Source organism: Mesorhizobium waitakense, assembly GCF_056431085.1.
On sequence record NZ_JBWKME010000045.1, the window covers coordinates 1 to 54,244 of the forward strand.

At 63.8% G+C, this 54,244-nt stretch carries 54 protein-coding genes and 2 pseudogenes; 32 read left to right on the top strand and 24 right to left on the bottom strand.

Going from position 1 to position 54,244, the window contains the following annotated elements; all coding sequences use genetic code 11:
* Window positions 1-300 precede the first annotated feature (300 nt).
* The 7 genes and pseudogenes from napE to AC07FD_RS10235 all read left to right on the top strand — a co-directional run bounded on the left by napE (window position 301) and on the right by AC07FD_RS10235 (window position 5,303).
* Window positions 301-498, top strand: coding sequence for a periplasmic nitrate reductase, NapE protein (gene napE / locus AC07FD_RS10205; RefSeq protein ID WP_478349733.1), 198 nt, complete (start codon window positions 301-303; stop codon window positions 496-498).
* 4 nt (window positions 499-502) lie between these two features.
* On the top strand, window positions 503-808 hold the full coding sequence (locus AC07FD_RS10210) for a chaperone NapD (protein ID WP_478349734.1): 306 nt from the start codon (window positions 503-505) through the stop codon (window positions 806-808).
* On the top strand, window positions 805-3,306 hold the full coding sequence (napA, locus tag AC07FD_RS10215) for a periplasmic nitrate reductase subunit alpha (RefSeq protein WP_478349735.1): 2,502 nt from the start codon (window positions 805-807) through the stop codon (window positions 3,304-3,306). The genes AC07FD_RS10210 and napA overlap by 4 nt, the downstream gene beginning before the upstream one ends.
* Complete coding sequence (locus AC07FD_RS10220; RefSeq protein ID WP_478349736.1) at window positions 3,279-3,776, top strand: nitrate reductase cytochrome c-type subunit; 498 nt, start codon at window positions 3,279-3,281, stop codon at window positions 3,774-3,776. The genes napA and AC07FD_RS10220 overlap by 28 nt, the downstream gene beginning before the upstream one ends.
* 1 nt (window position 3,777) lies before the next feature.
* Entirely contained in the window at window positions 3,778-4,503 is a 726-nt protein-coding gene (locus tag AC07FD_RS10225; protein ID WP_478349737.1) for a NapC/NirT family cytochrome c, read from the top strand.
* Between the two features lie 390 nt (window positions 4,504-4,893).
* Window positions 4,894-4,995, top strand: a pseudogene (locus AC07FD_RS10230) (YjiS-like domain-containing protein); the annotation flags it as partial.
* Window positions 4,996-5,039: 44 nt separating this feature from the next.
* Window positions 5,040-5,303, top strand: coding sequence for a hypothetical protein (locus AC07FD_RS10235; RefSeq protein ID WP_478349738.1), 264 nt, complete (start codon window positions 5,040-5,042; stop codon window positions 5,301-5,303).
* Window positions 5,304-5,435: 132 nt separating this feature from the next.
* On the opposite strand, the gene AC07FD_RS10240 is transcribed toward AC07FD_RS10235, so the two are convergent.
* Entirely contained in the window at window positions 5,436-6,938 is a 1,503-nt protein-coding gene (locus tag AC07FD_RS10240; protein ID WP_478349739.1) for a helicase HerA domain-containing protein, read from the bottom strand.
* 419 nt (window positions 6,939-7,357) lie between these two features.
* Between AC07FD_RS10240 and AC07FD_RS10245 the strand changes: the two genes are divergently transcribed.
* Together AC07FD_RS10245 and AC07FD_RS10250 are read left to right on the top strand one after the other, a co-directional pair.
* Entirely contained in the window at window positions 7,358-7,663 is a 306-nt protein-coding gene (locus tag AC07FD_RS10245) for a hypothetical protein (protein WP_095091288.1), read from the top strand.
* A 123-nt stretch (window positions 7,664-7,786) separates the two neighbouring features.
* The gene (locus tag AC07FD_RS10250; RefSeq protein WP_095091772.1) at window positions 7,787-8,158 is read left to right on the top strand and encodes an endonuclease domain-containing protein; all 372 of its coding nucleotides are present in this window, start codon (window positions 7,787-7,789) and stop codon (window positions 8,156-8,158) included.
* A 162-nt stretch (window positions 8,159-8,320) separates the two neighbouring features.
* On the opposite strand, the gene AC07FD_RS10255 is transcribed toward AC07FD_RS10250, so the two are convergent.
* Window positions 8,321-9,073, bottom strand: coding sequence for a GntR family transcriptional regulator (locus AC07FD_RS10255; RefSeq protein ID WP_478349740.1), 753 nt, complete (start codon window positions 9,071-9,073; stop codon window positions 8,321-8,323).
* A 102-nt stretch (window positions 9,074-9,175) separates the two neighbouring features.
* Here AC07FD_RS10255 and AC07FD_RS10260 point away from each other — a divergent pair, with 102 nt between their 5' ends.
* Window positions 9,176-9,721, top strand: coding sequence for an autotransporter (locus AC07FD_RS10260; protein ID WP_478349741.1), 546 nt, complete (start codon window positions 9,176-9,178; stop codon window positions 9,719-9,721).
* Between the two features lie 49 nt (window positions 9,722-9,770).
* Here AC07FD_RS10260 and AC07FD_RS10265 read toward each other — a convergent pair whose 3' ends face one another.
* The 3 genes from AC07FD_RS10265 to AC07FD_RS10275 form a co-directional block, all read right to left on the bottom strand.
* Window positions 9,771-10,601, bottom strand: coding sequence for an aldo/keto reductase (locus AC07FD_RS10265; RefSeq protein WP_478349742.1), 831 nt, complete (start codon window positions 10,599-10,601; stop codon window positions 9,771-9,773).
* A gap of 111 nt (window positions 10,602-10,712) precedes the next feature.
* On the bottom strand, window positions 10,713-11,345 hold the full coding sequence (locus AC07FD_RS10270) for a Vgb family protein (RefSeq protein WP_478349780.1): 633 nt from the start codon (window positions 11,343-11,345) through the stop codon (window positions 10,713-10,715).
* A 46-nt stretch (window positions 11,346-11,391) separates the two neighbouring features.
* Entirely contained in the window at window positions 11,392-12,612 is a 1,221-nt protein-coding gene (locus AC07FD_RS10275) for a helix-turn-helix domain-containing protein (RefSeq protein ID WP_478349743.1), read from the bottom strand.
* A 454-nt stretch (window positions 12,613-13,066) separates the two neighbouring features.
* Here AC07FD_RS10275 and AC07FD_RS10280 point away from each other — a divergent pair, with 454 nt between their 5' ends.
* The 4 genes from AC07FD_RS10280 to AC07FD_RS10295 all read left to right on the top strand — a co-directional run bounded on the left by AC07FD_RS10280 (window position 13,067) and on the right by AC07FD_RS10295 (window position 15,637).
* Entirely contained in the window at window positions 13,067-13,819 is a 753-nt protein-coding gene (locus AC07FD_RS10280) for a DUF899 domain-containing protein (protein WP_478349744.1), read from the top strand.
* 119 nt (window positions 13,820-13,938) lie between these two features.
* A complete protein-coding gene (locus AC07FD_RS10285) occupies window positions 13,939-14,205 on the top strand; it encodes a hypothetical protein (protein ID WP_478349781.1) in 267 nt (88 codons plus the stop codon).
* A complete protein-coding gene (locus AC07FD_RS10290) occupies window positions 14,202-15,206 on the top strand; it encodes a zinc-dependent alcohol dehydrogenase family protein (RefSeq protein ID WP_478349745.1) in 1,005 nt (334 codons plus the stop codon). The genes AC07FD_RS10285 and AC07FD_RS10290 overlap by 4 nt, the downstream gene beginning before the upstream one ends.
* Window positions 15,207-15,364: 158 nt before the next feature.
* Window positions 15,365-15,637, top strand: coding sequence for a hypothetical protein (locus AC07FD_RS10295; protein ID WP_478349746.1), 273 nt, complete (start codon window positions 15,365-15,367; stop codon window positions 15,635-15,637).
* A gap of 36 nt (window positions 15,638-15,673) precedes the next feature.
* On the opposite strand, the gene AC07FD_RS10300 is transcribed toward AC07FD_RS10295, so the two are convergent.
* From AC07FD_RS10300 to AC07FD_RS10335, 8 genes are all read right to left on the bottom strand, one after another.
* The gene (locus tag AC07FD_RS10300; RefSeq protein WP_478349747.1) at window positions 15,674-16,531 is read right to left on the bottom strand and encodes a sigma-70 family RNA polymerase sigma factor; all 858 of its coding nucleotides are present in this window, start codon (window positions 16,529-16,531) and stop codon (window positions 15,674-15,676) included.
* A complete protein-coding gene (locus tag AC07FD_RS10305; RefSeq protein ID WP_478349748.1) occupies window positions 16,531-17,004 on the bottom strand; it encodes a carboxymuconolactone decarboxylase family protein in 474 nt (157 codons plus the stop codon). The genes AC07FD_RS10300 and AC07FD_RS10305 overlap by 1 nt, the downstream gene beginning before the upstream one ends.
* Before the next feature lie 135 nt (window positions 17,005-17,139).
* Window positions 17,140-18,138, bottom strand: coding sequence for a bestrophin family protein (locus AC07FD_RS10310; protein WP_478349749.1), 999 nt, complete (start codon window positions 18,136-18,138; stop codon window positions 17,140-17,142).
* Between the two features lie 191 nt (window positions 18,139-18,329).
* Entirely contained in the window at window positions 18,330-19,487 is a 1,158-nt protein-coding gene (locus AC07FD_RS10315) for a substrate-binding domain-containing protein (protein WP_478349750.1), read from the bottom strand.
* Between the two features lie 80 nt (window positions 19,488-19,567).
* Window positions 19,568-20,572 (bottom strand): ABC transporter permease, encoded by a 1,005-nt coding sequence (locus AC07FD_RS10320; protein ID WP_478349751.1) that lies wholly within the window; start codon window positions 20,570-20,572, stop codon window positions 19,568-19,570.
* Entirely contained in the window at window positions 20,569-22,146 is a 1,578-nt protein-coding gene (locus tag AC07FD_RS10325; RefSeq protein WP_478349752.1) for a sugar ABC transporter ATP-binding protein, read from the bottom strand. Before AC07FD_RS10325 ends, AC07FD_RS10320 begins: the two co-directional genes overlap by 4 nt.
* Window positions 22,147-22,251: 105 nt before the next feature.
* Window positions 22,252-23,004 carry a DeoR family transcriptional regulator gene (locus tag AC07FD_RS10330; RefSeq protein ID WP_478349753.1) on the bottom strand — a complete coding sequence of 251 codons (753 nt, stop codon included), beginning with the start codon at window positions 23,002-23,004 and terminating at the stop codon, window positions 22,252-22,254.
* Between the two features lie 150 nt (window positions 23,005-23,154).
* Entirely contained in the window at window positions 23,155-23,775 is a 621-nt protein-coding gene (locus AC07FD_RS10335) for a TetR/AcrR family transcriptional regulator (RefSeq protein ID WP_478349754.1), read from the bottom strand.
* Between the two features lie 288 nt (window positions 23,776-24,063).
* On the opposite strand from AC07FD_RS10335, the gene AC07FD_RS10340 reads away from it, so the two are divergent.
* The 6 genes from AC07FD_RS10340 (at window position 24,064) to AC07FD_RS10365 (ending at window position 31,789) form a co-directional block, all read left to right on the top strand.
* Entirely contained in the window at window positions 24,064-24,561 is a 498-nt protein-coding gene (locus AC07FD_RS10340) for a (2Fe-2S)-binding protein (RefSeq protein ID WP_478349755.1), read from the top strand.
* Window positions 24,558-25,616 (top strand): FAD binding domain-containing protein, encoded by a 1,059-nt coding sequence (locus AC07FD_RS10345; protein WP_478349756.1) that lies wholly within the window; start codon window positions 24,558-24,560, stop codon window positions 25,614-25,616. The genes AC07FD_RS10340 and AC07FD_RS10345 overlap by 4 nt, the downstream gene beginning before the upstream one ends.
* A complete protein-coding gene (locus AC07FD_RS10350; protein WP_478349757.1) occupies window positions 25,606-27,864 on the top strand; it encodes a xanthine dehydrogenase family protein molybdopterin-binding subunit in 2,259 nt (752 codons plus the stop codon). Before AC07FD_RS10345 ends, AC07FD_RS10350 begins: the two co-directional genes overlap by 11 nt.
* A gap of 174 nt (window positions 27,865-28,038) precedes the next feature.
* The gene (locus AC07FD_RS10355) at window positions 28,039-28,518 is read left to right on the top strand and encodes a (2Fe-2S)-binding protein (RefSeq protein WP_478349758.1); all 480 of its coding nucleotides are present in this window, start codon (window positions 28,039-28,041) and stop codon (window positions 28,516-28,518) included.
* The gene (locus AC07FD_RS10360) at window positions 28,515-29,498 is read left to right on the top strand and encodes an FAD binding domain-containing protein (RefSeq protein WP_478349759.1); all 984 of its coding nucleotides are present in this window, start codon (window positions 28,515-28,517) and stop codon (window positions 29,496-29,498) included. Before AC07FD_RS10355 ends, AC07FD_RS10360 begins: the two co-directional genes overlap by 4 nt.
* On the top strand, window positions 29,495-31,789 hold the full coding sequence (locus AC07FD_RS10365) for a xanthine dehydrogenase family protein molybdopterin-binding subunit (protein ID WP_478349760.1): 2,295 nt from the start codon (window positions 29,495-29,497) through the stop codon (window positions 31,787-31,789). The genes AC07FD_RS10360 and AC07FD_RS10365 overlap by 4 nt, the downstream gene beginning before the upstream one ends.
* 215 nt (window positions 31,790-32,004) lie before the next feature.
* Here AC07FD_RS10365 and AC07FD_RS10370 read toward each other — a convergent pair whose 3' ends face one another.
* A complete protein-coding gene (locus AC07FD_RS10370; protein ID WP_478349761.1) occupies window positions 32,005-33,015 on the bottom strand; it encodes a zinc-dependent alcohol dehydrogenase family protein in 1,011 nt (336 codons plus the stop codon).
* Window positions 33,016-33,112: 97 nt separating this feature from the next.
* On the opposite strand from AC07FD_RS10370, the gene AC07FD_RS10375 reads away from it, so the two are divergent.
* A complete protein-coding gene (locus tag AC07FD_RS10375; protein ID WP_478349762.1) occupies window positions 33,113-34,042 on the top strand; it encodes a LysR family transcriptional regulator in 930 nt (309 codons plus the stop codon).
* Window positions 34,043-34,086: 44 nt separating this feature from the next.
* Here AC07FD_RS10375 and AC07FD_RS10380 read toward each other — a convergent pair whose 3' ends face one another.
* From AC07FD_RS10380 to AC07FD_RS10390, 3 genes are all read right to left on the bottom strand, one after another.
* The gene (locus tag AC07FD_RS10380) at window positions 34,087-34,845 is read right to left on the bottom strand and encodes a slipin family protein (RefSeq protein WP_095091267.1); all 759 of its coding nucleotides are present in this window, start codon (window positions 34,843-34,845) and stop codon (window positions 34,087-34,089) included.
* Window positions 34,842-36,233 (bottom strand): NfeD family protein, encoded by a 1,392-nt coding sequence (locus tag AC07FD_RS10385; protein ID WP_478349763.1) that lies wholly within the window; start codon window positions 36,231-36,233, stop codon window positions 34,842-34,844. Before AC07FD_RS10385 ends, AC07FD_RS10380 begins: the two co-directional genes overlap by 4 nt.
* 109 nt (window positions 36,234-36,342) lie before the next feature.
* Window positions 36,343-37,224, bottom strand: a complete 882-nt coding sequence (locus tag AC07FD_RS10390; RefSeq protein ID WP_478349764.1) for an EamA family transporter — start codon at window positions 37,222-37,224, stop codon at window positions 36,343-36,345.
* A 168-nt stretch (window positions 37,225-37,392) separates the two neighbouring features.
* Between AC07FD_RS10390 and AC07FD_RS10395 the strand changes: the two genes are divergently transcribed.
* The 6 genes from AC07FD_RS10395 to AC07FD_RS10420 all read left to right on the top strand — a co-directional run bounded on the left by AC07FD_RS10395 (window position 37,393) and on the right by AC07FD_RS10420 (window position 43,264).
* Window positions 37,393-37,614 (top strand): hypothetical protein, encoded by a 222-nt coding sequence (locus AC07FD_RS10395; protein ID WP_478349765.1) that lies wholly within the window; start codon window positions 37,393-37,395, stop codon window positions 37,612-37,614.
* A 320-nt stretch (window positions 37,615-37,934) separates the two neighbouring features.
* Window positions 37,935-38,105, top strand: a complete 171-nt coding sequence (locus tag AC07FD_RS10400) for a hypothetical protein (protein WP_478349766.1) — start codon at window positions 37,935-37,937, stop codon at window positions 38,103-38,105.
* A complete protein-coding gene (locus AC07FD_RS10405; protein WP_478349767.1) occupies window positions 38,105-39,280 on the top strand; it encodes an acyltransferase family protein in 1,176 nt (391 codons plus the stop codon). Before AC07FD_RS10400 ends, AC07FD_RS10405 begins: the two co-directional genes overlap by 1 nt.
* Entirely contained in the window at window positions 39,277-40,383 is a 1,107-nt protein-coding gene (locus AC07FD_RS10410) for a glycosyltransferase family 2 protein (protein WP_478349768.1), read from the top strand. Before AC07FD_RS10405 ends, AC07FD_RS10410 begins: the two co-directional genes overlap by 4 nt.
* 4 nt (window positions 40,384-40,387) lie before the next feature.
* Window positions 40,388-41,422 carry a glycosyltransferase family 2 protein gene (locus AC07FD_RS10415; RefSeq protein ID WP_478349769.1) on the top strand — a complete coding sequence of 345 codons (1,035 nt, stop codon included), beginning with the start codon at window positions 40,388-40,390 and terminating at the stop codon, window positions 41,420-41,422.
* A gap of 9 nt (window positions 41,423-41,431) precedes the next feature.
* The gene (locus tag AC07FD_RS10420; protein WP_478349770.1) at window positions 41,432-43,264 is read left to right on the top strand and encodes an ABC transporter ATP-binding protein; all 1,833 of its coding nucleotides are present in this window, start codon (window positions 41,432-41,434) and stop codon (window positions 43,262-43,264) included.
* A gap of 2 nt (window positions 43,265-43,266) precedes the next feature.
* Here AC07FD_RS10420 and AC07FD_RS10425 read toward each other — a convergent pair whose 3' ends face one another.
* The 4 genes from AC07FD_RS10425 to minC all read right to left on the bottom strand — a co-directional run bounded on the left by AC07FD_RS10425 (window position 43,267) and on the right by minC (window position 47,258).
* Complete coding sequence (locus AC07FD_RS10425) at window positions 43,267-44,733, bottom strand: coiled-coil domain-containing protein (protein ID WP_478349771.1); 1,467 nt, start codon at window positions 44,731-44,733, stop codon at window positions 43,267-43,269.
* Between the two features lie 553 nt (window positions 44,734-45,286).
* Complete coding sequence (minE, locus tag AC07FD_RS10430; RefSeq protein WP_024501686.1) at window positions 45,287-45,559, bottom strand: cell division topological specificity factor MinE; 273 nt, start codon at window positions 45,557-45,559, stop codon at window positions 45,287-45,289.
* Window positions 45,556-46,371, bottom strand: coding sequence for a septum site-determining protein MinD (gene minD / locus AC07FD_RS10435; protein ID WP_478349772.1), 816 nt, complete (start codon window positions 46,369-46,371; stop codon window positions 45,556-45,558). Before minD ends, minE begins: the two co-directional genes overlap by 4 nt.
* Before the next feature lie 56 nt (window positions 46,372-46,427).
* A complete protein-coding gene (minC, locus tag AC07FD_RS10440) occupies window positions 46,428-47,258 on the bottom strand; it encodes a septum site-determining protein MinC (RefSeq protein WP_478349773.1) in 831 nt (276 codons plus the stop codon).
* Window positions 47,259-47,433: 175 nt separating this feature from the next.
* Here minC and AC07FD_RS10445 point away from each other — a divergent pair, with 175 nt between their 5' ends.
* From AC07FD_RS10445 to AC07FD_RS10455, 3 genes and pseudogenes are all read left to right on the top strand, one after another.
* On the top strand, window positions 47,434-47,622 hold the full coding sequence (locus tag AC07FD_RS10445) for a hypothetical protein (protein WP_478349774.1): 189 nt from the start codon (window positions 47,434-47,436) through the stop codon (window positions 47,620-47,622).
* A gap of 82 nt (window positions 47,623-47,704) precedes the next feature.
* Window positions 47,705-48,601, top strand: a complete 897-nt coding sequence (locus tag AC07FD_RS10450; protein ID WP_478349775.1) for an RNA-directed DNA polymerase — start codon at window positions 47,705-47,707, stop codon at window positions 48,599-48,601.
* A pseudogene (locus AC07FD_RS10455) lies at window positions 48,565-48,816 on the top strand (bestrophin-like domain); the annotation flags it as partial. The gene AC07FD_RS10450 and the pseudogene AC07FD_RS10455, both read left to right, overlap by 37 nt.
* Before the next feature lie 290 nt (window positions 48,817-49,106).
* Here AC07FD_RS10455 and AC07FD_RS10460 read toward each other — a convergent pair.
* Together AC07FD_RS10460 and AC07FD_RS10465 are read right to left on the bottom strand one after the other, a co-directional pair.
* On the bottom strand, window positions 49,107-49,619 hold the full coding sequence (locus AC07FD_RS10460) for an OmpA family protein (RefSeq protein ID WP_478349776.1): 513 nt from the start codon (window positions 49,617-49,619) through the stop codon (window positions 49,107-49,109).
* Between the two features lie 10 nt (window positions 49,620-49,629).
* Window positions 49,630-50,289 (bottom strand): L,D-transpeptidase, encoded by a 660-nt coding sequence (locus AC07FD_RS10465; RefSeq protein WP_478349777.1) that lies wholly within the window; start codon window positions 50,287-50,289, stop codon window positions 49,630-49,632.
* 558 nt (window positions 50,290-50,847) lie between these two features.
* Here AC07FD_RS10465 and AC07FD_RS10470 point away from each other — a divergent pair.
* On the top strand, window positions 50,848-51,378 hold the full coding sequence (locus tag AC07FD_RS10470) for a FecR domain-containing protein (protein ID WP_478349778.1): 531 nt from the start codon (window positions 50,848-50,850) through the stop codon (window positions 51,376-51,378).
* Between the two features lie 6 nt (window positions 51,379-51,384).
* The gene (locus AC07FD_RS10475; RefSeq protein ID WP_478349779.1) at window positions 51,385-53,253 is read left to right on the top strand and encodes a CHASE2 domain-containing protein; all 1,869 of its coding nucleotides are present in this window, start codon (window positions 51,385-51,387) and stop codon (window positions 53,251-53,253) included.
* Window positions 53,254-53,504: 251 nt separating this feature from the next.
* On the opposite strand, the gene AC07FD_RS10480 is transcribed toward AC07FD_RS10475, so the two are convergent.
* Window positions 53,505-53,930, bottom strand: coding sequence for a globin family protein (locus AC07FD_RS10480; protein WP_477399763.1), 426 nt, complete (start codon window positions 53,928-53,930; stop codon window positions 53,505-53,507).
* Window positions 53,931-54,244 lie beyond the last annotated feature (314 nt).

Below are 54,244 nucleotides of genomic sequence, written 5' to 3' on the forward strand. Positions count from 1 at the left end.
TTGATCTCTACCTCAACCGCAAGCGCCCCTCCCGCGCAGCGGGTTCGTTCTCCGGCCCAAAAGCCGCCCGACAGCTCGCCGCGGCATGTCGGCCAAAGAGGGCGTCTTCGCTACTGCCCAAAAGCGGACATTGCAGACAGCAAAGCTCCAGGTGGAGATACTGCAAGAGCTTGTATTAGCAGTTGCATTTCACAGACGGCGCGGAGAATGGCTATTGTAAATACTGCCTATGGGGTTAGGCTCCCCGTTAAGCTTCTCCTGCTGTGAGATGTGATCTGTCTAAGGCACATGAGGGAGGTCATGACCCAGGACAGCCGAGAGGCAGTCGCACAGATCGGTATACCGCCCGCGAAATCGCGGCGCACGGAACTGCTGACGTTCCTGATTCTAGCATTCGGGATCTGGCCCGTCGTCGCGGTGGGCGTCGTCGGCGGCTACGGTTTTCTCGTGTGGATGTACCAGATAGTCGTTGGTCCACCCGGACCTCCGGGAAGCTGAACGCATGCGGGAGAAATCTACACTCACGCGCAGGGCCCTTTTGGGGGGAAAATCACCGACCCAGCATCACATCTCGAGCGCTGTCGTCATGGCGCTGCCAGCTCGCTGCAATGAGATATCGCGACAGCTGGCGACCATCCCCGGCGTCGAGGTGCATGCCGGCGAAGGCAGCCGGATTGTGATTACGATCGAGGGTCCGACCAGCGGCATACTTGGCGAGACGCTGATTCATATCGCAACTATGGACGGTGTCCTCGCCGCAAACATGGTCTGCGAGCATACCGAGGACTCGGAGGATGGGCGTTCATGACAGCGAGTATTAACCGCCGCGAGCTTCTGAAGGCACATGCAGCGGCGCTGGCTGCGGCCTCAGCCGGGATCACACTTCCTGCTTCAGCCCAGCCCGCGCCAGGCGGCGTCGAGGCATTGGAAATCAAATGGTCGAAGGCCCCGTGCCGCTTCTGTGGAACGGGATGCGGCGTGATGGTCGGCGTCAAGGGTGGCCATGTCGTGGCGACCCACGGCGACACGCAGGCGGAGGTCAATCGCGGCCTCAACTGCGTGAAGGGCTATTTCCTGTCCAAGATCATGTATGGCCAGGATCGGCTGACCACGCCGCTGATGCGCAAGAGCGGTGGAGTCTTCGACAAGGATGGCGAGTTCGAACCGGTCTCATGGGACGAAGCGTTCGACGTGATGGCGACGAAGTGCAAGCAGGTTTTGCGCGAGAAAGGTCCCGAAGCGGTCGGCATGTTCGGATCGGGCCAGTGGACCATCTTCGAGGGCTACGCCGCGACCAAGCTGATGCGGGCGGGCTTCCGTTCCAACAACCTCGACCCCAACGCCCGCCATTGCATGGCGTCGGCCGCAGTCGCTTTCATGCGCACCTTCGGCATGGATGAACCTATGGGATGCTACGACGATTTCGAGCATGCCGACGCGTTCGTGCTGTGGGGCTCCAACATGGCGGAGATGCATCCGGTCCTGTGGACCCGGCTGGCCGATCGGCGTCTCAGCCATCCGCATGTGCGCTGTGCGGTGCTGTCAACCTTCACTCACCGCTCGATGGACTTGGCCGACATCCCTATCATCTTCAACCCTGGCACCGACCTTGCGATCCTCAATTACGTCGCCAACCACATTATCCAGACTGGACGCGTGAACGAGGCGTTCGTGCGGGACCACGCCGTCTTCATGAGTGGCGTGACCGACATCGGCTACGGACTGCGCCCGGACAATCCGTTGGAGTTGGCGGCAAAGGGTGCGGCCGATCCCGGCAAGATGGAATCGATCGACTTCGAGGCGTTTCGCGCCCTGGTGTCGGAATATACGCTCGATAAGGTGTCGGAACTCTCCGGCGTCGAACCCGGCTTTCTCGAGCAGTTGGCCGAGCTCTACGCTAAGCCCGACGTGAAGGTGATGTCGCTCTGGACGATGGGTTTCAACCAGCACGTCCGGGGCGTGTGGGCCAACCATATGGTCTACAACATCCATCTCCTGACCGGAAAAATCTCCGAGCCGGGCAACAGTCCATTCTCACTCACCGGGCAGCCTTCAGCCTGCGGGACCGCGCGCGAGGTCGGAACCTTCGCCCATCGCCTTCCCGCCGACATGGTGGTGACCAATCCCGAGCACCGCAAGCACGCCGAGGAGATCTGGCGGGTGCCGCTCGGTCTTCTACCGGAAAAGCCCGGTTTCCACGCGGTGCAGCAGGACAGGATGCTGAAGGATGGCAAGCTCAATTTCTATTGGGTGCAGGTCAACAACAACGTCCAGGCAGCGCCCAACAACAGCAACGAGACCTATCCCGGCTACCGCAACCCGGACAATTTCATCGTGGTTTCAGACGCCTACCCGACGGTGACAGCGCTGGCTGCCGATTTGATCCTTCCGGCCGCGATGTGGGTAGAGAAGGAGGGCGCCTACGGCAATGCCGAGCGTCGCACGCACGTCTGGCACCAACTCGTCGATGCGCCGGGCGAGGCGCGCTCGGACTTGTGGCAACTCACCGAGTTCGCTAAGCGCTTCAACACCGAAGACGTCTGGCCGGCCGACATGCTGGACGCAAACCCCGAATACAAGGGCAAGACCCTGTTCGAGGTGCTCTTCAAAAACGGCAAGGTCGATCAATTCCCGCTCGCCGAACTTGATGCCGAATACGAGAACCAGGAATCACGGGAGTACGGCTTCTACCTCCAGAAGGGCCTGTTCGAGGAATACGCCGAATTCGGCCGCGGTCACGGCCACGACCTCGCACCTTATGACACCTATCACCAGGTGCGCGGCCTACGCTGGCCGGTCGTCGACGGCAAGGAGACGAAGTGGCGCTACCGCGAGGGGCTCGACCCCTATGTGAAGGCGGGCGAAGGGGTCAGGTTCTATGGTCGGCCGGACGGCAAGGCTGTCATCCTCGCGGTTCCCTACGAGCCGCCGGCTGAATCGCCGGACGACGATTTCGACGTCTGGCTGGTCACCGGTCGCGTGCTCGAACACTGGCACTCGGGCTCGATGACGATGCGGGTGCCTGAACTTTATAAGGCGTTTCCGGGCGCGGTCTGTTTCATGAATGCGGACGACGCCCGACGACGTGGCATCAATCAGGGCGGCGAGGTGCGCGTCGTTTCGCGTCGCGGCGAGATCCGCGTCAGGGTCGAGACGCGTGGCCGCAACCGTATGCCGCGCGGCGTGGTTTTCGTGCCGTGGTTCGATGCAAGTAAGCTCATCAACAAGGTGACGCTCGACGCGACAGATCCAATCTCCAAGCAGACGGATTTCAAGAAATGCGCGGTCAAGGTCATCCCCGTCTAACGCGCCGGATGCGCGTCGCCATCGCCGTGGTCTTGTTGGCGGGCGCCGGAACGGTTGCGTTCGCGCAGATGAGTGCGAAGATCGTGCCGCCGCTGACGGGTGCGCCGAAGCCGATGGACGACCTAGCCGCAGCACCGATTCCGAGATGGATTGTCGACGACATCCGCAAGATGCGCGCCTATCCGGAACAGCCGCCGATCATCCCGCACTCGATCGAGGGCTACCAACTTTCGGTCAACACCAACCGCTGCATGTCCTGCCACAAGCGCGAGTTCACGCAAGGCTCCGGCGCGCCAATGATCAGCGTCACTCACTACATGACCCGCGAGGGCCAAATGCTGGCCGACGTTTCTACGAGGCGCTATTTCTGCACTGCCTGCCACGTCCCCCAGGCGGACACGCCGCCGCTCGTCGGCAACACCTTCGTTGACATGAGCGAGCTTGGCGTTGGCCACTCAGGGGACCAATAGCATGGGGTCGCGCATCAAGGCGGCCGCGCTCTGGGCCTGGGCGATCGTATCGACGCCGGCCGGGACGCTCGGCCTTGGCTTCCTGGCGCTTGGTGGCTTCATGGGGGGTGTGATTTTCTGGGGAGCGTTCAATACGGCACTTGAGGTGACCAACACCGAGCAGTTCTGCATCTCCTGTCACGAGATGGAGTCCAACGTCTACGAGGAACTCACCCGCACGGTGCACTTCTCCAACCGGTCCGGTGTTCGTGCGTCCTGCCCGGATTGCCACGTCCCGCATAATTGGACCGACAAGATCGCCCGCAAGATGCAGGCTTCCAAGGAAGTCTGGGGAAAGATTTTCGGCACGATCAACACTCGCCAGAAATTCCTCGAGCACCGTCTCGAACTCGCCCAGAACGAGTGGGCGCGTCTGAAGGCCAATGACAGCCTCGAGTGCCGCAACTGCCACTCATCGGTCGCGATGGACCTGTCGAAACAGGCTCCTCGCGCGGCCACGATTCACACGCGCTTCCTCCTGTCGGGTGAAGCAACCTGCATTGACTGCCACAAGGGCATCGCACACGACCTACCCAATATGGACGGCGTTGATCCAGGCTGGAAGGTTCCTCCCGAACTCCAGGGGGAGGCACTGCCCGGCGCATCGGTGTTCGAGCGGCTTGAACACCTTGCCCAGTCTCCGCATAGAGTGATGGGGGCCGTTAATGACTTGGCCGCCTTGCAATGATCGTGCAATCGTGGTGCAGCAGAGGACGAGCCGTCCCATTCAGTTTGAGATTATAGCTGACGCCCGTGATAACCTACGAGGCGAAAGACGGCGAGGCCATCCGGGATCACGCCAAGCGAGTCGGCATGCCGGGGGAGGAATTCTACCCGGTGGCCGACACCGTCATCCTTCAAAATGATCCGATTTCAGCAGCGGCCGCCTGACGAGTCCAGTTGCTGCCTCACCTCATCAGCGTGGGGCAGCATCACGCAACCAACAGACAATCAACAGACGGCGCTTGGAGGCGGCCTGCCCGCATACCAGCGCCGCGAATCCTACCGAATGGAGAAAACAATGCTTCACTACCTCAAGCATGTTTCGATTGGGCTGAAGGCTCGCTGAACTGAAAGGGCTTTGCGCGCTCTGCCCGACCATATCCTGAAAGATATAGGCCTTCGACGCGATGCAATCTCTTATGCCGTTCGAGAGAATCTGAAGCACGATCGCATTTGAACGTTCGCAATTGGATGGAATTGGAAAATGGAATTCTTATAAACATGGCGAACATCATGTATGTGGTCGCTTACTTCACGTTGGATATTTTGCGGCTGCGGATACTGACGACTGCAGCAGCAATCTGTCTCGCTGTATATTTCTGCAGCCAGCCGGCGCCGCTCATGAACGTGGTCGGCTGGAATGTCTTCTTTGTGCTTCTGAACCTCATCCAAATCGGCCGCATCTTGACGTCTCGCTACGTTAAGCTGCGGTCATACTCTCGCCAGGAAAATGCCAGCGGGCGTATGCGAAATGGTGGCTTTTGAACGACATTGGCGCTCGAAACCGAGACATCAAGTATGAGGCACATAGTTTCGGACAGGTGTGATCAGCGGCTGCTGGCGACTGTTAGCACTGACGCAAGAATTAGCGACAGGCCGGAAACCTGACGCTGCCCCTCACACTGCCAGGCGTCCCTGCTCCGCCTCCTCGGCATTGGGGTCGCCCGGGGCTGTGGCCCAGGCCAATTCGACCAGCGTCACGGTGCGCCGGCCTACCCCGTCGAGCTGGCAGACGATGAGGCCCTGCTCCTCGATATAGGTGAGGAGACGCCGGGCACGGCGCAGCGAGTGGGAGCCATAGGCGCGGGCGATCGCGGCGTCGCTCGGGCAAGGCCAGCCCTCCTTCGCCGCCCTGGCGATCATCATGAACACGCCCTGCATATCATCGGGCAGCAGCGAGGCGCGTACCGAGACGTCCTGCCACGCGTCATCCCCTGCCGCCATGTCGGAACCGAGCCCAGCGCGTGCGCGCGTCAGCATGCGGCGGAATTCGGCCAAGTCGGGCACGACCGAGGCAAGGCCCTCGATGCGGCAGCGCACCACGAACTCCTGATAGAGCACACCGATGACACGGAAGCCCGCGTCGGGCTGCGCCAGGATAGCGCGCAGCACACGGTCCACACGCTCGCGGCGCTCGGCCAGGTCCTCGGCGCTGATTTGCGGCTCCACCGGCTCGGGGCGGATTTCGAGTGCCGCCGACTTCGCCGCCATCAGTTGATCGAGTAGGTCCGGCGACGACCGGCGCTGCGGCCGCACGGTCTCGGGCGGCGGGGCTGCCAGGATGATGGCGCGTGCGTCTTCGAGGGCTGCTTCCGGCAGCGGCATCAGGCGCGGCGTGCCGTTGCGCGGACTGGTGTCGGTCGGGCCGATGCGCAGGCCGAGCGGCCGGCGTGACAGCGCCGGACCGAGCGCCATGAACTGGCCGCGCTCCAGGTCGCGAAACGCCTCCGCCTGGCGCCGCTCCATGCCCAAAAGGTCGGCGGCGCGCGCCATGTCGATATCGAGGAAGGTGCGGCCCATGAGGAAATTGGACGCCTCGGCGGCGACGTTCTTGGCGAGCTTGGCCAGCCGCTGGGTGGCGATGATGCCGGCAAGCCCGCGTTTGCGGCCACGGCACATCAAATTGGTCATCGCGCCAAGCGAGAGTTTGCGCGCCTCGTCCGAAACCTCGCCGGCCACCGCCGGTGCGAACAGCTGCGCTTCGTCCACCACCACCAGCATCGGATACCAATGGTCGCGGGCGACCTCGAACAGCCCGCCGAGGAAGGCAGCGGCCCGCCGCATCTGATTCTCGGCGTCGAGCCCTTCGAGATTGAGCACGGTGGAGACGCGGTGGATGCGCGCCCGCTCGCCGGCGCTCTGCAGGCCGCGCTCGGTATGCTCCTCAGCATCGATCACCAGATGGCCGAAACGGTCGCCCAGCGACACGAAGTCGCCTTCGGGGTCGATGATGGTCTGCTGCACCCACGGCGCGCTCTGCTCCAGCAGCCGCCGCAAGAGATGCGACTTGCCGGAGCCCGAATTGCCCTGCACCAAAAGGCGCGTCGCCAGCAGCTCCTCGAGATCGAGCGTCGCCGCGGCGCCTGCGGTCGTGTGTCCCATCTCGATCGCAACGGTCATCTCGACTCAGGCGCTCCTTTCGCAGACGGGCTTATCAACCCGATCACAACCCGTCGAGCGCGCATGGCCGCCCGCGCCGTGTTGCGCACAGGCCAAGGACCGTCTCCGGATCATCCACAACAAGGGAACCCTGTGGATAGTAACCACTTGTTCACCATGTGCCGGCGTTCCGATTGAAGACGCGCCGCATCCGCTTAGCCTGACCTTGCATCGCGTCCCCAACGTGGTGCGTCCCAACCGCCCCCTGGCGACCGACGTTTTCAAGTTCCCTCTCGCAGTATATGTCGGTCGCCAACCTCGCCTGATCCCGCCAAGTTCCGACATCGTCGAGACTCGCCCGCTGGCGCAAACTTTGGGTTGACCGCCTCGGAGCGCGAGGCGACACTTCCCCGACGCTGGAAGTGCGAGGAGGAAAAGCGATGGACGAGCCCGAACGGTGGCGCCACATGTCGACGGCGCCGAGGGATGGCAGCCGCATCCTGGTCACGGTTCGCCCGTCCGAACAGGGGCCGGCGGAAGTCGACCTAGCCTATTGGTCGCGCGCCGACCAGTTCGCCAGCGAAGGCTGGCGCGCGTCGGACTCCTCGCCGGGACGCGTCGTCGAATACGCCGAACCGGAACTGAAATGCTGGATGCCGTTGCCGACAGCCAATCTCAGCCGCGCCTCCATGCCGGCCCCCTGGGAAGGTGACGACGCCCAGCAGCTCGACGGCTCGGGGATTTGAGGACGCGGCGGAAGGTTGGCGAAAGCGGCTAAGCTGCCAATCTCCCCCCAAGTGGGGGAGATGTCCGGCAGGACAGAGGGGGGCGCCTTAGATCGCCAGCCTCAATCACAATCGAAAATGGCCATGCCCCACACACCGTTGCCTCCGCAGAACCGCGCAAACGCTCGATCAATGCGCAAGGTCATGACCAACGCCGAGTTGAAGCTCTGGAACGAGCTTCGCGCGCATAGGCTGATGGGCCTAGGCTTTCGCAGGCAATATCCGATCGCTGGCTACATTATCGATTTTGCCTGCCCGGAAAAGAAGCTCGTCGTGGAAGTCGATGGGTCGCAACACGGCCGAGCGGATTCCACCGTGGCCGACTTAGTCAGGACGAAGCGTCTGGAACAGGATGGTTGGGCGGTGCTGCGGTTTTGGAATGATGACGTCGTCCGCGACATCGACAATGTCTGCCAACATATTGTGATCGCTGCAGGTTTGGCCGGAACGCCTTGATATGTCGGCGGGACAGCGCCCCCCTCTGTCCTGCCGGACATCTCCCCCACTTGGGGGGAGATTGACAGCTTCGCCGGTCGACGCCTGTCAATCCCGTGTCCTGTTGTCAAATCGCCCCAGCTTGCGTGCGATGCTGGTGCCGCGCGATCAGACCGGATGCCATCACGCGAAGTCTTGCAGATTGGTTTCCCGGAGCTTGGCGCCTGCCAGCAGGGCTTCGAGCACCTGCTTCTTGAGATTGAGGCACTGCGATCGGGCAAGCTTGACGATGCCGGAAACGTCGCTCACCTCGCAGGCATGAACCAGATCCTTCTGCTGACAGATGATCAGCTGCGTGAAGTCGCGCGACCTGAATCCGAGGTGGAGAGCCCTCTCCGACTGGTCGAGTATCTGGCCCAGCAACTGCGCCAGGCGTGAATTTCCGGACAGCTCCGCCAACGCAAGACGAAAGGCACGATCCGCCGCCAGGAATGCAACGTGGCTGCGCAGCGTCTCCGGCTTCAGCACCTTCCTGGCTGCCTGCCTGATATCTTCGAGCCCGCGCTCGGTGAGGCCCGACGCACCCACCCTGAACACTTCCGGCTCGATCAGACTGCGGACATCGAAGATCTCGGTGACATCGCGCAGCGTCAGCGGCGTGATGACATAGCCACGTCGCGGCTCGCTCCTGACCAGGCCCTCCTGCATCAGCCGGGTCAGCGCCGCGCGGATCGTCGCCTTTCTGATCAGGTATCGATCGCCAATCTGCTTTTCCGTCAGCGTTTCACCGGGGCGAAGCACGCAGGCGACGATGTCGCTCTTCACCTGCTCGTACGCCTGTTCGCTGCGCAGCAGATCGGCTGTCGACGGCACCGCGGCCGTGCCGGCGGACAGTGCCGGTTTCGGCGATGCGGCATTCAAATCGCGAGGAGTCATGCTTGTTCCGTTCTGGCGATCCGGTTGACGCCGCCATCGATTTTGAGTAGGTTTGAGCATCTCAGATATATCATCTGATCATCTCAAAAGGGATAACTGGCAATGGCTATTCCGGTTGGCTCGCCTCTCTACGCCGTCGTCGATGATATCGTCAACGCTGCCGGAAGTCCCGATCCTCTCGCACGAATAAGGGCGGTGTTGGGCGACCATACCAACCGTCTTCACGCATTGGGGGTGCTCGTTCATGAAGAAGAAGACGACGAGGTGCTTCTCCATGCAAGCCGGAATTTGACGATCTATCACATCACGCAGTCGCCCGGTCTGCAGTACCCGCCGCACAACCATTTGATGGACGCGTTGATCGGCATTTACAGGGGTGGCGAGACGAACTTCATCTATCCCGAGGCCGCCAGCAAGCTCGATGCCCCGCGACGGCAGGACTCCACCGCGCCCACCGTGCTGCACCTGCCCCGGCATACCGTGCATTCGGTCGCCAACACCGGCAGCGCACGGTCCGGCGCGCTTCATGTCTATCTGGGCGATCTCCCGGCGACCCACCGACAACTCTGGGATCTGCAAAGCAATCAAGCCGAGCCGTTTGACAACGATCGCTATCTGGCCGGCGCCCAGCCCATCGAGCGATCTTGAGGCAGGCGCCCTTCTCCCACAAACAAGGGGAGAAGGGAGAGCCTTCCCCTCAGAACAGGAACGACGCCGTGGCGGGGTTTGGGCCGGTGCGGGCGTTTGGCGAATCCATGCCCCGGATCGTCTGCAGGTCCGGCGCATCCAGCTCGAAATCGAAGACATCGAAATTGGCCGCGATGCGATCCCTGCGGATCGACTTTGGAATGACGATCAGCCCCTCCTGAAGGTGCCAGCGGATGATCGTCTGCGCCGCGGACTTGCCATGCTTGTCGGCAATGCCCGCAATGGTCGGGTCGTTCAGCAGCCGACCGCTGCCCAGCGGGCTCCAGCTTTCGATGCGGATGTCGTGGCTGGCATGAAAGTCCCTGATGCCGCGCTGCTGGAACTGGGGATGCAGCTCGATCTGGTTGACCACTGGCGTCACGCCGGTCTCGCCGATGATCCGCTCCAGATGGTCCTGGTTGAAATTCGAAACGCCGATCGACTTGATGCGGCCGGCCTGCCTGAGTTCGACCAGCGTCTTCCACGCCTCGACATATTTGTCCTGGCCAGGCACCGGCCAGTGGATCAGGAACAGGTCGAGTTGCTCGATGCCGAGCTTCTCCATCGTCTCGTCGAAGGCGCGCAGCGCCGCATCGCGCTGGTGTGCGCCGTTGCGGAGCTTTGAGGTGATGAACAGCTCGCCTCTCGGCACGCCGGAGCTGCGGATCGCCTCTCCAACCCCATCCTCGTTCCGATAGCCCTCGGCGGTGTCGATCAGACGATAGCCGGCCTCGATCCCCCAACCCACCACCCGGGCGGTGATATCCTGGTCGACTTGCCACACGCCAAGTCCGAGCTGGGGAATGGCGGAGCCGTCGTTCAACGGTATCTGTTCAGGCATGGCAGGTCCTTTGCAAAAGATGATCCGGGCGGTCCGCCCGGCGCATGCCCTATCTAGGTTCGACAGGGAGCAACGACCAGTCGACAGCGGTCAAATTCGCCGGGTGCAAGCTCACCTCGGTCGGCGCACCGCCCTCACCACCCCGGCCGATACGCTGCCGCAGAACAGGCGTTCGCCGCCATCAGATTCCAGCCCCGAGACGCCCATGCCGGCCGGCATGTCGAGCTTCTGCAAAACTTTGCCGGTTTGCGGGTCGACGCGGCGCAGGTCGCCCTGCTCGCCCTCCCAGGTGGCGTGCCATAGCTCGCCGTCAACCCAGGTCACCCCGGTGACGAAGCGGTTGGATTCGATGGTGCGCAGGATTGCCCCGGTCTCGGGGTCGATCTGGTGAATCTTGCGCTCCCGGTATTGGCCCACCCAGAGCGTTCCTTCGGCCCAGGTGAGCCCGGAGTCGCGCCCGCCGCCAGGCGCCGGAATGGATGCTAGCACCTCCCCGGTGTCGGGGTCGATCTTCTGGATGCGATCCCCGGCAAGCTGGAAGAAATGCCGGCCGTCATAGGCGGTGCCAGCGTGCGCGGCGACATCGATCGATCGCAGTGCCTGCCCGCTTTCCGGATCGAAGGCGTTCAGTTTCTCACCGGAGGCAAACCAGACGTTGCGCCCGTCGAAGCTTACCCCGTGCACGGTGTCGACGCCCGGAAAGGGTCCGTATTCGCGCAGGATTTCGGCCGCTGAATGCTTCATGTCGTTATCCTCAGTGAGATGATCGGGCATTTTCGGGGACCATGCTCTAACCGTTTGGCAGCGGTGCCGGGAGTAACAACGTCGTCGTGAATCCGGCCACCGGCGGCGTCATCCAGCGGCGCGCCCGGCCGTGCCCGAACGACTGCACCTTGCCGGCCTCACCAAGTTGCTCCAGCGCCCGCTGCACGCTGCGCTGGCCGGTGCCAAGCGCCAGCGCCAGTGCCGAACTCGCCCAGGATTCACCGTCGGCAAGCAAGGCCAGCACCGCCGCGTGCCGCTCCTCGATCGGCCGTGCCAGCACCACCACCTCGGGCGCCTGGCGCGGCGCCAGCGCAAAGCCTTGGCTGGTGGCATTGATGTCGGCAAGCGTGCGCAGTTCGGCGCGCAGCCGGCCGATCTCGACTCGCAATCGGGCCCGATGCGATTCATCGGCGTGCCTGCCGCCAAAAGCCTGAGCGATGAGCGTCGCCCGCGACACGTCCGCCGGCCATGCTTCGGCCAGCGTGCGCGCCAGTGCAAACAGCACCGGGCGCGTTGCCAGCGAGACCATGGTTTCCTGTTGGCGCACGAGATAGCGCAAGGCATCGACGACCAGCGCCGGCGACGCCTGCAGCGCCTCGACCTCCTCGAGCTGCAAGGGGCGCTGCTGGCCACGCGCGATCAGCCGCGCCGCCGGCGCGTCTAGCGCCAGGAAGGCGTTGTCGACCTCGGCAATCAGCCCTGGGATGCCAGCCCGGCGAGCGGCGTGGCGCGCCCACTCCAACGCGGTGCGCGCAGCCCTTGTCTTGAGGCGCCGCATCGCGACGCCGGCGACGGCCAGTTCGTGCGCGGCTCTCGATGCTGGCGGAAGCGGCGCCGGATCGAGCCCGGCCAGCACGTCTTCAGCCTCATCGAGGCGACCAATCAACAGCAGGCGCCGAACCTTGAGGTGGCCGGCATGCGCGGCGTTAAGCCGGTCGCCATGCTTTTCCAGCGTCGCCCGCGCCGCATCGAGCGCCTTGGCGGGCCAGCCGAGGTCCCGCGAGACCAATGCGATCTCTGCCTCGGCGACGACGCATCTGGCCCGCGCCACCGCCTCTTTCGGACCGAAGGCGGGTGCGGCCCGTCGCAATAGCGCCTTGGCGCGGTCGAGGTCGCCGAGCTGCGCCATCGCGATGCCGCGCAGCGCCAGCGCCGGCGCGTCCTCGCGCAAGGCGACATGGTCCAGCGCGCCGAGCGGATTGCCCGCGGCCAGCGCCAATGCCGCTGCCGTGATCAGCGAGTCCATTCAAATCCCGTCACACTTGTAACTCCCACCCCTGCACTCCACGCCCTAACTTAAGTCATGACCGCCCCCCAGCAAGCCGTATCGGCAACAGGCAGCATACCAGGGAAAACAGCAATGACTTGGATGATGACCTAGCCATCAGGACTGGCTGAAGGCGCCGTGGCCGCCGTTGACGCCAATATCGGCATTGGCTAGCCTGAGCATCTCAGGCAAAGATATTAAGCTTCTCACAAGGGACAAACAGACAATGCCTGACTCCGACGATCTGCCCCTCCACGCGACGAACGACACGGTCGAGCGCGCCGGGCGCCACCCCTGCTGCGGCGGGTCTGCCCATTCAAATCCCGTCACACTTGTAACTCCCACCGCGGCACTTCATCGCCCTACCCTGCCTCACGATCCGCAAGCAACAACACGCCGCCCTGGCGCCACAGACTGACAAAGGAGACGAGCAATGACCAAGCACACCGCAATGAAGACCCCACCAATCGTTTCACAGCAGGCGTGGGAAGCCGCGCGCGAAGAGCTGCTGGTGAAGGAGAAGGCGACGCTACGCGCCAAGGACGCGCTGGCCGCTGAGCGCCGGCGCATGCCGTGGATGGAAGTGGACAAGGCCTATGTGTTCGAGGGACCGAACGGCAAAGCGAGCCTGCTCGATTTGTTCGAAGGCCGCCGCCAGTTGATCGTCTACCGCGCCTTCTTCGAGCCGGGGGTCCATGGCTGGCCCGATCACGCTTGCCGCGGCTGTTCGCTCGGCGCCGACCAGGTCGGCCATCTCGCCCACCTCAACGCCCGCAACACCACGCTTGCCTATACCTCGCGCGCACCGCAGGCCGACATTGCGCGGCTGAAGAAGCGGATGGGCTGGGTGATGCCCTGGTACACCATCACTGATAGCTTCGACAAAGACTTCGGCGTCGACGAATGGCACGGCCACAACGTGTTCATCCATGACGGCGACCGGGTATTCCGCACCTATTTCATCAACAGCCGCGGCGACGAGGCGATGGGCACCGTGTGGAGCTACCTCGACGCAACGCCGCTCGGCCGCCAGGAGATCTGGGAAGACTCGCCCGAAGGCTATCCGCAGACCCCGCTCTACAGCTGGTGGAACTGGCACGACAATTACGACGCCGCACCCGACCAGAAATGGGCCGAAGTGTCGGCTGCCGGCGAAGCGGCATTCCGGGACAAGGACGGCCAGTAAAAACCTGTCGGGAAAGGGTGGCGCACGCTCATCCAGCTTGATTTCCTCTCCCTCACGCGGTGGGGGAGAGGAACCCAAGTCCTGGTCTCGGCACCGCCATGACCATCAAGGAAAAGACCATGAGCAATCCCCATTCTGGTACCAGCAGCGAGACCCCTGAAAACATTGCCTCTCTCGGCATCGCCGACTGGCTGTGCCTCGCCGCGGCACCCACCTTCGCCCTGATGACGCTGTTCACCTGTATCCAAGGTGGCGATGCGGCCATGTTGTGCCTAGGCGCCAATTCCACACCGCTGACCAGCATGCCGGTGATGTATCTCCTGATGAGTGCCTTCCATCTGGCGCCCTGGCTGAGGGTGATGTCCGGCCGGCCGGTCCAGCAATGAAGCTGGCCAGGCTGAGGGCGCCGGGTGGCTTGGTCAACCTCGAACTGGTCGAGGAAGACCGTCCCCAGCCAGGACCGGGTGACGTGCTGGTCAGGATCCGGGCCTGCTCGTTGAACCTGCGTGACGATTTCGTCGTGCAAGGCAAGGTGCCGTTCGCCGACGGCCGCGTTCCGCTATCCGATGGCGCGGGCGAGGTGATCGAAGTTGGCGATGATGTCGATGCATTCAAGGCCGGAGACAGCGTCGTCAGCACCTTCTACCCCTGGTGGCTGGGCGGTGACATGACGCCTGACACCAGGCGCGACATTCCGGGAGATAGTTTTGACGGCTTTGCGAGCGAATATGTGTGCATGCCGGCGCACGCCTTCACCAGGGCACCAGTGGACTACACGCATTTGGAGGCGGCAACGCTCACCTGCACGGGCGTCACCGCCTGGCGCGGCCTGGTTGTGTGCGGCAAGGTGAAACCCGGCGACACGGTGCTGGTCCTCGGCACGGGCAGCGTATCGCTGTTCGCATTGCAATTTGCCAAAGCCGCCGGCGCCCGGGTCATCGCCACGTCTTCCGACGAGCAGAAGCTGGAAAGGCTCAGGCGCCTCGGAGCCGACGCCGTCATCAACTACAAGGCCGTGACGGACTGGGGCCAAAACGCCAGGGATTTGACGGATGGACGCGGCGTCGATCACGTGATCGAGGTCGGCGGCCCCGCAACGCTTACGCAGTCGATAGCCGCATGCCGAACAGGCGGCCACATCGCCCTGATCGGCGTCCTCACCGGCTTTGCGGCGGAAGTGTCGATACCGGCCTTGTTTTCGAACCAGATCCGCATCAGCGGGATTTCGATTGGCAGCAGGGCGGACCAGGAGGACATGATCCGGGCCATGGAGGTCAACCGTCTGAAACCCGTCATCGACCGCAGTTTTGCGCTTGAGGACATCGCCGCAGCCTTCACGCACTACGAATCCCAACGGCATTTCGGCAAGGTCTGCCTCGAACTTTGAGCGCCCCAAAGCGGCAACCCCCGCAACCGAACCGCGCCGCACATCCATCAGCAACGGCTAATTGACAGCCCAGAGGAAACGGCGCCGACTGGCTGAACAGGTGGATCGCACAACAGGCGGGCGATATCGACCGCCGGCGCCGCCTTGGGGAGGATGCCATGCCAACCGTAGTTGGCCATCACAACATCACGAAGGACAGCAAGCACTGGCTCAGTTCACCCAAGCGTAAGGAGCTTTTCGGCGCTCTGGGGATCACCAACATCCGCACGTTTGTCGATCCGCAGAATCCGAAACGAGTGGCCCTGATGATGGACGTCCCGGACATGGATGCCCTTGCGACAATGATGCAGAGCCAGAAGGCCGCTGACGCGATGGTCTACGATGGCGTGGTGCCGGAATCGCTGGTGATCCTGGTCGAAGCCAAGGGTTAATGCGCGTCGCCTGAATCCGTTTCAACGCGACGCGCTTTAATGCAAGTGGCGGAGCTTGTCGGGGTTGCGCACCACATAGATTGCCGCGATCTTTCCGTCTTCGATGTCGAGTGCGGTCGTCTGCAGTTCGCCATCGGCTTCCAGCGTGATGAAGCCGGGCAGTCCATTGACGAAACCGACACGAACAAGCGTCGAGGCGTTCTTCTGCAGCCATTCCGCCACACGCGCGTATTGCTGCATCACGGCATCGAACCCCAGGACCACTTCCGTGGCTGCCGGACGCTTCCCGCCGCCATCGGCATGGGCGCTGACATCGGCCGAAAGCATCGCGCCAAGCGCCTTCATGTCGCCGCTGCGCGAGGCAGCGAAGAAGGCCTCGGCGAGCTCGAGGCCGCGTTGCTTTTCCACCTTGAAACGCGGTCTCGCCTGGCGGACATGGGTGCGTGCGCGGGCAGCAAGCTGGCGGCAGGCAGCGGGTTCGCGCTGGATGGCGGCGGCGACCTCGTCGAATCCCAGCCCGAACACATCGTGCAGCAGAAAGGCCGCCCGCTCGAGCGGCGAAAGACGTTCCAGCACCAGCATCATCGGCAGAGTGACGTCGTCCACTTCGTCCTCTTCCACGACGGGATCGGGAAGCCAGGGGCCGACATAGGTCTCGCGCAGGCGGCGCGCGGATTTGAGCTGGTCCAGGCAAAGCCGCGTGACGGTGCGGCGGAGGAATGCCGCGGGCTCACGCACCTCGCCCCGGTCGGCCCTCATCCAGCGGATGAAGGCCTCCTGCACGACATCCTCGGCATCCGCCACGGAGCCAAGCATGCGGTAGGCGACGCGCATCAGCGTCGGACGCAGCGGGTCGAACGCCGCCGCCGCGTGCTCGGTCGCTGCGCCCGTCATCAGGCGGCCGCCGCCTTGGCCGCGGATCTTATCGCCGCCGGATCGGCCCAGCCACCGAACCCAACCGCAAGGCGGTTGTAGCCGTTGATCACATTGATCATCAAGGTGAGCTTGACCTGCTCTTCCGGCGTGAATTCGGCCTCCAGGGCCTCGTAGGCGCTTTCGTGCGTATGACCCTCGCAAATCCGCGTCAGCGCCTCGGTCCAGCCGAGCGCGGCGCGTTCGCGGTCGGTGTAGCAAGGCGCCTCGCGCCACGCCGACAGCAGGTAGATGCGCTGCTCGGTTTCGCCGTCCTCGCGCGCAAACACCGTGTGCATGTTGAGGCAATTGGCGCAGCCATTGATCTGGGATGCACGGATCTTCACAAGCTCGGCCAGGCTGGGCTCGAGGCTGGAGGAAATGGCGAAGGATGCGCGCTGCCATTCCTTCATCAGCGAGGGGGCAGTGGCGAAGAGATCAAGTTTTGCGGTCATGATTGGCTTCCTTCTGTTGGTGCCGACCTCATGACGAGTCAGGATCCGCCAGTGTGACATTCACGCCAGGTTTTTGTCGCCAGCCAGCGCGAGAGATCGCCCCGGCACCTGGTATCGGCCGTCGGCGACGCTTGCCTAGGTCGCGATATCGTTGACTGGCAGCAATGGCTTGGGGAGGTCAACCTCACCAAGCCCGGTGCGCAGTTCGATCTCGATGTCGCGACAGATTTGCGAGATCGGAACATCGTTGGCGTTGCCCTCGAAAGGGTTGGCACTGCTCTCGCCGACCTGGTCGAGAGACATGTATGCCCACCCCAGGAGTGTGCTGAACGGGATCGTGAGCCAGATCGCGATCGGGCCGAGTGCGCCACCCAATTTGCCCATGTCGGCAAAGACTGGAACGACGCCAAATGGCAGCAAGGTGCAAAAGATCATGACGAACAAGGAACTGACGATGGCGTATTGCCGGGGATATGGATTGTTCTTGATGCGGTCGCAGCGCGCCTGCTGATCATGGAAGTCGCGGATCAGCTTGATGAGTTCGACATAGACCTGCGGAGGGATTTTGGCGTCCTTGAACAACGCATTGACCTGGACCGATTGCATTTCAAGCAGGATTAGCGCTGGACGAGGCGACTTCAGGACGTCGTTGGCTTGTTCGCCCAACAGCGGACGCAGTTCGTCGGCGATCGAGCCCGCATCCTCCTGGATATGGTAACGCCGCCGGAATTCGACATTGGCCGCCCGCCCCATGGATTCCCACGGCATCGGCCGCCGCAGGGCGAACCGCAGGGCCGTCAACCAGGCGAGATGGCGGTAGATAAGTTGCCTGGCTGTCGGCACATCGTTGAAGTCCCTGGAGAAATTGGACCACAACCGGCTGCTGGCTGTAATTTGCGCAAAGGCTTGCAGCGCTTCACTGCTGCGGGTGAATACCTGCGAATTCTTGAACCCGGCAACGAGTGACACGGTGGTGCCGAGCACGAGCACGACCGACCATGGCACCGAAAACCCGGCGATGCCCGGCAGGCGGTAGGCCGCCACGGCCAGTGCGCTCACCACCACCATGTAGATGACACTGCCCCGCGACCAGAGAGCGAAATCTACCACCTTGTAGGAACGGCCTACATACATCGGGTGCCCTCGAAAGCGTGGACGACAAGCGAATCAAGCCATCACGCCTAGCATACCGTTTGCTCACCATGAATGGCCGTCTTGGCATGAAGCCGACTGTTGCGAGGCCGATTTCCCAAAGCGCGTCGCGTCCAATCTTACCAAAAACATGGGCACGGGGTCGCCCCCGTGCCCATGGCTTTTCACCTATCTCAATTGCACTTCGGCTTGGCGCTGTTGCAGGCGTCGACCAGTTCGGCCGGCGGATCCTTGTGGAACACGGTCTTGAAGGACTCCAGCACGTTAGACTGCACCACCGGCAAGGACTGGACGCCGACCCAGGCGGGCGTGGGTTCACCAATCAGCGCCTTCATCATCGCCAGCGCTTCGGCGACGCCCTGGTCATAGGGACGCTGCGAACCGGTTGCCTTCAGCGGCCCACCCTTGGCGATTTCGATCGCCGACTGCAGGCCGAGATCGACAGTGGTGATCGGAATGTCGATGCCTTGCGCGCGCATCGACGACAGCGTGTCGAGCGCCGGCTGATCCCACACCGCAAACAGGCCCTTCACATCGGGATTGCCGGTGAGGAAGTCGCCGGCGATCTGCGACACCTTGGAGGGATCGGTGAAATCGACCTGCTTCATGACGATGTCGGGCCGGTTCTTCTTCATCCACTCGCCAACGCCCTTGGTGCGCTCGTTGGTGCTGAAATAGTCGACGCCGAAATTCACCAGGCCGATCGTGCCGCCCTTCGGCATGCAGGAAGACAGGATCTGCGCCGCGATCTGGCCGTTGCCCTGGCTGTCGGCCGAGATCATCGAGGCAAAATCCTTTGGAGATTCGAGGCCAACCGGGATGCTGTCCATGAACACCAGCTTGATGCCGGCCTCGCCCACCTTCTTGTAGGTCGGCGCGGTCGCAGTGAAGTCGACCGGGATGGAAATGATGCCGTCGGGATGCTGCTGGATGGTGTTCTCGATATCGGCGATCTGCTTGTCGACCTGATATTCGGCGGACGCGACGCCGGTCACGGTCACGCCATACTTGGCCAGCGTTTCGCTGATGCCTTGCACCTGCAGTTGCGACCAGTCGAGGTTCACCGTCTGCATGGAAATGCCGACCTTGAATTTGCCGGCCTTGACCTTGGCGGCCTGGTCGTCGCTCAATTTCAGCTCGTCGGGCGAGGCTGCCTTTTCACCGTGCGGGCCCTGGCCGACAATGCCCTTGGGACCGAGCGTGGCCATGTCGACGCCGGTAACGCAGGTTTCCGGCGTTTGCGCGAGGCTTATGGACGTCGACAGCGCGAACGCGCTGGCGGCGATGCTCAATCCTAGGAAAAGCGAGTGGATTCGTGCCGAGTGCTTCATGACTTTCCTCCGTTGATCGTTGACGTCTCTGGTGCCGTTTGGAGCCGGCAATTTTCTGCTGATATCCGCGGGCGCGCGCCTTACCTCCTCGTGAAGGCGACCGCGGCGACGATGATTGCTCCCTTGATGACGAGTTGCAGCGACGAGCTGACGCCAAGCAGCACCAGCCCATTGTTGAGCGTGCCGATAATCAGGCTGCCGAGCAGCGTGCCCAGCACGAAACCGCGACCGCCGAACAGGCTGCAGCCGCCGAGGATCACCGAGGCGATGACATCGAGCTCCATGCCTTGCACGACATCGGGCCGCGCCGCGTGCGAACGCGCCGACAGGATCAGCGATGCCAGTCCGGCGAGCGTTCCGGTCAACACGAAAGCCAATGTGGTGACCTGCTTGATATGGACGCCGGAATAGAGCGCCGCAGTCGGGTTGCCGCCCGCCGCATAGACGCGCCGCCCATAGACGCTGTAGTGGAGCAGCAGGATGCCGGCGATGGTGACGCCAAGCGTCCACAAGATCGGCGCCGGGATGCCCAGCACCGAGCCTTCGCCGAAGATCGCGAAATAATACTCATTGGTGATGATGACCGGCTTGGTGTTGGTGACCATCAGCGCCAGGCCGCGCGCGCCGCTCAACGTGCCCAGCGTCACCAGGAAGGATGGGATTTCGAGGCGGGTGGTCAAGACGCCGTTGATCAGCCCGATCAGCGCCCCGGTGCCCAATCCCGCCACCGCGCCGACGACCCAGTTGTTGGCGACGAAAGCCATGGCCAGCGACGCGCTCATGCCCGAAAGCGCCAGCGTCGAGGCGACGGACAGGTCGATCTGCCTTGAAATGATGACGAACGTCGTGCCGACGGCAATGATCGAGACCAGCGTCGTCTGGCGGCCGATGTTGAGAAAATTGTCGATCGACAGGAACCAGGGCGACGCCAGGCTGAAAACGATCAGCATGACGGCGAAGGCGACGTAAAGCATATAGGGTCGCTCGCCCTGAAGCAGATGCTGCAGCGCCGAGCGACCTCCTGGCTGCTTGGCGGAAGCTCCCCTTGCCATTGGTGGATTTGCCGGGCTTTGGGTGTCGGTCATGCCGCGTGCTCTTCCGATGGCTGCGAAAGTTGAATGAGGTGATGGAGATCCTCGGCGCTGCCGAATTCCCGTCTCGAAATCGTCTCCTTGATCCGGCCATCGACGACGATCGAGACGCGATCGCAGAGCTGAAGCAGTTCGGAAAGATCCGAAGACACCAGCATCACACCGCTTCCCGCTGCGGCCGCCGCACGAATGACGCCGTAAATCTCCTCCCGCGCACCGACATCGACGCCAACCGTCGGCTCGTCGAGCAAAAGCACGCGCGGCCGTGGCTCGTTCCATTTGCCGAACACGACCTTCTGCTGGTTGCCACCGGACAGGTTCTTCACCGTGGTCGATGCGCCCGGCGCCTTGACGGCCAGCCGGTGCATCGCGGCGTCGGCGTGCTCGCTCGCCGAGCGACGCTGCAACCAGCCCAGGCGCGAGAAATACGGCAGCCGGGGCAGGGTCAGGTTGCGCTCGATCGAATGTTCGAGAACCAGGCCTTGGAGGTGCCGGTCCTCCGGCACCAGCGCGATGCCTCGCCGTATCGCCCCGGCCGGATCGGTTCTGTTCAGCGAAACGCCGTCGAGGCTGGCATCGCCCGACTGGACGGGCCGCAGCCCGAAGATCGTCTGCAGGATTTCGGTGCGTCCGCTGCCGATCAGGCCGGCAAGGCCATGGATCTCACCGCTGCGCAGTTCGAGATTGGCCCGGTCCAGCCTGTCATTGCTGACGCCCCTCAATTCGAGCACGGGCTTTTCAGGTGAACCAGGGCGAGCCGATGACGGCAGGCTTTGCCCGGTTGCCCTGTGGTCCTCCTTCAGGACGGCGTGATCCGGCCCGACGATAGCGCCGACCAATTGCCTCATATTGGTCTGCGACGTGACAAAGGTTCCGGCGTTCTGCCCGTCGCGGAACACGGTCACCCGGTTCGAAATCCGGAAGACCTCATTGAGGCGATGCGTGACGTAGATCACCCCGACGCCCCGCGCGGCAACAGCACGGATCGCCTCGAACAGGATCTTCTCTTCATCGTCGGTCAGCGCCGAGGTCGGCTCGTCGAGGATGAGCAGTCGAACGTCGCCCATCAGCGCCTTGGCGATCTCGGTCATCTGGCGATAGGCAAAGGGCAGCGACCCGACCAGGGCGCGAGCATCGAGCGGGATATTCTGAGACTTGAGGAAGGCTTCGGCCTGCGCCACCAGTTGGCGTTTTTTCAGGAAGCCGAAGCGGGTCTTCGGCTCTCGTCCCAGCATCAGATTGTCGGCAACCGAAAGCGATTCGACCAGGCTCAGATCCTGGTAGACCACCGCCACGCCGGCACTGCGCGACTGGGCGGGCGAAGCGAACGAGACAGGCTCGCCATTGATCGCGATCGAGCCACCATCATGCACGTGGACGCCGCTTAGAATCTTGATCAGCGTCGATTTGCCGGCCCCGTTTTCACCAAGCAGGGCGTGCACTTCACCGGATTTGATTTCGAGACTGACGCCGCGCAGCGCATTGACACCGCCGAACCGCTTGCTGACGCCCTCGACGCGCAGCAAGGGAGTCCCGGACGATGGCGAAATCGAACCCTGTTCGATCATGACGCCTGCATTTCCTTCCGTTGACGCGTCCCCTACCCCGATCGAGATTGTCTTTTGAGACTTCTCTTACTTTTTTTGTGACTTTTCCATCAGGCCGGCGAAATGTCAAACGGAGTCAGGCGGCAGTTGGAATGATTCCGGCCCTACCTCCCCATGTTCGGTGATGACGGCGTCGAAACCGTCCATCGGCGCGAAGAAGGCGCGCTTGAGCTTGCCGATCTTGCTGCTGTCGACGACGAGGTAGTTTTCGCGCGCCAGGCCCATCACCTTCTGCTTCACCACCGCCTCGTGGAAATGCTCGCAGGTGGCGCCGCGTTTGGCATCGACGCCGGCGGCCGACAGGAAAGCTGCATTGATGCCGACGCTCTTCAAAATGTCGAAGTCATGCGTGCCCGAGAAGGACGCCGAGGCGGGATGATAGACGCCCCCCAGCATGATGATCGTCACATTGGCTTTGCGGGTCAGGCGCTCCGCGACATTCATGGCGTAACATATTGCCGTTATTCGATAATCATCTGGAATGAGGTCGATCAGATGGATCAGCGTCGTGCCGCAATCGATGAAGATCGTCTCGTCGGGCCGAATTTTCCGCACCGCGTGCAGGCAGGCTTCGCGCTTTGCCGCCGCATGGCTGTCGGCCGCGGTCGCCAGTTCGTAAGGAGCGTCGGTATCGATCTCCGCCGCCGCCAATATGTGCCCACCGAGAAAGGCGATCTGTCCCTGATTGGTGGCGATATCACGCCGCACCGTCATCTCCGAGACGCCGAGCAGCGTCGCCGCTTCGCTCAGATGGATAACCCGCCGTTCCGATAGCAGATGGATCAGCCGGGCTGTCCTTTGCGCTTTGCGAGCAGTCATGCGTTGGGCCTGTCGGTCACCTGAAATGTGACGAATTTAACAACCGCTGCCATTCAGTTGCAAGCGCGGTGTGTGGATTCGCCCTGCGCTGGCCGACGGACATGCCTGCTTATAAGGCTCTCGCCTGTCTTGGACCGATCGCGCAGACAATCAGGCCTTGGCGGATTTCCCCGCCCCGAACCGCAGACCGTCCATCAGCAGCGACACCAGCCGGCGTGAGCGGTCGCGCCATTGCGGGGTGTCGGGTGCCGAATAGATGCCCGACAGTGCGTGCAGCACGTCGGAAGGGTCGACATCGCCGCGGATCGTGCCCTCGGCCACCGCCGCCTCGACCAGTTGCCGCAAGGCCTGCGAGACGCGGCCTGAGGTATCGGAAAACAGCGTCGAATTGGTGGTGAGCAGAATGCGCAGGCTGGTCGCCAGGCCGCGCTTGGTGGCGACATAGTCGACGAAGCGCTGCATCCACTGCTCCAGCGCGACATCGGACGGGTATTTTCCGGCGAGTTCGCCGGCAGCCGCGCACAGCGCCTCCGCCTCGCGCCGGTAGACCACCTCGACCAGATGCTCGCGCGTCGGGAAATGCCGGTAGAGCGTGCCGATGCCGACGCCGGCACGGCGCGCGATCTCTTCCAGCGAGGCGTCGATGCCACGCTCGGCAAAGACGGCGGCCGCCACCTCGACCAGCCTATCACGGTTGCGCTGCGCGTCGGCGCGCAGCGGCTTGGCCTCTTCGACCTTCTCTTCAGCGATGGCGGACGACTCGGCGGCCAATTTTTTCTCCACGGTGTGGCGGGGGGCTTGAACCCGGCCGGGTCAGCCCCCACGTAATAAACGGAGGCGCCTCCGTTTTAGTGGAGCACCTTTATCATATAATAAGGCGAACCGGTATGTCACGTGCTGAAAGTAGCCTCCCCCGCCCGCTGGAGGTCGGTGAAGACCGATGAGTGCTATCTCCCCATACGAGGAGATTAGCCAACCTGACCGCAAGGTAACCTTGCTCTTCCCCGGCAAGGCACCAGATCATTCCCATTCGCGTCAAGCAATTGGAGCCAGACGCCCATGACCAGCCTTCCCCTCGCTCTCACCATCAACGGACACCGATACGAACTGGAGGTCGATCCACGCGTCACACTGCTTGACCTGCTGCGCGAGCGGCTTGAGCTCACCGGCACCAAGAAAGGCTGCGACCGCGGCCAGTGCGGCGCTTGCACGGTACTGGTCGATGGCAAGCGCATCAACTCCTGCCTGGCGCTGGCTGTCAGCCATGACGGCGCCAAGGTCTTGACCATCGAGGGTGTCTCCCATGGTGAAGACCTGCATCCGGTGCAGGCCGCCTTCATCGCCCATGACGGCTTCCAATGCGGTTTCTGCACACCGGGTCAGATCATGAGCACGCTCGGCCTGATCGCCGAGGCACAGGCCGGCGACGATCCCGAGCGCATCCGAGAGGGCATGAGCGGCAATCTCTGCCGTTGCGCTGCCTATGGCGGCATCGTCGAGGCCGTCCTGGAAGCCCAGGAACAACTGGCCAAATCCGATCGGAGGACCGCAGCGTGAAGAACTTCGATTATGTCAGGCCCACTACCATTCCCGACGCCATTGCGGCGGCGGCCGAGCCGGGTTCGGCCTATCTCGCCGGCGGCACCAACCTGCTCGACCTGATGAAGGGCGGGGTCACCAGCCCCGAGCGTATCGTCGACATCTCGCGCCTGCCGGAACTCAACCGCATTGAGCTGTTGGCCGATGGCGGCCTGCGCATCGGCGCGCTGGTGCGCAATGCTGACCTCGCTCATGATCCAGAGTTCGCCAGATCCTATCCGGCGGTGGCGGAGGCCTTGCTGTCGGGCGCCTCGGCTCAGCTTCGCAACGCCGCCACCGTCGGCGGCAATCTGCTGCAGCGTACGCGCTGCAGCTATTTCTACGACACCGCCAGCGCCTGCAACAAGCGCGAGCCGGGCGCTGGTTGCGACGCGCTGGGTGGCGAGAACCGGCTGCACGCCGTGCTCGGCTGGAGCGACGCCTGCATCGCCACTCATCCGTCGGACTTCTGCGTGCCGCTGGTGGCGCTCGACGCCGTGGTCGAGATCGAGGGCAAAAAGGGCCGGCGTCATGTGACGCTGGAGGAATTCCACCGGCTTCCCGGCGAGGCGCCGCAGCGGGAGAATGGGCTGGAGCCCGGCGACCTGATCGTTGGGGTGCGCCTGCCGGCGGAGGCCGCCTCCTTCTCCGCCAATGCCCGCTATCTCAAGGTACGCGAACGCACCTCCTATGCCTTCGCTGTTGTCTCGGCCGCCGCTGCCCTTGTCGTCGAAGGCGGCAAGATCCGCCAGGCGCGGCTGGCGCTGGGCGGGGTAGCGGCCAAGCCATGGCGGGCGCGTTCGGCGGAAGCGGTCCTGCTTGGCGCCGATGCCGACGAGACGAGCTTCGTCCGTGCGGCGGACGCCGCATTGGCCGATGCCAGTCCCTCCGGCGACAATGCGTTCAAGATCGAACTCGCACGCCGCATCGTAGTCAGGGCGCTGATGTCTGCCCTGGCGGGAACGCCTGGACGGCTGCCAGCCCTTCCTGCCTCCCCATTTTCCTCCATTCCCGGAGTGCGCCATGACGCTTGAACTCGGCCTCAATCAACAACCCGCCCATCTCCGGCAGGGCTCCAGCATCGGCCAACCGCTGACCCGCCGCGATGGTTTTCTTAAGGTCACCGGTGCCGCCCGTTACGCCGCCGACAATCATCCGCCCGGCATGCTCTACGCAGTACTGGCGGTCAGCAGCATCGCGCGCGGCCGCGTTGCTTCACTGGATGTCGAGGCGGCCAAGGCGCACGGGGGCGTGGTCGAGGTGATGACGCCTCAGAACCGGCCGCCGCTCGCCACCGATCCGGATGCCAAGAACAATCCCTTCATGTTCCGGCTCGACTTGTTGCAGAACGACCATATCCGCTACCCGAACCAGACCATCGCCGTGGTGATCGCCGAAACGCTGGAGGCGGCGACCGAGGGGGCGGCACTGCTGTCGCCGCGCTATGAAGTGCAGCCAGCGCGCGTTGGCCTCGACGGCGCCGAAAGCTTTGTGCCGGGCGGTGTCGGCATCGGCAGTCCTGCGGTGCACCACAAAGGCGATGTCGAGGCCGGTCTCAAGTCGGCAGCGACGCGGATCGAGGCGACCTACGAGACGCCGGCCCAATACCACAACGCCATGGAGCCGCATGCGATCGTCGCCGCCTGGGATGGCGACAGCCTGTCGATCGACACGCCGAGCCAGGGCCTTGCCATGGCACAGGGCCGCATCGCTGGCCTGTTCGGCATCGCGCCGCAAAATATCCACATCCGCAGCCCTTTCCTGGGTGGCGGCTTCGGTTCCAAGGGCATGATCTCCGGGCCGCAGGTGCTGGGCATTCTGGCGGCGCGTCTCGTCGGTCGTCCGGTCAAGCTGGTGCTGCGGCGCGAGCAGATGTACGGGCCTGCCGGCCATCGCGCGCCCACGCGCCAGACCTTGCGCATGGGCATGGACAGCGAAGGGCGGCTGACAGCGATCGACCATCACGCCAAGACCGCATCGAGCACGTTCGACGATTTCTTCGAACCGGCCGCCGATGCCTCGCACACGCTCTATGCCAGCCCGGCCATCGCCACTTCGCACGAGGCGGTGCGGCTGGACACGGGCACGCCGCTGTTCATGCGCGCCCCGGGTGAAGCCACCGGCTCGATCGCGCTGGAGAGCGCCATCGATGAGGCGGCCGCGGCCTGCGGCATGGACCCGCTGGAGTTTCGGCTGCGCAATTATGCCGAGGTCGAGCCGATGACTGGCAAGCCGTTTTCGTCCAAGGCGCTGCGCCAGTGCTACACGCAGGCATCAGAACGCTTCGGTTGGCAGCGCCGTCCGCTCCAGCCGCGCCAGATGCCGGACAAGGATGGCTTTCTGACCGGCTGGGGCATGGGCACGGCGACCTTTCCGGCGATCATGTTCCAGGCTGAAGCGCGTGCGGTGCTGAGGGCCGACGGCAGCGGCCTGATGGAGACCGGCGCGCAGGACATGGGGCAAGGCGCCTGGACCGCCTTCGCCCAGATCGCCGCCGACGGGCTGGGGCTCGACATCGACCAGGTCGATTTCAGGGCCGGCAGCTCCGACCTGCCCAACGCAGGCATTGCCGGCGGCTCCGGCCATACGGCGACAGCCGGCATGGCGATCCACAATGCCGGAGCCGCCGTCATCACCAGGCTCGCCGATCTCGCCACCGGCAATGAAGCCTCGCCGCTGTTCGGCGCCGGCAACGAGGGCGTGCTGGCCCGTGGCGGCCGCCTCTACCGGCGCGACGATGAAAATCGCAGTGAAAGCTACGGCGAGATCCTGGCGCGTGCGGGGCTCGCCGAGATCGATGGCCGAGGCGCGGGAACCCCAGACCCGGCCTCGCGGGAGGCCTATGCCATGCACGCGCATGGCGCTGTGTTCGCCGAAGTGAAGGTCGATCCGGATTTCGGCCAGATCCGCGTCACCCGACTGGTCGGTGCCTTTGCCGCCGGGCGGGTCATCAATCCGCGGCTTGTGCGCAGCCAGTATTATGGCGGCATGATCTGGGGCGTCTCCTTCGCGCTGCATGAGGAGGCCGTCACCGACCGGCGCTCGGGCCGTATCCAGAATGCCAACCTCGCCGAATACCATGTCCCGGTGAATGCCGACGTGCCGTCGGTCGAGGCGCTGCTGGTCCACGAGGACGACCCTTACGTCAACGCGCTCGGCATCAAGGGCGTTGGCGAAATCGGCATCACCGGCACAGCTGGCGCCGTCGCCAATGCGGTCTGGCATGCAACTGGCGTGCGCCCCCGGCGCTTTCCAATCCGGATCGAGGAGCTGCTGGGATGACGAGTGATCCGTGTAGCGGACAGAAGACCAGTTGCCTGGCTTTCCAAACGGCGAATGCCCGGAGCGAAAGCGAAGGGACGGACAGCTGGGAGATTCGGTAGGTCTGCCGGCTGTCCTAGCCTGCCCAAAATCAGCTCAATCGACTTCGCGTCAAGCAACTGGAGCCAGACGCCCATGACCAAAACGACAATTCCCGTCCATCTCGACATCAATGGCAATCGCCACACCCTGCAGCTCGAGCCGCGCGTCACGCTGCTCGACGCCTTGCGCGACCGGCTCGGCCTGACCGGCACCAAGAAGGGCTGCGACCACGGCCAGTGCGGCGCCTGCACCGTCCATGTCGACGGCGAGCGCGTGCTGGCCTGCCTGACGCTGGCCGCGCAGGCCGAGGGCCGCACCGTCACCACCATAGAGGGGCTTGCACGGGAGGGCGAACTGCATCCCGTGCAGGCTGCCTTCCTCGAGCAGGATGCCTTCCAGTGCGGTTATTGCACTCCCGGCCAGATCATGTCGGCGGTCGCCTGCATCCGCGAGGGCCATGCCGGCTCGGACGAAGAAATCCGCGAATACATGGCCGGCAATCTCTGCCGCTGCGGCGCCTATCCGCACATCGTCGCCGCTGTCCGCCAGGCCGCCCTGGAGGTCCAGTCATGAGAGATTTTTCCTATCTGCGTGCCGGCTCGGTCGATGCGGCGCGCCAGGCCGCCGCCCTGCCGGGCGCCATGCTGCTCGCCGGCGGCACCACGCTGATCGATCTCGCCAAATGCGGCGTCGCCGAGCCCGACAGCCTCGTCGACATCACCCATCTCAAAGGGCTGGACAAGATCGAAGTGAGCGAGCGTGGCGCCACCATCGGCGCATTGGCAAAAATGGGCCATGTCGCCGACCATGCCGATATCAAGAGCCACTTTCCCGCCGTCTCCGAAGCCCTGTGGCAGGCGGCTTCGGCGCAGATCCGCAACATGGCGACAATCGGCGGCAATCTGATGCAGCGCACGCGCTGCCCCTACTTCCGCGATCCGGCGAATTTCCCAGCCTGCAACAAACGGGAACCCGGCAGCGGCTGTTCGGCTATCGGCGGTGTCACTCGGGGACACGCCGTACTCGGCACCAGCGAAGCCTGCATCGCCATGTATCCAGGTGACCTCGCCACCGCGCTGGTCGCCTTCGACGCGATCGTCCATCTCGGTGAGCGTCGGGTTTCGGTGGACGATTTCTTTCTGTTGCCCGGCGCCACGCCCGACAGGGAACACGCGATCGAACCGGGCGAGATGATCACCGCCATCGAGATCCCCAACTCCGCCGCCGCCCGGCGTTCCACATACCTGAAGATCCGCGACCGCCAATCCTATGAGTTCGCCGCGGCAAGTGCTGCTGTCGGCATCGAGTTCGAGGCTGACGGGCGCACCATCCGGGATTTGCGTGTGGCGCTGGGCGGCGTCGCGACCAAACCGTGGCGGGCACGGGCAGTGGAACAGGCGCTGAAAGGCAAGGTGCTGGAGCCGGACGCCGTCCGAGGCGCCAGCCTGCTCGCCGTCGAAGGCGCCGTCGACAACGGCGCCAACCACTACAAGATCGAACTGGCGCCGCGCGTCGTCGCCCGCGCCATCCTGAAAATGGGAGAAACCGCATGACTGTTCACAACATGAGACATGGTGATGCGTCCGATGGCGGCGCCGACGCCGTTGGCGGCCGGCTGTCGCGCGTCGACGGCCCGGCCAAGATCACCGGCTCCGCGAAATATGCCGTCGAGCAGCAGCTTGAAGGGCTCGCCTACGCCGTGCTGGTCGAAAGCACGGTTGCATCAGGCAAGGTGCGCTCGATCGATACCGCCGAGGCCGAGGCAACGCCCGGCGTGCTCAAGGTATTGACGCCGGACACCATCATTAGCCTCAGGACCGCGGCGGACTGGTTTGGCACGCCGCCGCCGGACAAGCCCTATTGCCCGTTGGCGCGCGACATCACCTTCTCAGGCCAGCATGTCGCCGCGGTAGTAGCGGAAACCTTCGAGCAGGCGGTTGCGGCCGCTGCGCTGGTCAAAGTCAGCTATGACGAGACCCCCTCCATTGTCGACCTCAGCGACGCCAAGGCCGGCGACGGCATTCCGATCGATGCCATGACCAAGGAATGGGGCGACGCCCAGGCAGCCTTCGCCTCGGCTCCGGTCCGGATCTGCGCCGCCTACAACACGCCGCGCGAATACCAGGCGCCCATGGAACCGCATGGCCTGATCGCCCACTGGGAAGGCGACAAGCTCACCGTATGGGAGCCGAGCCAGTGGCTGGACGGCATGGCGCGCACCTATGCCGAATGGTTCGGCGTGCCGTTCGAGAATGTGCGGCTGGTCTCGCCCTATATCGGCGGCGGCTTCGGCTCCAAGGCGCTGGCGCTCAGCCATGGCGCGGTGGCGGCAAGTGCCGCCAAGATGCTCGGCCGGCCGGTGAGGCTGGTGATGACGCGGCCGCAGACCTTCACTGGCTACGGCGGGCGCGCGGCGACACGCCAGACGGTGACGATCGGCGCCGACCGGCAAGGAAAAATCCAGTCGATCGTGCATCGCGGCATCAATGAGACGTCGATGGACGGCATGTGGGTCGAACCGCTCGGATCGGTCACCTCAATCATGTACGCGACGCCGAATTTCTCCTCGAAGCAGAATGTCGTGCGGGTGAATTCGGTGGTGCCGGGCGCCATGCGCGCGCCGGGTGAAAACCCCTCGGCCTTCGGCATCGAGAGCGCCATCGACGAACTCGCTTACGAGGTCGGCATCGATCCGCTGGAGATCCGCCTGAGAAACTATGCCGAGCAGGATCCGCACGCCAAAAAAGCCTGGTCGACCAGGCAGTTGCGCGAGGCCTTTGCCGCAGGTGCAGAACGCTTCGGCTGGGCCAAGCGCACGCCCGAACCGCGCTCGATGCGCGACGGCAACCAGTTGATCGGCTGGGGTGTCGCCGCGGGCACCTATCCGGTGCGGCGCGCCTATGGCGAGGCGATCGTGCGCATCCTCGCCGACGGCTCGGTCGAGGTCGAAAGCTCCTCGATCGACATGGGCCAGGGCACCTACACGATCCTGGCGCAGACCGCCGCCGAGACGGTCGGCGTGCCGGCCGACAATGTCGTGGTGAAGCTCGGCGACTCGCGCTTCCCCCGCGCCGGCGTCGCCGGCGGGTCGCGGCTGGCCGGCGTGATGACCGGCGCCGTCTACAAGGCGGCGACCTCGGCGCTCGATCAGTTCGTCGGGCTGGCGATCAGCGATCCGCGCTCGCCGTTCCACGCGCTGCAGGCCAACACGCTGATGGTCGCCAATGGCCGCATCTCATCGCCGCGCGGTGACGGTCCCGATCTCTCCATAGCCGAACTGCTGACCAGCGTCGGCCGCGACCACATCGAGGCAACCGGCGACACCATGCCGGCCAACTCGACGGCGCAGGATCGCTACAAGAACTACACCACCATCGCCATGGCGCTGCCGCATACGGAGGGCGACTATTCCCGCCACAGCTGGTGCGTGCATTTCATCGAGGTGCGCGTCGACGAGGATTTCGGAACGGTGCGCGTGTCGCGCGTCGTGTCGGCGCTGGATTCGGGCCGGCTCTACAACCCCAAGCTCGCCGAAAGCCAGTGGAAAGGCGGCATCATCATGGGCATCGGCCAGGCGCTGCTCGAGGAAGGCATCGTCGACCGCCGCCATGGCCGCATCGTCAACAACAACCTTGCCGACTATCTGGTGCCGACCAACGCCGACATTCCCGACATCGAGGTGATCTCGGTCGGCATTCCCGACCTGCATTCCTCGGTGCTCGGCGGCAAGGGCGTCGGCGAGCTCGCCATCGTCGGTGTGGCACCCGCAATCGCCAACGCGGTTTTCCACGCCACTGGAAAACGGGTGCGCGACCTGCCGATCACGCTGGAGAAGCTGATCTAGGGGGCGACGATCTCCCCCCTTGCGGGGGAGATGGCCGGCAGGCCAGAGGGGGGTACTGTCCCGCCGGCATCTCAACCCAATCACAATCGCGCCGTCCAGTGATTTCCGGTTGAAGGTGGTAACCGCGAAGTTTGGCGATCCTTCCCACCCCCCTCTGCCCTGCCGGGCATCTCCCCCGCAAGGGGGGAGAGTGGCAGCTCCGCCATCTTCGCCGATCACCACTCCAGCCCGAACACCAGCTTGCCGAAGTGCAGGCCGCCGGCGGCCATGTGGGCGTAGGCTTCGGCCGCGTCGTTCGGCGAAAACACCTTGGCGACGACCGGCTCGATCCCAGCTGCACCGATGGCGCGCGCGGCATCGCGAAGGTCGGACACAGATCCGGTGTTGTTGCCGACCACCCTCAGCGCCTTGATGATGATCGGCAGCAGATTGACCGCGGCCTCGGCGCCGGTGACGAAGCCGATGGTGAACAGCGTGCCGCCGGGCGCGGTGGCGTTGATGGCGCGGGCGAAGGTCGCGGTGCCGCCGGTCTCGACGACGAGGTCGGCACCGAGGCCGCAGGTCAGCTCCAGCACCTTGCCGTCCCAGTCGGGCGTCGCGCGGTAGTTGATGAGATGATCGGCGCCGAGTGCCTTGGCCCGCTCCAGCTTCTCGTCCGATGACGAGGTGATGATGACGGTGGCGCCGGCGGCTTTCGCAAGCTGCAAGGTAAAGATCGAGACGCCGCCGGTGCCGAGCAGCACGACGACCGAGCCCGGCCCGACATCGGCGGCGCGGATGGCGTTCCAGGCAGTGGTGCCGGCGATCGGCAGCGTCGAGGCCGCCTCGAAGGAGAGATGCGCCGGCACCGGCACAACCGAATTGGCCGGCAGCGCGACATATTCGGCCAGCGACCCCTGCAGCGAGATGCCGCGCATCTGCGTCATCTCGTAAGGGCGCGGCCGGCCCCCGATCCAGCGCGGCTTGGCGTGGGCGACGACGCGATCGCCGACGGCCAGTCTCGTAACCCCCTCGCCCAGCGCGACGATCTCGCCGGCGCCGTCGGCGACTGGGATGAGCGGAAAGCTCGGTCCGGGATAATTGCCGCTCGCCACCGCGACATCGACGAAATTGAGGCTCGCCGCACGCTGGCGGATCAGCACCTCGCCGCGCTGCGGTTCGGGGGTGGCAATGGTGGCGGTGCGGAAGGCATCCAGCCTGGGCTGGCTCAGTTCGATGGCTTTCATGGTTTCACTCCGGTGGGAATATTGATGGGTTGAGTGAACCTATCTGCTGCGCTATCTCTGGATAATCCTTGCCTTTTGCATTTGAGTACTGTGAATCATGCAGCAATCGCACGAACCCTTGGCCCTTGCCGAAATGGCGGCCTTCGCGGCGATCGCCGAGGCGCGCTCCTTCACCAGGGCGGCGGCGCGTGTCGGGCGCGACGCGACCATCCTGTCGCGGCGCCTGCAATCGCTGGAGGAGCGGCTGGGTGTCAGGCTGCTCCATCGGACGACGCGCAGCGTGTCGCTGACCGAAGCGGGTGCCGAATTCCTGGTGCGCGTGCGCGCCATCCTCGCCGCCGTCGACGAGGCCGAGGCCGCCGCGTCGGCACATGCCGGCCGCCGCCCGCGCGGCCTGCTCAGGCTGGCGTTGCCCGGCACGTTCGGGCGCATGTGGATCGGGCCGCTGCTGCCTCAATTCCTTGCCGAATTTCCCGATGTCCGCATCGAGGCAGAATTCTCCAACCGCTTCGTCGATCTGGTCGCCGAGAGTTTCGACGTCGCCGTGCGGCTCGGCGCGCTGGAGGATTCGCGCCTGGTGGCGCGCAAGGTGGCGACGCGACGCCGGCTGCTCTGCGCCGCCCCCTCGTATCTCGCCCGAAGCGGCAGCCCGGAGACACCGCACGCGCTGCTCGAACATTCCTGCCTCGGCTTCAGCGGCTTCCAGACCTTTCCGGCCTGGGAGATGACCGACCGCGAGGGCCGGCACGTGCGCGTCGAGGTTTCCGGGCCGTTGGTCTCCGACGATGCCGAAGTGCTGGTCGAGGCTGCCGTGCAAGGCGTCGGCCTGATGATGAGCACCGACTGGCTGGTCGGCCGCGAGCTCGCCGACGGCCGGCTGGTGCCGATCCTGGAGGACTGGACGCTGGCCGACGAAGGCGCGGTCTATGTCGTCACGCCCTCAGCCAAGGGACAAGCCGCCAAGACCCGCGCCTTCGCGGACTGGATCGGCCAGCGCTTCGCGCCGGAGCCGCCCTGGCTGCGGTGAGGCCGCCGGTCTCCCACAAAAGGGGGAAGATTACACGGTCCTCCCTACTTCCCCTGCTGCTTCATGAACTGGCTGAGCAGATCGACCGGCAGCGGGAACACAACCGTGGACGAGCGCTCGCCGGCGATGTCGTGCAGGGCCTCGAAATAGCGCAGCTGCATGGCTTGCGGCTCGGCGGCCAGCATCTTGCCCGCCTCGACCAGCTTGGCCGCCGCCTGCTGCTCGCCATCGGCGTTGATCACCTTGGCGCGCCGCAGCCGCTCGGCCTCGGCCTGCTTGGCGATGGCGCGGATCATGCTCTCGTTCAGGTCGACATGCTTGATCTCGACATTGGAGACCTTGATGCCCCAGGCATCGGTGCGCTGGTCGAGGATCTCCTGGATATCGCTGTTGAGCTTGTCGCGCTCGGCCAGCATTTCGTCGAGCTCGTGCTTGCCGAGCACCGAGCGCAGCGTGGTCTGCGCCAGTTGGTTGGTGGCGGCCATGAAGTCCTCGACCTGGATGATCGCCCGTTCGGCGTCAACGATGCGGAAATAGAGCACCGCGTTGACCTTCACCGAGACGTTGTCGCGCGAAATCACGTCCTGCGGCGGCACATCCTGCACCACCACCCGCAGATCGACCTTGACCATCTGCTGGATGAAGGGGACGAGGATGATGAGACCGGGACCCTTGACCCCGGTGAAGCGGCCGAGCGTGAAGACCACACCGCGCTGATATTCCCTGAGGATGCGAATGGCCGCGGACAGGAACATGACGACGACCAGCGCCAGCAATAGATAGGCCACGTAACCGATGCTCATTTCTTTGCTCCATTCCTTCCGGCGTCGCGCCGCCGCACGGTCAATACGAGGTCGCTGATGTCGGTGACCTCGACGCTGTCGCCGGGTGCGATGGGTTCGTTGGCCTTCGCCCGCCAGCGCTCGCCCTGGGCCAGTACATGGCCCTCGCCGCCCTGCCAGTCGAGAATCTGGGCCGACAGTCCGCGCATCGCCTCGCCGCCGACACGCGGCAGGCTCTTGCGCGCCGCCCAGACATAGGTGCCCGTCAGCAGCGCCAGCCCAAGCGTCAGCGCGGCGGCGGGACCGATGACGGCCCATGACACGGCGAAGCCCGGACCTTGGGTCTTGAGCAGCACGGTGGCGCCAAGCAGAAAGGCGGCCAACCCGCCGAGTCCAAGCACCACGGTGGGGTTGAAGGCCTCGACGACGAGGAAGGCGACGCCGAGCAGCATCAGGGCAAGGCCGGCATAGTTGATCGGCAGGAGATTGAGTGCATAGAGCCCAAGCACGAGGCAGATGGTCCCGATGACGCCGGGAGCCACCGCGCCGGGGCTGGTGAACTCGAAGATGATGGCGTAGACGCCGACCAGCATCAGGATGATGGCGACGTTCGGATCGGTGATGACGGAGAGAAGCTGGATGAACCAGCCGGGTTCCAGCGTCTCGACCGGCAGCCCTTTGGTCGCCAGAACCACTTTCCTGCCCGCCACATCGACGGTCCGCCCATCGGCCAGTTGCAACAACTCGGTGGTGTCGTGGGCGACGAAGTCGATCACATGTTCCTGCAGCGCCGCGTTGGCCGAAAGGCTCGCCGCTTCGCGCACGGCTTTCTCGCCCCAGTCGCCATTGCGCCCGCGCAGTTCCGCCAGCGAGCGGATCAAGGCAACCGCGTCATTGGTCACCTTGGCCATCATCGCGTCGCCTGCCGGCCGCCCGGTGGCGTCCTTCTCGTCGCCCTTGTCGTTCTGGTCGCTCTTGTCCTTGTCGCCGCCGGGAAGCGACGGCAGCCCGCCCATCTCGACCGGCGTCGCGGCGCCCAGATTGGTGCCGGGCGCCATCGCCGCAACGTGGGTGGCATAGAGGATATAGGTGCCGGCGCTGGCGGCATGGCCACCGGCCGGCGCGACATAGCCGATGACCGGCACCGGTGAAGCGAGGATATCGGCGATCATCTCGCGCATCGAGGTGACCAGCCCGCCGGGCGTATCGAGTTGAAGGATGAGTACTTCGGCGCCCCGCTTGGCGGCTACATCAAGCGCTTCCTCGAGTTGCCTGGTGCTTGCCGGCCCGATGGCGCCGTCGATCGCGACGCTCAGCGCAACCTTCTCGCTCCCGGCCGAAGAGAAGGGAGAAAAGACAGCTGCGGCGACGAAGGCCGCGGCAAGAAGGGCCACCCGCGCGAAGGTCACGCTCAAAGCTCCGTGGATTCAATATGGGTTGTATTTTGGCGAAGTCCAAGAGGAGAGCGACGTCGGCGATTGCGAACGCGGCTGAGCGCACAATCCCCGTTGTGGGGAGCTATTCCGGCGACGGGACCGGCGGCCGCGACGTCAGCGCGGTGCCGAAGGCGGCGGCAATCACCGCGGCGATGCCGGCCAGTTGCGGCGCCGTCAGGCTTTCGTGCAGGAACAGGAAGCCGGCCAGCGCGCCCAGCCCGGGCTCGAGGCAGGTCAGCGTGCCGTAGATGCGAGCCGGCATCCGGGTCAGCGCCACCATCTCCAGCCAGAAGGGCAGCGCACTGGAGAACAGCCCGACGAGCAGCGCGCTGGTCAGGATTGACGGTTCGAGCAGCGCGGTTCCCGCCTGTGCCACGCCGAAGGGCAGCACCAGCACGGCTGCGATCGCCATGCCATAGGCTGTGGTGCGCGAGCCGAGTTCAGCACCCGCCTTCTGGGCGAGCACGATGTAGAGCGCCCAGAAGCCGCCGGCCGCCAGCGCCAGCATCACCCCGGTCGGATCAAGTGGCTGCAGCGAATGGACGAGAGGCGACAACAGCACGATGCCGGCCACAGCCAGCCCGATCCAGGCAAAGTCCCTGGCACGCCGCGAGGTCAACGTCGCCACCAGCAGCGGACCGGAAAACTCCAGCGCCACCGCGATGCCGAGCGGAATGGTGGCGAGCGCGGCGTAAAACAGAAGGTTTAGCGCGCACAGCGTCACGCCATAGGCGAGCAGCCATGGCATGGTGGCGCGCGACGGCCGCATCTGCCACGGCCGCAGCACCGCGATCAGCATCAGCGCGCCGACGACCAGCCTGAGCGTCGTCGTGCCCTGCGCGCCGATCAGCGGGAACAGGCCCTTGGCAAAGGTGGCGCCGATCTGGATCGACACCATGGCGCCCATCAGCGCGGCGATCGGCAAGGGCGCCGCTTCGCGACGGGCAACCGGCGTCGATGTCACTTTGGCTCATCCTCCATGCCGCCGGACCAAACCCGCCTGGCGGCATCGCGATAGGCCGAACCGGCCGGCCTGTCGTGAGACAGCGCCGACGTCTTGATAGGGCAAGGCGCCGGCAACCGCCAACCGGTCACTGATGTCGCCAGCCTCGATGCCAGCCGCAGGCCGGTCTTGACGTCGACGATCTCCGGCCTGGCGCTGTCGACCGTGCCGTCCCAGCCACCGCCGAGTGCCTTGTTGACAGCGATTGGTCGCCAGAAGGACGCGGCTTTGCAGCAGTGTTCAGTGGCGATTCAGCAGGCTGCTACGACGTTGACCACGAAAAGGCCGGCAGCCATGCTGCATCGCGCAAAACTCAATGTTTCCAATTCATCCGCTGTGGATCTGGGGTAGAAATTATATAGTACGAATATAGACTTCCGAGTTTCGCGAACGATTTAAGAAAAATTCTAGACTTTCCTATTTCCAGGCTGAGATTCTCGCCAATCAACCAAAGCGAGTAGATAAAGTCAGCTTAACGATAGGGTTTAGATGCTGGAGGAAATCGCCAAAAAGGCCAGGATCCGGGTGGTTTTTATCAAGACTTAGCGCCTGCTCACACAAGTATTTCGGCTTGGTAAATTTTTTGTGTTGCGCTGCACAATGCGGTAGCCGAACCATCCCTTGGGGGACTCGTTTAACGACTGGATATAGGCCGTGAAGGATTCCCTGGCTTGACCGAATTGAGCTACCTGTCTGTCGATTTCGAGCCCGGCCTGAGCGGACTCGCAAGGCGCGGGTTTGATGGCGCCGGCTCAGTGGCGGGTCTCGTCCGCCTCGGCCTGCCGTTCGAAATGGCCGACTTGCGGCTTCATCGCGGACATCACGTCGGCGGACCCCGCTGATGGGAAACACCCGCGACATCCAACTGGATGCATTGAGGGCCATCGCCGTGACGATGGTTCTGTACTCCCATTTCTTCGCGGCCGGAGGATCATCCTTCTGGGGCCATATCGGCGTGCGGCTGTTCTTCGTGCTGAGCGGCTTCCTGATCACGCGCCTGCTGCTGGAAGCGCGTTCGGCCGCCGAATTTGAAACCGGCGCCGCGTTGCGAGCCTTCTACATCAGGCGGGCGCTGCGGATATTTCCTCCCTATTTCGCCGTCCTGGGTTTCGTTTGGGTTTTCGACCTGGAACAGGCCAGGCCATCGCTGCTCTGGCATGCGCTCTATCTGTCGAATTTCTGGTATGCGCTGCGCAATGACTGGACGCCCTGGGTGCTGTGCCATTTCTGGAGCCTGAGCATCGAGGAGCAGTTCTATGTCGCCTGGCCACTGATCGTCTTGCTGGTCCCGCGCCGGCGCTTCGAGCCGATCTGCATGGGCATCATCCTGCTGTCGCTGGCCTATCGCTTCTACTGGCCGGTCACCGCCACCCCGGCGCTGGCACGCGACCTGCTGCCGCCGGCATCCATGGATGCGCTGGCGTCAGGTGCGCTGCTTGCCTGCTGGCGATCCAGAGGTGCTGGCCTGCCGCAATGGATGCGGCTGGGCTGGCCTGCCTTCGCGGCCGCATTCCTGATGATCGAGTGGTTTGTCCCGGCGCCTCCCGATCCGACACTGGAATGGGCCCGCTGGCTGCTGCTGCAAGTCCTGCCGCTGGTGCCGCTGATGGCCATCGTCGCCGCCTGTTCGAGCGGCCTTGGCGGCACCTTCGGTAAGCTTGCCGAGCTGCCGCCGTTGCTGGCTTTGGGTCGCATCAGCTACGGCGTTTATCTCTATCATCCGATATTGCTGTCGCTCGCCGTCAAGTCGCAGCCGTGGATTCCGCTCAATGTCTCGGAGCAAGGGCCAGGGCGGTTGCTGGTAGCAAGCGCCGCCACGATCGTCGTGGCCTCGATTTCCTGGGTGGTTTTCGAAAGGCCGCTCAACCGCCTGAAGCGCCACTTCCCCTATGTGGCGCGCACCCATGCCGCGCCGACACGCGCCGACCGCGCCGGCTGGGCCACGAGGGCGCCCGGCCCATCGCCCGATGGCCCGGCGCCATCGCTCGACCTCCAGCAAACGGATGCGACACGATGACCGCCGCGCCGCTCGTCTCAGTCCTGCTGCCGGTCTACAATGCCGGGCCCTATCTCGCCGCCGCGCTGGGAAGCATCCTGCGGCAGGACTACTGCCGCGTGGAGGTCATCGCGATCGATGACGGGTCGACCGACAATTCGCTCGAAATCCTCGAGCGATACCGGCAAGCCGACAGCCGCATCTCGATCATCTCGCGCGAAAACCGCGGCCTCGTGGCGACGCTCAACGAAGGGCTGCAGAAAGCCCAGGGCGAGTTGGTCGCACGGATGGACGCGGACGACGTCGCTTACCCCTGGCGCCTGTCGCGCCAGGTGGCGCTGTTCGAGCGGCGGCCCGAACTCGGCTTCTGCGGCGCCGGCGTCGACATGTTGATCCGCGGCCGCATCGCCAGGGGCAAGCCCGATCCGGTGTTCCAGTTCGGCCGCATTCCCATATTGGCGATGTTCTTCACCATCTTCATGCACCCGACGGTCGTCTACAACAGGAAGGTCATCGAAGACGACGATCTCCACTACGACAAGACCTACAGGCACGCCGAGGATTTCGACCTTTTCAGGCGGTTGGCCGGCCGTTACCCGGCAGCCATGATGCCCGAAAACCTGGTCGTCTACCGCATCCATCAGGCAAGCGTGACCAGCCGGCACAGCAAGGAGATGCGCCGGACGCATTTGCGGATCGTGGCGGAGAATCTCGAGCGCGAGGGCCTCGCGGAAACAACGCGAGACCTGCGCGACATCGGCGATGCGGTCAGCCTCGACACGGTTACCCGTGCGGCCAACTTCATCGTCGCGCTGGAGGAGGAGATTTGCTCGCTGCCGGCCGAGACGCGGCCAAGCTTCGAGGCCGGCGCACTGAACCTGTTCTATTTCCTTTACCAACTCGTCGCCGACGAAAAGCAGCCCTCGCTGACGCATGAATTGCTGACGCGGACCGCGAAATGGAACGTCATCCGGCGTCGCGAGAAATATGCGCTACGGCCGGGCTCCTGGGCGCCCTGGCTCAGCCTTGCCTCGCTGTCGGCCGGCAGGCAGGCGGACGCCCTGGCATACTTCTTCAAATCCGCGCCCGCCGAGACGGTCCTGGCGCCTTATCAGTTGGGTTAGAGGGATGACCGTCAAAGCCCACCAACCCCTGCAGCGCGATCGTTCGACGGCGCTCGGCGCCGGACCGGCCAATTCCCGCCCGGAACGATCGGCGCCGGAAGTCAGCTTCATCATCTGTACGCGCAACCGCGTCGCCGTGCTCGAGGCTTGCATCAAGTCGGTGCAGGCCGCGTGCCGCGCCCATGCCGGCTTCGCCGCCGAGCTGGTGGTCGTCGACAACGGCTCGAGCGACCGCACGGCGGAACGCTTGGCCAGCATCGCCGCCATGTCGGACATTCCATTCACGCCCGTCTGCGAGCCCCGCCCCGGATTGGCGACTGCCCGTAACGCCGGGTTGAAGCGCGCGCGGGGCCGTGTGCTGGTCTTTGTCGATGATGACTGCGCGGTCCATTGCGACTACCTGCGCGATCTGGAGCGACACTACGCGTCCGGGGAACAATGGCTCATCCGGGGCGGACGTGTCGAACTCGGCGATCCCAGGGATTTGCCCTTCACGATCAAGCGCTCGCGGGTACGCGAGCGGCTGACGCCGGATGTCCATCCCGGCGGCTTCGTGCTGGGCTGCAACATGACGATGCACCGCGATGTCGCGGCCCGTATCGGCTATTTCGACGAACGCTTCGGCGCCGGCGGACCGTTGCGGTCAGCTGAGGATACCGATTACCTCGTGCGCGCGGTGCTGCTCGGCATCGCGGTCGAATATGTGCCGGACATGACGATCTTCCATCATCACGGCCGGCGGGATCGCAAATCCATCGAAAAGCTCCACCGCGACTACAGCCTGGGAAATGGCGGGCTCTGCCTGAAACATGTTCGCCATGCGCCCTGGCTGCTGCGTCATTTCTACTGGGCCGCTAGAGCCGCTTTCCGGGAATCGGCGGGCGGGCCTGCATTCGATCGTGAACTCGACCTGTCGCATTGGCCGATCGTCGGCATGAATTTGCTCGGCGCCGTCAGATTCGCGGTTCTCCTGCTGGCGAGACGGGCGCAGGGTGCGCCGGTGCGACAAGATCAACAGGCAAATGCCGAAGCGAGTTGAACCGCCATAATGCCATTGCTACCGCCAAGCCTGCCGATGCTATTCCGGACGTTCGGAAAGAAGCAACTGCGCCTGCTTCCGGCCGTGGTGGTTCTCGGCCTCGTCAGCGCCGTCCTCGAAGGATTCGGCATCGGCCTGATCATCCCGTTGCTGGGCATTATCATGGGACACGGGGATGCAGCGGGAATGGGCGGCTTTTCCGCCGTCCTCCAGCATGTCGGATCGGGCCTGAGCGAGCGCGACCGGCTTATGGTCATTTCGGTCGCCATCCTCGGCTCGATCGTCCTGAAGAACATTTTCGCCTTCGCCAACACGCTGCTGACGACCTTCATCTATGGCAAGGCAAGTCATTCGATCCGCAGCGCCTTGTCGGAGCGGTTGTTGCGGGTCGGCTACCCATTCTTCCTGCGGCAGAGTCCGGGACGGCTGCTCAACATCATCTCCAACGAATCCTGGCGGGCATCGGATGCGATCCAGATCATGCTGTCGGCCATCGTCAGCGCATCGGCCGCCATCATCCTGCTGGCTTTTCTGCTGCTGCTTTCGTGGCGCATGACGCTGTTGGTCACGCTGGGACTGGCCGTCGTCCAGATCGCGCACGCCATCCTCTCGGCCAATCTGAAAGGGCCGAGCCGCAGCGTCGCCTCACGCAACAGCCACCTTGCATCGCAGATGCTCCATCTGGTGCATGCCGGACGCCTGATCCGCATCTTCGGACAGGAGAGCCGGGAGAAGGCGACATTCGATACGGCGTCCGATGCGGTCCGCCGCGCCGCGTTTGTCCTGCTTGTGCGCCAGGGAGCGTTGCCGCCGCTGACGGAGGTTCTCCACGCCGTGCTGTTCCTGGCGGTGGTGATCGGCGCCTGGCTGGCGCAGGTGAGTTTCCCGCTGATCATCGCATTTGTCATACTGCTCTACAGGCTGCAGCCGCATATGCGGGCCCTGCAAGGGTCGTGGAGCCAGTTGCAAGGCCTGAGCGGATCGCTCGAAGAGGTGGCGTGGATGCTGGATCCGTCCGGCAAGCCTCAACCGCCGCAAGGCGACGGCCCGTTCCACGGCTTGCGCCAAGGCATCAAATTCGATGACGTGACGTTCACCTATTCCGGCACGGACCGGCGTGAGGTGGTGCTGCATTCGGCGACTTTCGAGATCCGCGGCGGCCGCTCGACGGCATTGATCGGCCGCTCGGGCGCCGGCAAGACGACGATCGTCAATCTTCTGTGCCGCTTCGTGGAACCGGACACCGGCAGGATTGTCGTCGATGGATCACCGCTCGATGGGATCGACGCCAGCCAGTGGCGACGCCACATCGCACTGGCCAGCCAGGAGCTGGAGCTGGTCGATGGCACCATTTTTGAAAACATCACCTACGGGCAGGACGCAGCCACGGCCGACGACGCCGAGCGTGCCGCAAGAATGGCCGAAGCGCATGAATTCATCGAACGGCTTCCTCTCGGTTACGACACGGTCGTCGGCTACAGGGGTATCAACCTCTCGGCGGGACAGCGGCAGCGGATCGCGCTGGCCAGGGCCCTGGTGCGCGATCCCGATCTCCTGATCCTGGACGAAGCCACCAACGCCGTCGACGGTCTGTCGGAGGCAGCCATCGTCGAGACGCTGAAGTCGAGAGCCGGCCGCCGCACGACCATCGTCATCAGCCACCATCACAGCACCATTTCGTTCTGCGACGACGTGGTGATCCTGAGCGGCGGCCGGGTGAAAAAGCAGGCACCTTTCGGCGCCCTGGCATCGCTCACCATGGACGAGCTTTACCAGCACGAGCCGCTCGCCGCCCCAGGCGGAGCGGGAGCGAAGCGACGTCGCGGCGAGCCTGCGAAGTGACGCTACGGCGTCGCGCGCAGGTTCCTGCGGGCGCGCCGCCTGCCCGTTGCACGTGCTTTCTCCGCCACCACGCCGGTGATCTCGACCACGGTGCCCTCACGCGGTCTGCCGCTGGTCGCCTTGTGGAGCCGCTCGTAGGGCAGCAATTCCTTGATCCGGGCGTTGAGCGACACGATTTCGGCCCTGAGGTCCTCGCATTCCTGCCTCTGGACATCGAGCTGTATCTGTTCCGACGCCTGTTGCAGCAAAAGCTGTGAAAAATTGGCGTTCACTTTCGAAAGGCTCGCCTTGTCGCTTTCGTTCTCATCGCTGAGCGCGGACAATCTTTCATCGGCGATTTTCTTTTCGGCCAGGGTGTCGTTCAATTCAGTCTTGAGCCTGGCGATCTCGCCGGTGGCATCGCTGTTCTCGTTCGAGGCCCACTCCAGCCGCGATTGCAGCTCCTGGATCTCGGAACGCAACCCGCGCATTTGCGTCTGGCTGCGAGCCAGTTCGGCTTCTCTGTCGCCTTCCACCATGCTTGCCGCTTCGCTCATTCCCGAAAGCTTCGCCTGTGCGGCCTCGAGCGACTTCTGGAGCCGCATCTCCTCTTTCTCGCTCTTGGCGAGCGCGGCGAGCAGTTCAGCAAACCGCGCTGCTTCGCTGGCATGGATCGCCGAGAGCTCGTCGAGCCTGTGGCGCGCCTGGGATTCCCGCTTCAGCGCCTTGTCAAGCTCCATCGACAGGCTGACATGCTTGTCCCGCAGCATCTTGCTCTCGCGCAAGCGCCTGTTGGCCTCGACCGTCCTGGCGGTCAGCCGCTTGGCGATGTCGCCGAAGTCCGCGTCGCGCTTTGCGCTCGCATTGACTGCCTCCGCGAGTTCCAGCCTTGTCGCGGCAAGCGCCGCGCGAAGTGCGTCCCTGTCCTGCACCAGGCTTGTCTCGCGCTGTTGCAGCACTTCGCAGGTGCTTTCACGCTCGCGCAGCTTTCTGCCCGCATCGTGCAGCTTTTCCGACAGGGTTCGTTGTTCGGCGATCAGGCCGGCATTTGCCAGCTCCAGCTCGTTGGCGCGAAGAATGTCGCCATGGAGGATGTTGAGGTATTCGCGCGTCAAATGGTGTGAGGTCGCGATCTCCGACAGCTTGCCGGTGATCTCCTCCATATAGTCCCTGGCGTCATGGAACAGCCCTTCGAAGGCGCTCAACGCAGCCAGTCGGGTCTGGGCGTGGGACGTCAGCCGCGGCCCGGTATCGGGACTGTCCGGATTGCCCGCACCGTCTGCATTCTCCGCACCATCCGCATTTGCCGCATTGGCCTCGGGTGGCGGGTCGTCAGGTGCCGCCGTGGAATCCGGGACCTCGTCGCTCTTTGGCGGCGCCTCGTCCTCGGCGTTGAGACTTGCGTCCAGCGCATCCGCCAGATCGATTTGCAGTTCCTGTAGCGCGGTATCTACGTCTTCAGCACGCTTGATCAAGCCCTTGAAGTTCATGCCCGAACTCCCCTACCCATACCCAACCCAGTACTTAACAAAATGCTAATGTATCCTTACATCCGCGACTTCCGTATGGGAAGCCCCGCCTGCAGAAAGCTGAAACTAGGGGATTTCGCGCTTGCGTCCAGTGGCCTGACGTCGCCGCCAGGCGCCATTTTTCGTGGGAAAGCCCGCGCCGCAGCGCGTGAGCTCCAGAGGTGTCTCGGAGAAAACTTGTCTCATTCCGGCTTACCATACGGCAAGATGATTGCCGCAGGCGAGACTGACCACGCTACCCCAAAAGTGGAGGTACCAAACGTAGGTGTGTTGGCGCCGACCCTCCACAAAATGTGGGCTTCTCGCCCTGCGGAAGTGGGAGACAGGCTCGACCCCCAAATGAATTCAGAGGAAGCTTGCCGGCGTGGCAGGCCCCCTCTCCGACCGCTTCGCGATCTCCCAACCTCCCCCTTGTGGGGAGGTCGGACCGCAGGTCCGGGTGGGGGTGCCTGGCGCCGATCCCCCGCCCCGATCCGCTTTGCGGATCGATCCTCCCCACAAGGGGAGGGTAAAATCAGCCCGCCATCGCCAGCGGCACGGCGCTCTTGTTGGGGATCTGGATATCGATTTCCAGCGTCGACATGGTCTCGCCGCGGTCCATCGAGACCTGCAGATAGTCCTGGTCGATCTGCACATGCTTGGCGATCACGGCCATGATCTCCTCGCGCAGGATGGAGACAAGGTCGGGCTGGCTGCGGTTGCGGCGCTCATAGGCGAGCAGCACCTGCAGCCGCTCGCGCGCCACCGGCGCACTGGAGCGCCGCTTGAAGATGTCGAGCAGGTTCATGCCGCCCTCCTTCCCAAAAGACGATCGAGGAAACCCTTGCGTTCGAACGGCACGACGACGGGCAAGTCCTCGCCCTCGAGCCGCATGGCCGCGTCGATATAAGCCTTGGCTGCCGCGTTGAGCGGCTCCGACAGCGTCACCGGCGAACCGAGGTTGGAGGCCCTCAGCACATCCTGGCTCTCGGGGATGATGCCGAGCAGCGGCGTCGACAGGATTTCCAGCACGTCGTCGATGGACAGCATTTCGCCGCGCGCGGCGCGCGCCGCGTCATAGCGCGTGACCAGCACATGCTTGGCGATCTGCTCGCCCTGCTCCGCCCTCAAGGTGCGAGCATCGAGCAGGCCGATGATGCGATCGGAATCGCGCACCGAGCTCACTTCCGGATTGGTGACGATGACCGCCTCGTCGGCAAAGCGCATGGCGAGCTGCGCGCCGCGCTCGATGCCGGCCGGGCTGTCGCAGAACACATAGTCGAACACCGAGCGCAGCTTGTCGATGACTTCGCCGACGCCGTCCTCGGTCAGCGCATCCTTGTCGCGCGTCTGCGAGGCCGGCAGCAGGAACAGCGTCTCCACCCGCTTGTCGCGGATCAGCGCCTGCGACAGTTTCGCCGAACCCTGGATGACGTTGACGAGGTCGAACACCACGCGGCGTTCGGCGCCCATGATCAGGTCGAGGTTGCGCAGGCCGACGTCGAAGTCGACCAAGGCCACCTTCTTGCCGGTCTTGGCGACCGCGGCACCCAGGGCTGCCGTCGAGGTCGTCTTGCCGACGCCCCCCTTGCCCGAGGTGACCACCACTACCTTGCCCATGAAAATGCCTCCGTTGTTGTTGTGTTATTGTCCGTCGCGCGGCCCATATCGGCCGCTCAGCTGAGCGGCGCGACGCGCAGCCCGTCCCCGTCGAGAAATGCCTGGATCGGCTTGCCGCGCGAAACCCCTTCCATCTCCTCGGCGGTGACGTACCAGCCGTCGACCGCCAGAAGCTCGGCCTCGTTGCGGCGGCAGAAGATGCGCGCGCCTTTGTTGCCGAGCGCACCCGCCGAAGCGCGCCCGCGCAGCGTGCCGTAGACATGGATCGAGCCCGCCGCGATGATCTCCGAGCCGGAAGCGACCGAGCCGAGCACGATGACATCGCCATGCGGATGCACGATCGCCTGGCCGGAGCGGATCGGCGACTTGATCATCAGCGTGCCCGAAGCTTCGTACCCAACCTGCGGCTCGCTCTCGACCGCTTTGCTTGCGCCAACCTTGTCAGCCTGCGCGCGCCCCACATCCGCGCGTCCAGCACCTGCGCGTCCCGCGTCAGCACGAACCTCTGGCGCCTTGCCCTCGGCCTTCTCGTCCGCCCTCGCCTTGCGACCGGGCAGCAGGCCATCGGTCGTCGCCTCCTTGGCGCCGACCAGCACCGGCGGCAATTCGGCGCCGAGCGAGCCTCCTTCGAGCTCGATGGCATAGATGCGAATGCCGCGCGTGGCGAGCTCCGCCACCAGCGCCGCGATCTCGCTCGCCCCGGGCTTCAGCGTGTTCAGATCGAGCAGCACCGGCCGGCCGGCAAAATAGCCCGGCGAGTTGCCGATCCAGTGATCCAGCGCCTCCAGCCAGGCCGCCAAAGGTGCCTCCGGCGTCAGCGTGAAAGCGACGAAGGAGCGGGCGCGAAAGCGAATGGATTTGGCCTCGAAGGGAGCGGCAAAAGTCACTGGCGGCGAATCCTTACTGATAGGTAAACGCTAGCGAGTGAATGGTTAACGAATGGTTAACGCGAGGGGGCAAGAAGAGCGCCGGAAAGGTGGTTCCTGACAACCGCCGGGAATCTTGAAAGTCTGCAAAGCCACAGGTGCAGTCGCCCATCTTCTCGATGGTGCGGATGTTCGCTTGCACATAGCCCTCGAAATGCTCGCTGTATTAGATCTTGCCGACGCTAAATTAGGCTCAAAACAGTTGCCACAGCATCTGCTTGCGCTGCAGCAGGGGCAAAGGAGCAAGATTGCGACCGTCGAGATGGAGGATGTCAACGCGACGAACACGGCGGATCGGCTCGAAGAGCGTCAGTGGATAACTTGAGAAGTGGCCTCCGATGGACGTTGCCACCACCAGCGGATAATGAGAAGTCTCCGACTTCACTTAACTGGAAAGTGCGCAATCATTGGGACAAGATCAAATTCGGATTGCGCTGCTCGCCAAAGGGTATTTTCCTAAGGAACTTCCCGCAGTTTTCATGACGAGCGGCTTCGGTACCCATTCCGCAGCCATCTTGGCTGAATGGAAAGATGGCTCTGTCTTTGCGACGAACACCAAATCTCTTGGAAAAACGACGGACAAAAAGATACGGCGCAACGCCTACACATACATACTTCGTGACGCGGAAGCGGAGATTATCTCTAAGCCTAAAAAGGGCTATGAGAGACGAAATATCCACATCACGCATCCGATCCCTCAGGCGCTTTTGGTTCATGAGTTATCACGGAACTGGAAGACCGTTCAGAAATGGCTTTGCCGACAAACATTCTCTGAGGACGAGATACGCGTCTCAAGCCAGTATGAACGATCTATTAAAGGCATAAACTTCCCAATTCATAGAGCGAAGAAGGCATACCTGGAGGCCACTTCGGATTGGGTCGTCAAAACGGATATATCGCGGTTCTACCCGACAATATATACTCATTCAATTGCTTGGGCGGCACACGGAAAAGATAACGTAAAGCGGAACCTTAACAGCTATAAAGGGTCTCTTGCCGATCGCATCGACTTGTTAGTCAGATCATGCAATCGTAATCAAACAATAGGAATTCCAATCGGTCCGGAAAGTTCCAGAATAGTCGCGGAGCTTATATCTTCGAGGATAGATACGGATTTTCATAGTAAGTGCTCCAAGATACCAAAGGAATGCATTGATCGACTCCAGGATGATTGGTTTGTCGGTGTAGATAGCCTTGAAAAGGCCGAGAAAGTACGAGGTGGCTTGAAGACGCCTTCGAGGCGCGGCGCCAACGGGTTCTCGTCAGCTCCGCACAAGTCAACCCCACGAAGTGGGCCTGCCTGATCCTGCAAGCCTTCTGTGCTCTTCTCGCGATCGCGGCCGTTCACAGTGATAACCGAATGGCATCGGCGATCGCTCTTGGAAGTTTTGCGACCGGCGTGGCGGCATCCGTTCTCTTGATTCTCGCCCACGACCGGCCCTTCACGGGAGAGATCGCAGTGTCGCCGCAGCCGTTGCTGCAAGTTATGCCGGAAGCCAAAGCGGGCGGCGGCGGATGATACAAGCAGGAGTGCAGAGACGGGGAAATTCCCACTTCGGAGTGGCGCCGGTGACCATGACTGTTTTCGGGATCATTTCGACAATCCGCGACGAGATCGCCTCGCGGCACTGAGGAAGCTGAATGCCAATGTCGGCAATTGGTGCAATCAAGACGTCCGGCCCTGTCGCTGGCCACGTCTGCTTTCAGGCAGCAGCTAAGCCAATCTCTTCGGCCGACATGAGGCGCAAAGCAGCCTTGCCGTCGTCGGGTTGTGAGACTCTGATTTGGTGACAAGCAAAACAGCAGCCCCTACGACTCGTCCCTCTCATCGCGCAAATTAGACACAACGCGGCGGTTCTGCGACCTGCAGGCGGAGTTGGGGCAGTCGCGGACGAGCCTGTCCTTGCCGTAGCCCTTGGCCCACATGCGGTTGCGGTCTATGCCGCCGGCTGCGAGGTAGTCCATCACCGCATCGGCGCGCTGCTGCGACAGCGCTGTTTCGCTTGCGCCGGGATCGTCGGCGAAACCCTGCAGCTTGAGCAGCCAGCGCGGATTCTTTGCCAACCAGGCGATCTGGGTGTCGAGGGTGGCCTTGGCGACAGAATCGAGCGCGGCCGAACCTTGTGTGAAATAGATGCGGCGGCCGACATTGAGGATAAAATCCTCCTCGCTGCCCGGCTGCACGTTCTGGAAGCCGGCAACCTCGGCGTTGGTGACGTCGGGCGTGGGAGGGGTCAGCGTGTTGCTGGTCGAGCAGGATGCGGCCAGCACCAGCAGGCTGGCGGCGAGCAGCCGGCGCGTGTTTTCAATCATGCGGCTCATGAGGCGCCAATCATTCGACGGTGGTGGAAGCGGGCGCCTGGTCGGCGATGTGCGGCAGGACCTCCACCGCGGTGCCGATCGGGCACCGCCGGTAGAGGTCGATGATGTCTTCCGGGAACATGCGGATGCAGCCGCTGGAAGCGTCGGTGCCGATGCTCCATGGCTCCAGCGTGCCATGCAGGCGGTAGCCGATGTCAGCGCCGTCGCGGTACAGATAGAGCGCGCGCGGCCCGAGCGGATTGTTGGACGCGCCACCTGCGATCATGGGCGGTAGCTCCGGCCTGCGCTTACGCATTTCGGGGGGCGGGACCCATTGCGGCCACAGCGCGCGGCGGTCGATCGTCGCGCGGCCGTACCATTTGAAGCCGTCCTTGCCGACGCCGACGCCGTAGCGGATGGCGGTTTTGTTTTCCATGATGAGGTAGAGGAAGTGGTGGCGGGTATCGACCACGACGGTGCCGACCGGCTCGCTGCTGAAATACTTGACGATCTGGCGATGCCATCTCTTGTCGATCTTGGCGAAGTTGGTCTTGCGATAGACAAAATTGTTGTCAATGGCGGTGCCGGCGAAAAAGGATTTTGCCGTCGCGGCTTGAACAATATTGCCGGTTGCACTGACCCCGACCAGCGCCAGGCCGCCGAGCACGACACCCCTGCGTGATAAAACCATCGGCAATCCCCCCTGCCTTAAGCCTGGCGGACCATAGTTGAGAATTATTCCGCCTCAAAGTGGAAAATGCTGCGTTGCTTCAGTCCGCCGTCAACGGTCTATCCACTTTTGGTCCGAACCCAAGACTGTAGACGCTCTCCGATCGGCACCGACTTCAACAAAATAATGGTCAGTGAAATTTGACTCGCCGCTCGCCGCGACGAACGTCAATACACGCCTGCACCTTACGCTCGTGCTTCTCGACCGCCTCACGAGTGTCGAAAGGCCCCTCCCGCTTGCCGGGTTTTTCGCCCTTCTTGCGTGGGGCGCTCCGTCATTGCCGGTCCCTCCAGCACCTCGACCGTGTCGTTGGCGGCAAACGTCGCCGCCTGATCGACATTCGCATCGCGGCCGGGGCCTTGCTTGGTGTCGGAGCAGGTTTGTCGTGCTAGGATCGCCGGTCGGCACCCTGCTGCCTCGGGCAACGCGGCTGCAAGTGCCGGTTCGCACGTACGCCGCCAGGCTGGCGGCGCAAGATTTTGTTGCCGGAGGTTTTTGCAAGAGCAAAGGGGGACATCGATGAGCGCAAGGGACCGATTTTTCCGTAGCCTGGTGGCTGGCCTGTTTGCCGGTGTCTTCTGGGTGGATGCCGCCCTGGCGCAGGGCGCTGGGTGTGCGTTCGAGCCGATGGGCGGCACGTCCCGACAGATTCTCAGATGTCAGGAGGGCCTGACCATCATTGTCGAAGGTGGGGCTCGGTTCACGCTGGCGGACCGCGATCGAAACGGCAAGGTCGATACGGTCAGGTTGCGGCGCAAGGCGCTGCTGCTCGATGCTCCAGCCGGCTCGATCCCGGGTGGCTTCGCGGTTGTCACCCCGCAGGCGATCGCCGCGGCGCGCGGCACCAAATGGGCAGTCGACGTCGGCGGGGGCAAGACGTCTGTCTTCGTCCTCAGGGGCCGCGTCGCCGTGAACCGGCCCGCGTCGAGAGCCGGCGTGGTGCTGGCGCCGGGCGATGGCGTCGACGTCACGGCCGGAACAGGACCGCTGACCGTCAAGCGCTGGCCCGCCAAGCGCGTTTCCGCCTTGCTGGCCCGTTTCGGCCAGTGAGCCGCGGTGAGCCGGCGAGCGCTTCCGACGCTGATCGCGCTCATCCTGGCGGGTCTTTGGGGCGCCGGCCTGGGCTTCGCGCACTGGCGCGGCAATTTGTGGTTTCTCGATCGCGTCGAAGCAACGATGACCGATCTTCGAACGCTCGTTCGAGGAACGGCAAAGCCGCCGGAGCTGATCACCATCGTCGCGATAGACGACGAAGCGGTGCGGCGCGAGGGTGCCTATCCCCTCAGCCGCGCCACGCTTGCCCGGCTTGTCGATACGATCGCGCGCCTCGGACCGAAAGCCATTGCGCTCGACCTGCTGCTGGTCGATCCCGGGGAAAAAGACAACGATGAGGCGCTCGCGCGTTCACTGAGCGGGAGTGCGAGCGTCATCGCTGCCGCGGCGGTCTATCCCGGAGGCGAACAATGGACGGTGGCCAAGGGCGACGGACCCATCGCCGGCGTGCCGAATGCCGAGCGGTTTCTGTGGCCGCTGAAAGCATTCTCGGACGCCGCAGCTGTCGGCGTCGTGAACGTGGCCACCGACAAGACGGGAACGCCCCGCTTCGTGCCGTTGCTGTTTCGGGCCGGAGATCGGCTGGAAACGTCTTTCCCCTTGCGTGTTGCCGCCATGGCAGCAGGAGGGGATCCAGAAATCGCAGCCGATCATCTATCGCTGGGCGGACGCTTTATCCGGACGGACATTGGTCACATCCTGCCTCTGACATTCTATGGCCCCCGCGGCACGATCCGCACGATCAGCGCGGCGACCGTGCTGGAGGGCCAACTCGATCCCCGCACCATCCTGGATCGAATTGTGGTGATCGGAGCCACTGCAACCGGCACCGGCGATGTTTACCCGACACCGTTCGATCCCATACTCCCGGGCGTCGAAGTCATGTCAACGGCGATTGCCCATCTGATGGCCGGCGATGCAGTTGTGCGAGACCAGTATGTCCGGCTTGCCGATGCCGGCTTTGCGGTTGTGCTGCCAATGGTCCTTGTCGGTCTGTTGGCATGGCGGCGAAACGCCGGCGGCCTCGCCGCGGTCGCCGGCGTCGTCCTGGTCTGGTTGGTGGTCAACATGACCGCTTTCCTGCACCACATCTGGCTGAGCGCCGCGCTGCCGATGACCGCCGCCATTCCGCCGGCCATCCTGTTCGGCGCCGCGCAGCTTTGGCTGGGCAGGAGCCGGGCGCAATTTTTCGCAACGCAGAGCCAATTGCTTCAACGCGTTGAAGCCCCAGGCATGGGGGAGTGGCTGGCCAAGCATGGCGACTTCCTCTCGGAGCCCGTCCGGACAGACGCCGCCATCCTGTTCATCGACTTGTCAGGCTTCACTGGACTGAGTGAAACATTGGGACCGATCGCCACGCGCGAACTCCTGAACAGTTTTCACGCGTTGGTCGGCGAAGAAGTGACGCGTTGCGGTGGCGTCGTCACGAGCTTCATGGGTGACGGAGCCATGATCCTGTTCGGCCTCCCGGAACCGGCGGCAAATGACGCCTTCAATGCCGCCCGCTGTTGCGTGGGGCTCTCCAGCCGCACCAACGATTGGCTGGCGTCGTTGCCTGCATCGACCGCATCCCGGCTCGGCTTCAAGATTGGAGCCCACCACGGAACGATCGTAGCCTCTCGGCTCGGCGGCGAAGGCCGTCAGCACATCGCGGCCATAGGTGACACGGTCAACGTTGCCAGTCGCTTGATGGAGATCGCAGCCGACCAGGATGCCGAAGTCGCGGTGAGTGACAAAATGCTCGATGCCGCCGGCCGCTACTGCGCGTTGTTCAAATCCGGTACCCTGAAAGGGCCTGTGGAAACACAGATCCGTGGGCGATCCGGCTCGCTCGCAATCTGGCTTTGGGGCAGTGCAGGGACGCAGCAGTAGAGCGTCGCCGCCAAGCCTGCGGCTTGCCTGCCCTGCGAACAGCGGGGCCCCTCAATGCCGCTTGAAATACTGCATCTCGCGCTCATGTTTCACCGCCGCCTCACGCGTATCAAACGTGCCGAGGTTCCGCCGCTTGCCGGTCGTCTCGTCTTTCTTGCCTGCAGGGGACCGGCGGCGTGGCGAAAATTGTCATTCCGACGCCGCGCGCGGCATGACAATTCGGGGCGTCGTCACATCGTGCGCGCCAGCCCTCACGCCGCGAGTTGGACCTCACGGGCAGCCGCGATCATGACACTCGCGAGCAAGCCGTAGGCTGCCTCCCAGGCCTCCCGCACCGCCGGTGTAAAAGCGGGGCCGAGGCCGCCAGCCAGCGTCTCGATCAGCGCTTGCCCGACGATCGGGTAATGGTGCTCTTCAACACCGTAGGTGACGTGACGCTTGGCGAGTTCGCGCACGGTGGGCAGAATGGTGTCGGCACGATCCAGTCCATGCACGACGAAGCCCAGGCTCGCCATCAGCTTCGCGCCTTGCTTGGTCATGTCTCTCACCGGAAACAGCGCCCGAAGATTCCCGTCGATCGCGAACAGGCGTTCATAGAACAAGGCGGCGGCAGCGGCACGGATAGGGACGACCTCACGAAAACTATCCTGGACAAGTCGAATCTGGTCGGGTGTCATCGGCGCGCTCCTCTGGTTCTGGTCTGGGTGAGCCTCGACCATGCGCCCGGGGCGTTTCGCATGCATGTCGCCTGTCGCGTCGATGTGTTTCAGTTATGTCTCAATTTGGCTTCAGGTTGCGTTCGATTGTTTTCAAACTCCTTCCCGACGCCCGCCCGGCGGCACTTTGCCCCGCACTCCGGCAGTCCAGCTTGGGGTTGCAGATGCCTGACAGGTGCGCAGCGCGCCGGCCAGCGCCGCCTTGGTGGTGTGGCGGTGCGCTAAGTGTGGAGCCTCAACAGGTTGTCCCCGGTTATGGCGAGGCGACTGATAGG

Bases quoted from the DNA above. Each gene is read 5' to 3' on its own strand.
- napE (WP_478349733.1), top strand. From the start codon at position 301: ATGACCCAGGACAGCCGAGAGGCAGTCGCACAGATCGGTATACCGCCC.
- AC07FD_RS10210 (WP_478349734.1), top strand. From the start codon at position 503: ATGCGGGAGAAATCTACACTCACGCGCAGGGCCCTTTTGGGGGGAAAA.
- napA (WP_478349735.1), top strand. From the start codon at position 805: ATGACAGCGAGTATTAACCGCCGCGAGCTTCTGAAGGCACATGCAGCG.
- AC07FD_RS10220 (WP_478349736.1), top strand. From the start codon at position 3,279: ATGCGCGGTCAAGGTCATCCCCGTCTAACGCGCCGGATGCGCGTCGCC.
- AC07FD_RS10225 (WP_478349737.1), top strand. From the start codon at position 3,778: ATGGGGTCGCGCATCAAGGCGGCCGCGCTCTGGGCCTGGGCGATCGTA.
- AC07FD_RS10235 (WP_478349738.1), top strand. From the start codon at position 5,040: ATGGCGAACATCATGTATGTGGTCGCTTACTTCACGTTGGATATTTTG.
- AC07FD_RS10240 (WP_478349739.1), bottom strand. From the start codon at position 6,938: ATGACCGTTGCGATCGAGATGGGACACACGACCGCAGGCGCCGCGGCG.
- AC07FD_RS10245 (WP_095091288.1), top strand. From the start codon at position 7,358: ATGGACGAGCCCGAACGGTGGCGCCACATGTCGACGGCGCCGAGGGAT.
- AC07FD_RS10250 (WP_095091772.1), top strand. From the start codon at position 7,787: ATGCCCCACACACCGTTGCCTCCGCAGAACCGCGCAAACGCTCGATCA.
- AC07FD_RS10255 (WP_478349740.1), bottom strand. From the start codon at position 9,073: ATGACTCCTCGCGATTTGAATGCCGCATCGCCGAAACCGGCACTGTCC.
- AC07FD_RS10260 (WP_478349741.1), top strand. From the start codon at position 9,176: ATGGCTATTCCGGTTGGCTCGCCTCTCTACGCCGTCGTCGATGATATC.
- AC07FD_RS10265 (WP_478349742.1), bottom strand. From the start codon at position 10,601: ATGCCTGAACAGATACCGTTGAACGACGGCTCCGCCATTCCCCAGCTC.
- AC07FD_RS10270 (WP_478349780.1), bottom strand. From the start codon at position 11,345: ATGAAGCATTCAGCGGCCGAAATCCTGCGCGAATACGGACCCTTTCCG.
- AC07FD_RS10275 (WP_478349743.1), bottom strand. From the start codon at position 12,612: ATGGACTCGCTGATCACGGCAGCGGCATTGGCGCTGGCCGCGGGCAAT.
- AC07FD_RS10280 (WP_478349744.1), top strand. From the start codon at position 13,067: ATGACCAAGCACACCGCAATGAAGACCCCACCAATCGTTTCACAGCAG.
- AC07FD_RS10285 (WP_478349781.1), top strand. From the start codon at position 13,939: ATGAGCAATCCCCATTCTGGTACCAGCAGCGAGACCCCTGAAAACATT.
- AC07FD_RS10290 (WP_478349745.1), top strand. From the start codon at position 14,202: ATGAAGCTGGCCAGGCTGAGGGCGCCGGGTGGCTTGGTCAACCTCGAA.
- AC07FD_RS10295 (WP_478349746.1), top strand. From the start codon at position 15,365: ATGCCAACCGTAGTTGGCCATCACAACATCACGAAGGACAGCAAGCAC.
- AC07FD_RS10300 (WP_478349747.1), bottom strand. From the start codon at position 16,531: ATGACGGGCGCAGCGACCGAGCACGCGGCGGCGGCGTTCGACCCGCTG.
- AC07FD_RS10305 (WP_478349748.1), bottom strand. From the start codon at position 17,004: ATGACCGCAAAACTTGATCTCTTCGCCACTGCCCCCTCGCTGATGAAG.
- AC07FD_RS10310 (WP_478349749.1), bottom strand. From the start codon at position 18,138: ATGTATGTAGGCCGTTCCTACAAGGTGGTAGATTTCGCTCTCTGGTCG.
- AC07FD_RS10315 (WP_478349750.1), bottom strand. From the start codon at position 19,487: ATGAAGCACTCGGCACGAATCCACTCGCTTTTCCTAGGATTGAGCATC.
- AC07FD_RS10320 (WP_478349751.1), bottom strand. From the start codon at position 20,572: ATGACCGACACCCAAAGCCCGGCAAATCCACCAATGGCAAGGGGAGCT.
- AC07FD_RS10325 (WP_478349752.1), bottom strand. From the start codon at position 22,146: ATGATCGAACAGGGTTCGATTTCGCCATCGTCCGGGACTCCCTTGCTG.
- AC07FD_RS10330 (WP_478349753.1), bottom strand. From the start codon at position 23,004: ATGACTGCTCGCAAAGCGCAAAGGACAGCCCGGCTGATCCATCTGCTA.
- AC07FD_RS10340 (WP_478349755.1), top strand. From the start codon at position 24,064: ATGACCAGCCTTCCCCTCGCTCTCACCATCAACGGACACCGATACGAA.
- AC07FD_RS10350 (WP_478349757.1), top strand. From the start codon at position 25,606: ATGACGCTTGAACTCGGCCTCAATCAACAACCCGCCCATCTCCGGCAG.
- AC07FD_RS10355 (WP_478349758.1), top strand. From the start codon at position 28,039: ATGACCAAAACGACAATTCCCGTCCATCTCGACATCAATGGCAATCGC.
- AC07FD_RS10360 (WP_478349759.1), top strand. From the start codon at position 28,515: ATGAGAGATTTTTCCTATCTGCGTGCCGGCTCGGTCGATGCGGCGCGC.
- AC07FD_RS10365 (WP_478349760.1), top strand. From the start codon at position 29,495: ATGACTGTTCACAACATGAGACATGGTGATGCGTCCGATGGCGGCGCC.
- AC07FD_RS10370 (WP_478349761.1), bottom strand. From the start codon at position 33,015: ATGAAAGCCATCGAACTGAGCCAGCCCAGGCTGGATGCCTTCCGCACC.
- AC07FD_RS10375 (WP_478349762.1), top strand. From the start codon at position 33,113: ATGCAGCAATCGCACGAACCCTTGGCCCTTGCCGAAATGGCGGCCTTC.
- AC07FD_RS10380 (WP_095091267.1), bottom strand. From the start codon at position 34,845: ATGAGCATCGGTTACGTGGCCTATCTATTGCTGGCGCTGGTCGTCGTC.
- AC07FD_RS10405 (WP_478349767.1), top strand. From the start codon at position 38,105: ATGGGAAACACCCGCGACATCCAACTGGATGCATTGAGGGCCATCGCC.
- AC07FD_RS10410 (WP_478349768.1), top strand. From the start codon at position 39,277: ATGACCGCCGCGCCGCTCGTCTCAGTCCTGCTGCCGGTCTACAATGCC.
- AC07FD_RS10415 (WP_478349769.1), top strand. From the start codon at position 40,388: ATGACCGTCAAAGCCCACCAACCCCTGCAGCGCGATCGTTCGACGGCG.
- AC07FD_RS10420 (WP_478349770.1), top strand. From the start codon at position 41,432: ATGCCATTGCTACCGCCAAGCCTGCCGATGCTATTCCGGACGTTCGGA.
- AC07FD_RS10425 (WP_478349771.1), bottom strand. From the start codon at position 44,733: ATGAACTTCAAGGGCTTGATCAAGCGTGCTGAAGACGTAGATACCGCG.
- minE (WP_024501686.1), bottom strand. From the start codon at position 45,559: ATGAACCTGCTCGACATCTTCAAGCGGCGCTCCAGTGCGCCGGTGGCG.
- minD (WP_478349772.1), bottom strand. From the start codon at position 46,371: ATGGGCAAGGTAGTGGTGGTCACCTCGGGCAAGGGGGGCGTCGGCAAG.
- AC07FD_RS10460 (WP_478349776.1), bottom strand. From the start codon at position 49,619: ATGAGCCGCATGATTGAAAACACGCGCCGGCTGCTCGCCGCCAGCCTG.
- AC07FD_RS10465 (WP_478349777.1), bottom strand. From the start codon at position 50,289: ATGGTTTTATCACGCAGGGGTGTCGTGCTCGGCGGCCTGGCGCTGGTC.
- AC07FD_RS10470 (WP_478349778.1), top strand. From the start codon at position 50,848: ATGAGCGCAAGGGACCGATTTTTCCGTAGCCTGGTGGCTGGCCTGTTT.
- AC07FD_RS10480 (WP_477399763.1), bottom strand. From the start codon at position 53,930: ATGACACCCGACCAGATTCGACTTGTCCAGGATAGTTTTCGTGAGGTC.